The organism is Pantoea nemavictus (assembly GCF_037479095.1).
GTDB classification, from domain to species: Bacteria; Pseudomonadota; Gammaproteobacteria; order Enterobacterales; family Enterobacteriaceae; genus Pantoea; species Pantoea nemavictus.
In genome coordinates, this window is sequence record NZ_JBBGZW010000002.1 from 173,014 (window position 1) to 230,684 (window position 57,671).

The 57,671-nt window shown below is 55.2% G+C and carries 52 protein-coding genes (2 of these 52 only partly in view); 28 read left to right on the top strand and 24 right to left on the bottom strand.

The window, feature by feature from the left end:
* A protein-coding gene (locus WH298_RS20595) for an autotransporter outer membrane beta-barrel domain-containing protein (protein ID WP_238344496.1) crosses the window boundary here: on the bottom strand, window positions 1–3,922 show its 5' portion. 1,967 nt of this gene lie to the left of the window's left edge; 3,922 of the gene's 5,889 nt are visible here — the first part of the coding sequence; the start codon lies at window positions 3,920–3,922; the stop codon falls past the left edge of the window.
* A gap of 552 nt (window positions 3,923–4,474) precedes the next feature.
* Between WH298_RS20595 and WH298_RS20600 the strand changes: the two genes are divergently transcribed.
* Window positions 4,475–5,818, top strand: a complete 1,344-nt coding sequence (locus WH298_RS20600; protein WP_180823856.1) for an MFS transporter — start codon at window positions 4,475–4,477, stop codon at window positions 5,816–5,818.
* 157 nt (window positions 5,819–5,975) lie between these two features.
* On the top strand, window positions 5,976–7,133 hold the full coding sequence (locus tag WH298_RS20605) for an alpha-hydroxy acid oxidase (protein WP_180823857.1): 1,158 nt from the start codon (window positions 5,976–5,978) through the stop codon (window positions 7,131–7,133).
* 24 nt (window positions 7,134–7,157) lie between these two features.
* Here the strand turns inward: WH298_RS20605 and arnF are convergent, their stop codons facing one another.
* From arnF to arnB, 7 genes are read right to left on the bottom strand one after another with little or no spacing between them, the layout of a single operon-like run.
* Window positions 7,158–7,523, bottom strand: a complete 366-nt coding sequence (gene arnF / locus WH298_RS20610; RefSeq protein ID WP_180823858.1) for a 4-amino-4-deoxy-L-arabinose-phosphoundecaprenol flippase subunit ArnF — start codon at window positions 7,521–7,523, stop codon at window positions 7,158–7,160.
* Entirely contained in the window at window positions 7,520–7,852 is a 333-nt protein-coding gene (arnE, locus tag WH298_RS20615) for a 4-amino-4-deoxy-L-arabinose-phosphoundecaprenol flippase subunit ArnE (RefSeq protein ID WP_180823859.1), read from the bottom strand. The genes arnF and arnE overlap by 4 nt, the downstream gene beginning before the upstream one ends.
* The gene (gene arnT / locus WH298_RS20620; RefSeq protein ID WP_180823860.1) at window positions 7,849–9,510 is read right to left on the bottom strand and encodes a lipid IV(A) 4-amino-4-deoxy-L-arabinosyltransferase; all 1,662 of its coding nucleotides are present in this window, start codon (window positions 9,508–9,510) and stop codon (window positions 7,849–7,851) included. Before arnT ends, arnE begins: the two co-directional genes overlap by 4 nt.
* A gap of 19 nt (window positions 9,511–9,529) precedes the next feature.
* Window positions 9,530–10,414: a 4-deoxy-4-formamido-L-arabinose-phosphoundecaprenol deformylase gene (gene arnD, locus WH298_RS20625; protein WP_180823861.1), complete on the bottom strand. Its 885-nt coding sequence runs from the start codon at window positions 10,412–10,414 to the stop codon at window positions 9,530–9,532.
* Window positions 10,411–12,390: a bifunctional UDP-4-amino-4-deoxy-L-arabinose formyltransferase/UDP-glucuronic acid oxidase ArnA gene (arnA, locus tag WH298_RS20630; RefSeq protein WP_180823862.1), complete on the bottom strand. Its 1,980-nt coding sequence runs from the start codon at window positions 12,388–12,390 to the stop codon at window positions 10,411–10,413. Before arnA ends, arnD begins: the two co-directional genes overlap by 4 nt.
* Window positions 12,387–13,373, bottom strand: coding sequence for an undecaprenyl-phosphate 4-deoxy-4-formamido-L-arabinose transferase (arnC, locus tag WH298_RS20635; protein ID WP_180823863.1), 987 nt, complete (start codon window positions 13,371–13,373; stop codon window positions 12,387–12,389). Before arnC ends, arnA begins: the two co-directional genes overlap by 4 nt.
* 1 nt (window position 13,374) lies before the next feature.
* Window positions 13,375–14,511 carry a UDP-4-amino-4-deoxy-L-arabinose aminotransferase gene (arnB, locus tag WH298_RS20640; protein WP_180823864.1) on the bottom strand — a complete coding sequence of 379 codons (1,137 nt, stop codon included), beginning with the start codon at window positions 14,509–14,511 and terminating at the stop codon, window positions 13,375–13,377.
* 242 nt (window positions 14,512–14,753) lie between these two features.
* Here arnB and WH298_RS20645 point away from each other — a divergent pair, with 242 nt between their 5' ends.
* The 4 genes from WH298_RS20645 to WH298_RS20660 all read left to right on the top strand — a co-directional run bounded on the left by WH298_RS20645 (window position 14,754) and on the right by WH298_RS20660 (window position 18,942).
* Window positions 14,754–14,963 (top strand): hypothetical protein, encoded by a 210-nt coding sequence (locus tag WH298_RS20645; RefSeq protein ID WP_007892990.1) that lies wholly within the window; start codon window positions 14,754–14,756, stop codon window positions 14,961–14,963.
* A 140-nt stretch (window positions 14,964–15,103) separates the two neighbouring features.
* Entirely contained in the window at window positions 15,104–15,871 is a 768-nt protein-coding gene (locus tag WH298_RS20650) for a prepilin peptidase (protein WP_180823865.1), read from the top strand.
* A gap of 206 nt (window positions 15,872–16,077) precedes the next feature.
* Window positions 16,078–17,463, top strand: coding sequence for a diaminobutyrate--2-oxoglutarate transaminase (locus tag WH298_RS20655; protein ID WP_180823866.1), 1,386 nt, complete (start codon window positions 16,078–16,080; stop codon window positions 17,461–17,463).
* 12 nt (window positions 17,464–17,475) lie between these two features.
* A complete protein-coding gene (locus WH298_RS20660; RefSeq protein ID WP_007892993.1) occupies window positions 17,476–18,942 on the top strand; it encodes a pyridoxal phosphate-dependent decarboxylase family protein in 1,467 nt (488 codons plus the stop codon).
* A 91-nt stretch (window positions 18,943–19,033) separates the two neighbouring features.
* Here WH298_RS20660 and WH298_RS20665 read toward each other — a convergent pair whose 3' ends face one another.
* Window positions 19,034–19,951 carry a LysR family transcriptional regulator gene (locus tag WH298_RS20665; RefSeq protein ID WP_180823867.1) on the bottom strand — a complete coding sequence of 306 codons (918 nt, stop codon included), beginning with the start codon at window positions 19,949–19,951 and terminating at the stop codon, window positions 19,034–19,036.
* A 97-nt stretch (window positions 19,952–20,048) separates the two neighbouring features.
* Between WH298_RS20665 and WH298_RS20670 the strand changes: the two genes are divergently transcribed.
* Window positions 20,049–20,912: an aldo/keto reductase family oxidoreductase gene (locus WH298_RS20670; protein ID WP_180823868.1), complete on the top strand. Its 864-nt coding sequence runs from the start codon at window positions 20,049–20,051 to the stop codon at window positions 20,910–20,912.
* 103 nt (window positions 20,913–21,015) lie between these two features.
* Here the strand turns inward: WH298_RS20670 and pdxR are convergent, their stop codons facing one another.
* Entirely contained in the window at window positions 21,016–22,500 is a 1,485-nt protein-coding gene (gene pdxR / locus WH298_RS20675; protein WP_180823869.1) for a MocR-like pyridoxine biosynthesis transcription factor PdxR, read from the bottom strand.
* 109 nt (window positions 22,501–22,609) lie between these two features.
* Between pdxR and gabT the strand changes: the two genes are divergently transcribed.
* Window positions 22,610–23,872, top strand: coding sequence for a 4-aminobutyrate--2-oxoglutarate transaminase (gene gabT, locus WH298_RS20680; RefSeq protein ID WP_180823870.1), 1,263 nt, complete (start codon window positions 22,610–22,612; stop codon window positions 23,870–23,872).
* A 102-nt stretch (window positions 23,873–23,974) separates the two neighbouring features.
* Complete coding sequence (gene gabP / locus WH298_RS20685; protein WP_180823871.1) at window positions 23,975–25,369, top strand: GABA permease; 1,395 nt, start codon at window positions 23,975–23,977, stop codon at window positions 25,367–25,369.
* A 32-nt stretch (window positions 25,370–25,401) separates the two neighbouring features.
* Here gabP and WH298_RS20690 read toward each other — a convergent pair whose 3' ends face one another.
* Window positions 25,402–25,728 carry a hypothetical protein gene (locus WH298_RS20690; protein WP_007892999.1) on the bottom strand — a complete coding sequence of 109 codons (327 nt, stop codon included), beginning with the start codon at window positions 25,726–25,728 and terminating at the stop codon, window positions 25,402–25,404.
* 185 nt (window positions 25,729–25,913) lie between these two features.
* On the opposite strand from WH298_RS20690, the gene WH298_RS20695 reads away from it, so the two are divergent.
* The gene (locus tag WH298_RS20695; RefSeq protein WP_180823872.1) at window positions 25,914–27,266 is read left to right on the top strand and encodes a glycoside hydrolase family 10-like protein; all 1,353 of its coding nucleotides are present in this window, start codon (window positions 25,914–25,916) and stop codon (window positions 27,264–27,266) included.
* Window positions 27,267–27,432: 166 nt separating this feature from the next.
* Here WH298_RS20695 and WH298_RS20700 read toward each other — a convergent pair whose 3' ends face one another.
* On the bottom strand, window positions 27,433–28,353 hold the full coding sequence (locus tag WH298_RS20700; RefSeq protein ID WP_007893002.1) for a LysR family transcriptional regulator: 921 nt from the start codon (window positions 28,351–28,353) through the stop codon (window positions 27,433–27,435).
* Between the two features lie 146 nt (window positions 28,354–28,499).
* Here WH298_RS20700 and WH298_RS20705 point away from each other — a divergent pair, with 146 nt between their 5' ends.
* From WH298_RS20705 to WH298_RS20745, 9 genes are all read left to right on the top strand, one after another.
* Entirely contained in the window at window positions 28,500–29,450 is a 951-nt protein-coding gene (locus WH298_RS20705; RefSeq protein WP_180823873.1) for a PDR/VanB family oxidoreductase, read from the top strand.
* On the top strand, window positions 29,447–30,649 hold the full coding sequence (locus WH298_RS20710) for an amidohydrolase family protein (RefSeq protein ID WP_180823874.1): 1,203 nt from the start codon (window positions 29,447–29,449) through the stop codon (window positions 30,647–30,649). The genes WH298_RS20705 and WH298_RS20710 overlap by 4 nt, the downstream gene beginning before the upstream one ends.
* On the top strand, window positions 30,636–31,091 hold the full coding sequence (locus WH298_RS20715) for a RidA family protein (protein WP_180824287.1): 456 nt from the start codon (window positions 30,636–30,638) through the stop codon (window positions 31,089–31,091). Before WH298_RS20710 ends, WH298_RS20715 begins: the two co-directional genes overlap by 14 nt.
* 14 nt (window positions 31,092–31,105) lie before the next feature.
* Window positions 31,106–31,984, top strand: a complete 879-nt coding sequence (locus WH298_RS20720; protein ID WP_180823875.1) for a creatininase family protein — start codon at window positions 31,106–31,108, stop codon at window positions 31,982–31,984.
* Between the two features lie 9 nt (window positions 31,985–31,993).
* Window positions 31,994–32,965, top strand: coding sequence for an ABC transporter substrate-binding protein (locus tag WH298_RS20725; RefSeq protein WP_180823876.1), 972 nt, complete (start codon window positions 31,994–31,996; stop codon window positions 32,963–32,965).
* On the top strand, window positions 32,962–33,795 hold the full coding sequence (locus WH298_RS20730) for an ABC transporter ATP-binding protein (RefSeq protein ID WP_180823877.1): 834 nt from the start codon (window positions 32,962–32,964) through the stop codon (window positions 33,793–33,795). The genes WH298_RS20725 and WH298_RS20730 overlap by 4 nt, the downstream gene beginning before the upstream one ends.
* Window positions 33,792–34,592, top strand: a complete 801-nt coding sequence (locus WH298_RS20735) for an ABC transporter permease (protein WP_007893014.1) — start codon at window positions 33,792–33,794, stop codon at window positions 34,590–34,592. Before WH298_RS20730 ends, WH298_RS20735 begins: the two co-directional genes overlap by 4 nt.
* Before the next feature lie 141 nt (window positions 34,593–34,733).
* On the top strand, window positions 34,734–36,122 hold the full coding sequence (locus WH298_RS20740) for an FAD-binding oxidoreductase (protein WP_180823878.1): 1,389 nt from the start codon (window positions 34,734–34,736) through the stop codon (window positions 36,120–36,122).
* 28 nt (window positions 36,123–36,150) lie between these two features.
* Entirely contained in the window at window positions 36,151–37,422 is a 1,272-nt protein-coding gene (locus WH298_RS20745; protein ID WP_007893017.1) for a hypothetical protein, read from the top strand.
* A gap of 41 nt (window positions 37,423–37,463) precedes the next feature.
* On the opposite strand, the gene WH298_RS20750 is transcribed toward WH298_RS20745, so the two are convergent.
* Window positions 37,464–39,317: a hypothetical protein gene (locus WH298_RS20750; RefSeq protein ID WP_180823879.1), complete on the bottom strand. Its 1,854-nt coding sequence runs from the start codon at window positions 39,315–39,317 to the stop codon at window positions 37,464–37,466.
* A gap of 320 nt (window positions 39,318–39,637) precedes the next feature.
* A complete protein-coding gene (locus WH298_RS20755; protein WP_180823880.1) occupies window positions 39,638–41,617 on the bottom strand; it encodes an autotransporter outer membrane beta-barrel domain-containing protein in 1,980 nt (659 codons plus the stop codon).
* Window positions 41,618–42,026: 409 nt separating this feature from the next.
* Here WH298_RS20755 and WH298_RS20760 point away from each other — a divergent pair, with 409 nt between their 5' ends.
* Entirely contained in the window at window positions 42,027–43,313 is a 1,287-nt protein-coding gene (locus tag WH298_RS20760) for a methyl-accepting chemotaxis protein (protein WP_180823881.1), read from the top strand.
* A gap of 73 nt (window positions 43,314–43,386) precedes the next feature.
* Here WH298_RS20760 and WH298_RS20765 read toward each other — a convergent pair whose 3' ends face one another.
* The 3 genes from WH298_RS20765 to WH298_RS20775 form a co-directional block, all read right to left on the bottom strand.
* The gene (locus tag WH298_RS20765) at window positions 43,387–44,715 is read right to left on the bottom strand and encodes an NAD(P)/FAD-dependent oxidoreductase (protein ID WP_180823882.1); all 1,329 of its coding nucleotides are present in this window, start codon (window positions 44,713–44,715) and stop codon (window positions 43,387–43,389) included.
* A 35-nt stretch (window positions 44,716–44,750) separates the two neighbouring features.
* The gene (locus WH298_RS20770) at window positions 44,751–45,356 is read right to left on the bottom strand and encodes a cupin domain-containing protein (RefSeq protein ID WP_180823883.1); all 606 of its coding nucleotides are present in this window, start codon (window positions 45,354–45,356) and stop codon (window positions 44,751–44,753) included.
* A 128-nt stretch (window positions 45,357–45,484) separates the two neighbouring features.
* On the bottom strand, window positions 45,485–46,234 hold the full coding sequence (locus WH298_RS20775) for an ABC transporter substrate-binding protein (RefSeq protein ID WP_007893024.1): 750 nt from the start codon (window positions 46,232–46,234) through the stop codon (window positions 45,485–45,487).
* Between the two features lie 265 nt (window positions 46,235–46,499).
* Between WH298_RS20775 and WH298_RS20780 the strand changes: the two genes are divergently transcribed.
* The 7 genes from WH298_RS20780 (at window position 46,500) to WH298_RS20810 (ending at window position 52,125) form a co-directional block, all read left to right on the top strand.
* Window positions 46,500–47,150 (top strand): amino acid ABC transporter permease, encoded by a 651-nt coding sequence (locus WH298_RS20780; RefSeq protein WP_007893029.1) that lies wholly within the window; start codon window positions 46,500–46,502, stop codon window positions 47,148–47,150.
* 1 nt (window position 47,151) lies between these two features.
* Window positions 47,152–47,919: an amino acid ABC transporter ATP-binding protein gene (locus WH298_RS20785; protein WP_007893036.1), complete on the top strand. Its 768-nt coding sequence runs from the start codon at window positions 47,152–47,154 to the stop codon at window positions 47,917–47,919.
* 251 nt (window positions 47,920–48,170) lie between these two features.
* Complete coding sequence (locus tag WH298_RS20790; RefSeq protein ID WP_007893037.1) at window positions 48,171–48,527, top strand: cupin domain-containing protein; 357 nt, start codon at window positions 48,171–48,173, stop codon at window positions 48,525–48,527.
* 225 nt (window positions 48,528–48,752) lie between these two features.
* Window positions 48,753–49,631, top strand: a complete 879-nt coding sequence (locus WH298_RS20795; protein WP_238344519.1) for a metal ABC transporter substrate-binding protein — start codon at window positions 48,753–48,755, stop codon at window positions 49,629–49,631.
* Entirely contained in the window at window positions 49,628–50,449 is an 822-nt protein-coding gene (locus WH298_RS20800; RefSeq protein ID WP_180823884.1) for a manganese/iron ABC transporter ATP-binding protein, read from the top strand. The genes WH298_RS20795 and WH298_RS20800 overlap by 4 nt, the downstream gene beginning before the upstream one ends.
* Window positions 50,433–51,296, top strand: coding sequence for an iron/manganese ABC transporter permease subunit SitC (gene sitC, locus WH298_RS20805; RefSeq protein WP_049853379.1), 864 nt, complete (start codon window positions 50,433–50,435; stop codon window positions 51,294–51,296). The genes WH298_RS20800 and sitC overlap by 17 nt, the downstream gene beginning before the upstream one ends.
* Window positions 51,289–52,125: a metal ABC transporter permease gene (locus WH298_RS20810; RefSeq protein ID WP_180823885.1), complete on the top strand. Its 837-nt coding sequence runs from the start codon at window positions 51,289–51,291 to the stop codon at window positions 52,123–52,125. The genes sitC and WH298_RS20810 overlap by 8 nt, the downstream gene beginning before the upstream one ends.
* A 49-nt stretch (window positions 52,126–52,174) precedes the next feature.
* Here the strand turns inward: WH298_RS20810 and WH298_RS20815 are convergent, their stop codons facing one another.
* Complete coding sequence (locus WH298_RS20815; RefSeq protein WP_049853377.1) at window positions 52,175–52,849, bottom strand: RraA family protein; 675 nt, start codon at window positions 52,847–52,849, stop codon at window positions 52,175–52,177.
* Window positions 52,850–52,857: 8 nt separating this feature from the next.
* Entirely contained in the window at window positions 52,858–53,775 is a 918-nt protein-coding gene (locus WH298_RS20820; RefSeq protein WP_180823886.1) for an ABC transporter substrate-binding protein, read from the bottom strand.
* 287 nt (window positions 53,776–54,062) lie between these two features.
* Between WH298_RS20820 and WH298_RS20825 the strand changes: the two genes are divergently transcribed.
* On the top strand, window positions 54,063–54,449 hold the full coding sequence (locus WH298_RS20825) for a RidA family protein (RefSeq protein ID WP_180823887.1): 387 nt from the start codon (window positions 54,063–54,065) through the stop codon (window positions 54,447–54,449).
* A gap of 123 nt (window positions 54,450–54,572) precedes the next feature.
* Here WH298_RS20825 and WH298_RS20830 read toward each other — a convergent pair whose 3' ends face one another.
* The 5 genes in view from WH298_RS20830 to WH298_RS20850 are tightly spaced (at most 45 nt apart) and all read right to left on the bottom strand, a layout consistent with a single transcriptional unit that may run on beyond the window.
* Window positions 54,573–55,079, bottom strand: a complete 507-nt coding sequence (locus WH298_RS20830) for a flavin reductase family protein (protein ID WP_180823888.1) — start codon at window positions 55,077–55,079, stop codon at window positions 54,573–54,575.
* On the bottom strand, window positions 55,076–56,092 hold the full coding sequence (locus WH298_RS20835) for an aldo/keto reductase (RefSeq protein ID WP_180823889.1): 1,017 nt from the start codon (window positions 56,090–56,092) through the stop codon (window positions 55,076–55,078). Before WH298_RS20835 ends, WH298_RS20830 begins: the two co-directional genes overlap by 4 nt.
* A 45-nt stretch (window positions 56,093–56,137) precedes the next feature.
* Window positions 56,138–56,539, bottom strand: coding sequence for a Rid family hydrolase (locus WH298_RS20840; protein ID WP_180823890.1), 402 nt, complete (start codon window positions 56,537–56,539; stop codon window positions 56,138–56,140).
* Window positions 56,540–56,565: 26 nt separating this feature from the next.
* Window positions 56,566–57,507 (bottom strand): ABC transporter permease, encoded by a 942-nt coding sequence (locus WH298_RS20845; protein ID WP_180823891.1) that lies wholly within the window; start codon window positions 57,505–57,507, stop codon window positions 56,566–56,568.
* A protein-coding gene (locus WH298_RS20850) for an ABC transporter permease (RefSeq protein WP_180823892.1) crosses the window boundary here: on the bottom strand, window positions 57,489–57,671 show its end. 915 nt of this gene lie beyond the right edge of the window; only the last 183 of its 1,098 coding nucleotides appear in the window; its start codon lies off the right edge, out of view; its stop codon occupies window positions 57,489–57,491. The genes WH298_RS20845 and WH298_RS20850 overlap by 19 nt, the downstream gene beginning before the upstream one ends.

Genomic DNA, 57,671 nt, shown 5'->3' on the forward strand with positions numbered 1-57,671 from the left:
TTGCTGAACCTCCATTTTGGTCATAGACCGCAATGGTGCCTTCAGTGATCACTTTGCCGCTGGTGTTAGCGCGCACGCCCGTGCTATCACCGGAAACAAACATGTAGTAATCAGGTCCGATCACCAAATCATTGCTGGTGGTTGAGCCATCTTCATTGGCAAACAGATAGCCCGTGCCGCTGCCCGTGACATTGATATAAGCACTGCCGCCTTCATCAAATGAGGTGGCGGAGCGAATCCCGGTGCCGCCGTTAATATCCAGCCGCACCCGGTTAAGTGAAATATTGCTGGTCTCTGCGCGGTTGTTGATCACATTACCTTTGTTAGCGCTGAGTACCACGTGGTCGGCGATAAAACCGCTTGCACCGCGATCCAGTAAAACCGTATCGGCATGGTTATTGGCAAAAGTGGTACTGGTGTAATTGAAATAATCATCGGCACCATCTCCGACGATATTTAGCACCCCGCCATTACCCACGCGTAACGCGCTGCCATTATCTACCTGCAATTGACCGCTCATCTGCGTGTATTGGCCGTAGCCGGTGCTGACATCAACGCCAACCCCATTGGCTACGTGCACATTGCCCGCGTTGATAAAGTTGCCACCCGCATAGAGGTGCGCACCGGTGCTGTTATTGCCTAACAGATCGATTGTGCTGAAGTTTTGCACGCGGGCGCCGTTGCCGCTGCTTAATGCCGTGACGTTGTCACCAGAACCGGTGATCGGTGCCGTGAGATACAGGTTCGCACCGCCGCTGTCGGTCGCCACCCCAGTGGTGTGATTTCCGCTCAAGGTGATGGCGTTATTCACCGAGCCGTATGCGCCCTCTGAGCCACGCACCGCCGTGGCTCCTTCGCCAGTGACGTTATATTGATCGCTACCAAATAGTGTGGTGCCCACGCCGCTGGCGTCGATCCCGGTGGTATTCGCACCGCTCAAAGTAATTGCCGCCGGTTGCAGGGGATAGAAAATGCTGCCAGCCGCCAACCGATATAAAGTCGATCCCGCAGTGCTGACATCGGTTTGCCCGCCGCTGCTGACGATATTAGCGAAAGCCGCCGTTGAGACATAACCCGTCTGATTCGTGTCATGGAAAACGACTTTGCTATTTTCCCCCAGCCTTAACAGCCCGCCGCCGGATAATTCCGCCGCCACTGCATTACTGCCGTACACATTAATGGTGCCGTTTTGGTTAATCTCCACATTGTCGCCCACGCCCAATATGCCGTGCGATGGCGCATAACCGGGCGCATTACCTGCGGTGACGTTCAGTGTTCCGCTGTTGTTGATGGTTGCAGCCAGCGGATCGCTGAACGAATAACCTTGCGCATATAGCGCGGTGCTGCCATTTGTCACGCTGATATCACCACTATTGGTGACATTGGCGCCCCAAAGCGACTGAATCCCAATCGTATCGCTTCCGCCAAACGCGATATTACCGGTGTTGACCAACTGCGCCTGGTTTTGCGCAATCAAGCCCATCTGACGATCAAAATCGCTGCGCATGGCCGCATGGTTGGTCAGGCTGGTATTGCTGAAAGGATGCGTAAGACTATTGGTGATGTAGCCGGTGAGATCGTGTTTGTTGCCATCAACCAGCGCCGCGAGGCTATTATAATTGCCGAAGTTCAACTGTGTCGCCGCATCGATCGTTCCCTGCGCGCCCCCTTCAACCACCACACCCGTGGAATAACCACCAATATTTAATCTTGCGCCATGGGTATTGATATCCGTGCCCTCGCCGCTGCCAATCACGCCAGTAGAGAAGGATGCATCAGGTGTTAGCGTCATGCCGCTGCCATCAAAATCTGCACCATCCTGATAGCGAAAAATAGTCGAGTACCCGCTGGAAACGCCGTATTGACCGTTACTGGGCAAATTGATTTTGGCATCCGGGCCAATAGCCAGAAAATTGATTTGATACTGCCCGCTACCGGAGATGGGCACCGCGCTTGGTGCTACGTTTACCGTGGCATTGCCTTCGGCGCGAATACCGATCGCCGCTTCACCGCTAAGAGTGATCGGCCCGCTGAGATCGGCAGACGTGGCGCCGCCATCCTCGCCCGTTACCCACACTGCAGTATTGCGCGTGCCGTTAGCGGCGTCAGCATCGCCGCTAACGTTGATCGCCCCGGTTGACCACGCATGCGCGCTATTACCCGGCGTAGCGGTGATTTTGAGACCGGTGCTGTTGTCCCCGTTAAGATTGATGATCCCTGCATTGCCTACCTGGCCGCCGCTGCCGGAATTGATCACCTGCATAGCGATGTTTTCTGCCGGCTTAAACTGCGCGCGACCGTTAACATCGATGATGCCATTGTTGAGCGTCACGGCATCGGGTGCGTTTTCAACGCGCATCGCCGTGGCATTTTGCACCAAAGAACCGATCACGATATGACCGTTATTCACCGCGCTGGAGTCAAACAGCTGCGTCATGCCGCGCGTGCCGCCGCTCTGGTTGATCGCGACGTCTGTGGTGACGTCGGTGGCACTGCTTTGCGGCGTGCGGCCAATATACAGCGTGCCGTTGTTGGTGAAGCTCGAGGTGGTACCGCCCATCACCACGCCTGCGCTGCTGCCAGTTCCCACCGTTTCGGTGACCCCAAGATTGAGGGTGCCATTATTTACCGCGTTGCCATCACGCAAGGTGATGGCGCTTGAGCCGTCTGATAGCGCATGATTGAGCACGCCATTATTAGTAAAACGGCTGTTGTTGACTTCGACGGTCGCCGCGTTATAGCCCAGCGTGCGGCTATCCACCCCGCTGCCATCGGCATTATTGAGGAAGCCACCGTTAATTACGCCGTTATTGGTGCCGCGACTGCCGTTGGTTAACACCAACGCATTGTTGTCGGTGAGCCGGTTGCCGCTGCTGGATAACGTGCCATTAATGGTGGCCGTAGCGCCGTTATCCGCGCGCATTGCGCCGCCATTCGCGTTGACCACTTCCAGCGTTTTACCGGCATTGATGGTCGCAGTGGCTTTGGGGCCATCGGCACTCAGCACCACGCGTTCACCGATCGGTTTCAGTACTTCATCGTCAGGATCGCGGGTGTTCAGCGCCCATACCACGCTGCCGCTGGTGAAGCTAAAGGCTTTATCAAATTCGCTGTTGTAAGTGGCAGGATCGAGATTCGCGCTCTGTAACTGAGCGATCAGCCAATCATTATAGCGCTGGAGCTCGCTCACATTGCTGACATTGAAATTCGTCACCTTGCCATCTTTGGTGGTAACCGTGAAATTGCCGCGGTAGTTCACCAACGCATCGTCACTGTAAGCCCAGCGCGCACCAGCTGGAGCCTGGATGGCGCTGAAATCAACGCGATTGTCGCTATCCCAGTTCATATTGCCGCTGCTCATGGCGGTAAACAGCCGACTCTGCTTGGCTGCCATCTCCCAACCGTTGGCTGTGGTGGATGCGCCGGTCGTGCCAAGTTGAACATTGATGGTGCCGTTACTCACTGATGCAACGCGGGCGTTGAGATATTGCTGATCGGTCACATCTTCATAATCGGTTACGGCTTGATTAAGGCTAATGGGGGCCAGATTACGCAGCGCGGCCGAATCATAGGTTGCGTAGTGGCTATAAAGGCCGTTGGCGACATCCGAAACCAGCACGTCATAATTTTGCGACCCGAGCGATAGGCGCTCTTTACCGGTTAAGCTGTCGGTAAAGATGCGCCCCTCGTCTTGTAACTGACCCAGGGTGGTTGCCACTTCAGCGCTTTTACCCGGGGTAAACTGCGGTAAGCCGGTCAACGATTGTGTGCTGCCATTACACACGCAAAATACGCCAGCTTTGTTGTCACTCTTTTCAGGCGTAAATGGCTGAATAATAGCGGCTGAAGTTTGCGCCGCGGGATACATCATGCCCTGCGCGGCCAGCAGGCTAATAACAAGGGGTTTTAATTTAAACAACATCCTTTCCTCCAGAGAGAAAATAAAATTTTCGGCACGGCGAAACGCCGCCAGGCATGACGTTTTTTTTAGAAAGTGATATTGAAAATATAAATATGTAGAGTTCTGAACTGCGGTATCACAACACTTTGTAAAGAAAACGTCCAGATCGGGATAAGAGAACAAGATAAAATTAAGTCAAATTAAGAATTTACCGTTGTGATTCAGCAGTTAACAACTGCTCAGGTAGAGAAACCAAGTTGTGGCAGATCAGTTAAATAGAGCAATAAATAGGACCAGAATAAATTGAAGTTAAAAGCTTAAATTTTCAGGTTGCTATATATAGTTGTATGCATAATTAATAATGCACATTTCGAGGCGCTGTGTAGTCGATATTAATTAGAAGTCTCAAATAACAGGGTTTTGAAAACACACGCTGCATTAGGCCGCAACGACATCTATCCGCAATCACTTTCGCACCTCATTTTGTCTCTTACGATCTGTGATCATATTCGCAACATCCTGGTAAACACCCTTGTATGGTAGTAGAACATTTATAGCGCAGGGATTTACCCCATGGCATCGACAACCATTACGCAAACGCCAGCCACCGAGAAAGATAACACTTCACTGATTAAGCGCGTCGCCAGTGCATCCGCAATTGGTACTGCAGCCGAATACTATGATTTCTTTGCTTACGGCACGGCGGCCGTGCTGTTTTTCGGCCACCTTTTCTTTCCGAGCCACGATCCGCTCATCAGCACCCTTGCCGCGTTTGCCACCTATGCGGTCGGGTTTCTCGCTCGCCCGATTGGCGGCATCGTTTTTGGCCATATCGGCGATAAAGTAGGACGAAAAAAAGCGCTGGTCGCCACCATTCTGATTGTCGGACTCGGAACGTTTTGCATCGGCTTACTGCCGACCTACGAAAAGATCGGTATCTGGGCGCCGGTGCTGCTGATTTTGATTCGTCTGTTGCAGGGCTTTGGCGTGGGGGGTGAACAAGCTGGCGCCGTATTGATGACGGCGGAGTATGCGCAGCCCGCCCGTCGCGGCTTCTTCGCCAGCTGGGTGCAAATTGGCGCTCCGGTTGGTTTTCTACTGCCGCTGGCGCTCTTCGCGATCCTCAACGCGACGCTGTCGTCAGATCAAATGATGGATTGGGGCTGGCGCGTGCCGTTTCTGTTGAGTGCGTTGCTGGTCATTGTCGGTTTGTTCATCCGCCTGCGCATTGATGAGTCACCGGTATTTGCCGCCATCCGGGAAACCAAAGCTGCGGAGTCGCGTCCTTTAAAAGAGGTGATTCGTGGCAATCCGCGTTTGGTGATCAATGGCGTGGCGGCCAAACTGATTGAAGCCTGTGCGTTTGCTTTGTTTACCGTGATTATTCTGGCATGGGGCAAAGCCAATAACCTGGATTCCGGCATTCTGATGAACAGCATGATTGTGGCGGTCATTCTTGAAGTCTTTGCCATTCCACTGATGGGCGCACTGTCAGACAGAATTGGCCGTAAGCCGGTGTATATGATGGGTGCGCTGCTGATCGTCATCGCCATTGTGCCGTTCTTCCTCGCCCTGCAGCAAAACAGCTATTGGTTGACGCAGATCGCCATGATCATCGCGCTGACGCTGGGCCACAGCATGTGTTACGCGCCGCAAGCATCCTGGTTCCCGGAGCTCTTCCCTACTCACATTCGCTGCAGCGGCATCGCAGTGATCTGGCAAGTCGGTTCATTAATTGGCAGCGGCGTGCTGGGATTAGTGGCGGTTAAAATTCTGCAAATGACCGAGGGGCATTGGTATGGTTTAGCGCTGTATGTCGCGGTGTTGGGGGTTATTTCGGTCATTGGTTTACTGCGGTTGCCCGAAACTGCGCCAGGTCGCCGCAACGGCGAATATCATCAGTGGCAACAGCATTGATATCCTGACAGAGCGGCGACTTGCCGCTCTGCAGTTTTTACTTATGCATTTTTCGCAGAAGCATTGCCGGTTTATGGATTTGTAAAAGTTCGCCGATGCAATATCCTTTATTTTCAACATTTTCCTGCATCTCTCGCCTAATCGGATCGCTATCTCCATGCGCAATATGCTGTCGCGTTGTCTATCCCTGAATGACTTCGAAAAGTACGCCCAACGTCATCTGCCGCATCCGCTCTTCGCCTATGTTTCGGGCGGCGTCGAAGACAATATTGCGCTACGCAATACGCTCGCATCCTACGCGCGTTACAGCCTGATTCCGGAAAATATGGTGGATGTGTCGCAGCGCAACGTCCACGTTGAACTATTTGGCCATCGCTACGCCGCACCGGTGGGTATAGCGCCGATGGGCATTTCTGCCTTAACCGGTTTTGATGGGGACATTACGCTGGCACGCTGCGCAAAGGAGAAAAATGTGCCGTTTATTATGAGTGGCTCCTCGCTTACGCGGCTGGAAGATGTGGCGCAGGTCAATCCCAACATGTGGTTCCAGGCCTATCTACCGAAAACGCTGGAAGAGATTGATGCCCTGATCGATCGGGTAAAACGCGCAGACATTCCGGTGCTGGTCATCACCGTAGATACGCCCGTCAAAGCCAACCGCGAAAATAACGTGCGCGCCGGTTTCGCTACGCCGTTCCGTCCCAGCCTGCGGCTGGCGTGGGAGGGCATCACGCATCCACGCTGGTTAACCGGCACCTTGCTAAAGACGGTGCTAAAAACCGGCATGCCCTATTTCGAGAACAATAGCGCGCAGCGTGGCGCACCGCTTTTTTCGAAAAACGCGGTGCGGGATTTCAGCGGCCGAAGCCATTTAACCTGGCAGCATATTGAACACATTCGCGCCCGCTGGCCGGGCGCCATGGTGATCAAAGGTATTCTCAGTCGTACCGATGCGCTGCGCTGTAAAGCTATCGGCATCGATGGGATTGTGGTCTCCAATCATGGCGGGCGCCAGCTCGATACCGTGATTCCGCCACTCTACGTTTTGCCGGAGATTGTTGAGGCCGTCGGAGATATGACGGTGATGTTTGATAGCGGCATTCGGCGCGGTACCGATGCGATAAAAGCCATCGCGCTGGGCGCGCAAGCCTGCTTTGTTGGACGGCCCTTTAATTATGCCTGCGCCGTGGGCGGCGCGGCGGGGGTAAACCTGGCGATTGACTTGATTATCAGCGAGATCAGTCGTGATTTAGGCATGCTGGGCGCGGCTGCGTTGGCGGATTTAGGGGAAAAGCATCTGCGGGTTACGGGCTGAATCCTATCCCACTATGAAAAGGGCTTAGCTTCGTTTCGGTAACGACACCAGCAGCAACCCCAGCACGATCAGCATTACGCCCGCAAAGCTGCTCCAGCGGAAGTTTTCTCCAAATGTTGGTAATGAAATCGCGGCCAGCCAAACCAGCACATAGCTCAAACTCAGTAATGGATAGAGTCGATTCAGCGGCAGATGACGCAACGCTAGCATCCAGCACAGCATCGACAGCGCATAGGCGCCGAGGCCGGTGGCGAGTAACAGCAGCGGCTTCAGGTGTTGCATCTGCAATATCTCCCTAAACGGCGGGAGATCGAGCATCGCCAGGCGCAGAACCAACTGCGCCAACGACACCAGTAACACGCTGCACAGCGCCAGCGTCAGCCCTTTCATAGATGACTTCCCATTAGCGCCACGCCGGCGACAATCGCCAGGGTACCGATCCACTGCTGCACGCTATACATTTCCCGCCATATCAGCCGCGCGGATACAGCCACTAACACAAAATTAAGGCTCAGCATCGGATAAGCAACGCTGACCGGCACAACGCGCAGCACCATCAACCACAACAACATTGCCGCGCCGAGTAGCAGTATGCTCAGGGCGATCCACATCAGCAGGCGTTTTTTACCGCGTTGAAGGCCCAAATGTGCCGCCTGCTTTTGGCAAAGCTGGGCGGCGCAACTCAGCACGCTTACTAATAAAATCAGCAGTAGATTCATGGTTTCGCATCGTAGCCGTAATAAACCAGCCGCCCCTGACGATAGACGTCATCGGGTTGCGGTAAGTTTTTGTCCGGCGTGCTGTCACTCGAACTCATCATCAACACCAACGAAACCCGCCCCTGACGACGATGCACGCGAAGCCAGTCGGCAAAGTCATCTGCATCAATATAATGCGACTGCGCATCCGGATAGCTCAGGCCATATTGCAACTCACCTTTCGCATCATAGAAATTGATATCGCTGCGCTGCAGCTCCCACGCAACCGCCGATGCCACGCCAGGATTATTTGCCAGCAGATAACGGCTGGATGCCAGTTGGTCATGCACCGCACTGACAAAGCTCTGCGGCTGTTTTGAGTCGCGCACCTTGTGTGGGATAGCAAAACCAACCAGCAGCGCCAGCGCCAGCGGACAGAGCGCGGCTAACTGCCAGCGGCCCTGCTGCGGTTTGCGGCTCAGCCAGCCCATCACGCCCCATGCGATAAAGATGAGCGCCGCACAGATCACTCCGCTGATTTCATCGCTGCTGTAAACCGGCCGATGTGCCACGCCCCAGGGCGCCAGCACCACCAATAACACCAGTGTGGTAAGCGCGCCGAACAGCAGGTTAATCCATCCATTCACTCTGAGCGCTTTCATCACCTGCGCCGATCCGCTGTGCGCATAGTGCGCCATTAACAACGCCAGCGGGGCGAAGCACGGCAGAATATAGGTTGGCAGTTTGCCTTTGGCGATACTGAAAAACAGCAGTGGCAGCAGCACCCAGCTCAGCAGATACACCGTTCCGGCATGCTGACTGCGCTGGCGCCACGCCCCCATCAGCGATCCTGGCAGCAGCGCCAGCCACGGCAGACATCCCGCCAGCAGCACCGGAAGGTAGTACCAGAATGGCGCCTTGTGCTGCGCATCCGCCTCGGCGAAACGCTGAATATGCTCAACCCAGAAGAAGTAGTGCCAGAAATCGCCTTCTTGCTGATTGATTGCCAGCGCCCACGGCGAGCTGAGCAGCGCGGCAACCACGATAGTCAGCGGACCCCAGCGTAACAGCTCAGTAAAACGACGCTGCCAAATGGCCCAGGGGAGAATTGCCAGCACCGGCACCGCCAGCGCGAGAAAACCTTTGGTCATGAAACCCATGGCGCAGGCGGCGCCGAGCAGCACATAACCCCATAAGCGCTGCTGCGTGTTCTGCGCCTGGGCGGCCAGCCAAAAACTGCACATCGCCGCTACCAGCCACAGCAGCAGGATCGGGTCAAGCACCGCATAGGTTCCCACGCCGTATACTAATAGCGATGTCAGGAAAATAACGCTGCCGCTCAGTGCGATTTGGCGACGGGCAAACATCTGCATACCCAGCCAGTAGATCAGTAGCGCACTTAACGTGGTGCTAAAAATCGCGCCGGCGCGTACGCCAAAGTTACTGTGTCCGAACAGCAGTTGGCCGAGATTATTCACCCAATAACCGGCAATCGGCTTCTCGAAATAGCGTAAATCAAAGAAGTGCGGTACCACCCAATTACCGCTGAACAACATTTCGCGGCTGATTTCGGCATAGCGGGTTTCATCCGGCTGCCATAAGGCGCGGAATTCTATCGGGATCAGGTAATACAGCGCAAAGAGTGCCAAGAGCAGCGCGGTTTTGGTGCCTGTTCGCATCCGTGAGTCCTGTTGAAAATTAACGTTGGCAGCCTAGCCAGCCTTCGCGTCCGGGAATATGTCCGCGCACGATGGAGCCCTGTGGCAGCGTAGTGAGATCATCGGGTAACAGCGCGCTCAGCGGACAAAAACAGATCTCCTGCTGCGCCGCACGTCGTAGCAGATCGCCGAACGCCTCAAGGCCAACAATGCCTTCCACTTCGGCATGAATGGTGTAAACCGGCGAGCCGCTCGCGGCATGAATTTGCTCAAGGATGTAGTCATTGAATCCTTCGGCGCTAACCGACTGGCCGACCACTTCATCCCATGTGGGTAACGTCACTGGAATCTGTACTGTGCCCGTGCTGCCATCACTGAGCATGGGCAAGAAGGGACCGCTGCCGCGGCAGTCGCTGTTATAACGAAAACCAAAGCGCTGTTTAGCGGCTACCACGCGGCCATCTGCCCGCCAGCCCGCCACCGCAGAGCAGGTGACATTGTCACTAATTATCGCCTCCAGCGCCTGTTTACCTCGGGCTATCTGCTCTTCCAGCTTATCTGGTGGCCAGACACCCGCCCAGGTTTGCCAGGCAAAGTGATCCCAGGCGTGCAACCCCACTTCATGGTGGTCGGCAGTGGCGCTGATAATCTCCTCCAGGCCGCGACCAATTTCACGTCCCGGCCAGGCGGTGCCGGCCAGCAAAATATCCCAGCCGTAGAGCGATGCTGCGCGTGAACGCAGCATTTTCCACAGAAAGCGCGGTTTCATTAGCCGCCACACGTGGCGTCCCATGTTGTCAGGTCCTACGCTGAAGAAAAAACTGGCCTGCAGCTGATGCAGACTGAATTGCTCCAGCAGAGCCGGCACGCCAAGTTGGGTGCCGCGCCAGGTATCCACATCAACGCGTAAACCGACTCTCTTCATGGCTTCTCCTGCAGCTCAACGGTGCGCAGGAAGAAGTCCAGCGTGTTATCGATGGTGGTGTCCATTTCGACCGTCGGCGTCCAGTCGATCAGGCGGCGCGCATTCTTGATCGACGGCTTGCGGTGTTCCACGTCCTGGTAACCCTTGCCGTAATAGCTGCTGCTTTCCACTTCGCGAAAGCCGGCAAACGGCGGGAAGTTGCTGCGCAGTGGATGACGCTCAAAGCTGGCCAGCAGCCGTTCAGCCAACTCTTTGATGCTGGCTTCATTTTCCGGATTACCGATATTCACGATTTGGCCATCGCAATTGTTGTGCTGGTTTTCGATGATGCGGAACAGCGCTTCAATGCCATCGCTGATATCGGTAAAACAGCGTTTTTGCGCGCCACCATCGATTAGCTTGATCGGCGAACCTTCCACCAGATTGAGAATCAACTGGGTAATGGCGCGGGAGCTGCCGATACGCGCGGCGTTGAGGTTATCCAGACGCGGCCCCATCCAGTTAAACGGACGGAACAGCGTGAAGCGTAATCCCTCTTTCTCGCCGTAGGCCCAAATCACCCGATCCAGCAGTTGCTTGGAGACCGAGTAGATCCAGCGCTGTTTATTGATCGGCCCCACCACCAGGTTGGAGTGATCCTCATCGAAATGCTGATCGGTGCACATGCCGTACACTTCGGACGTTGAAGGGAAAATAATGCGCTTTTTATACTTCACGCAGTCACGAATGATTTTGAGGTTCTCTTCAAAATCGAGTTCGAATACGCGCAGCGGATTACGGGTGTACTCAATCGGTGTCGCAATCGCCACCAGTGGCAGCACCACATCACACTTCTTGATGTGATACTCAATCCACTCCGAATGAATACTGATGTCGCCTTCAACAAAGTGGAAGCGCGGCTGCTCAAGGAAGCGGCTGATGGCATCAGAACCAATATCTAAACCGTAAACGTCGAAGTTATCATCCTGCAGCAAACGTTCGGTCAAATGGTTACCGATAAAGCCATTCACGCCGAGGATCAGCACACGCGTGCGGCGTTTCACCGCAGCCACCGGCTGGGAATAGAGCAACGCGCCCTTCACCATGCCGAGGCTCTGTGCCAGCTGGCTGCCATTCATATACACACCGTTGTCACTTTGACCGGTGATCACTTCCAGCGCCCCTTCACCACAGGCAATAATGAAGGGTTCGACGGATAGCACGGTGCCGGGTTTGGCGTGCTGCTCCGTGCTGTGCACGCGCCCTTTCCACACCACAAATTTCACCGTACCGGCGAACGCGAACGCGCCGGGCCAGGGATCGGTTACCGCACGCACCAGATTATTAATAGATTGAGCCGACTGCTCCCACTTGATGCGCCCATCATCTGGCGTACGGCGTCCCACCATCGTCGCCTGACTGTGATCCTGCGGCGTTGTCACGATATCGCCGTATTGCAACGCGGGCAGTGCGCTCTCCAGCAACTGCGTGGCGCAGGCCACCAGTTTGCGATGCAAGGTTAACGCATTGTCCTGTTCGTCGATGGCGACGCGCTGTTGCGCCACGATGTCGCCCGCATCGGCACGTTTCACCATGCGATGCAGCGTAACACCGGTTTCTTTTTCACCGTTCACCAGCACCCAGTTGAGCGGCGCACGGCCACGATATTTCGGCAACAGCGAGCCGTGCAGATTAAACGCCCCCACGCGGGCGCAATTGAGAATGTTGTCGCTCAGCAGCTTGCGATAATAGAAGGAGAAGATGAAATCCGGCGTCATCGATTTGATGCGATCGACCCACAGCGGGTGATCCGCATCTTCCGGCGCATACACCGCGATGCCATGTTCCGCAGCCAGCCGCGCCACCGAAGGAAAAGCGTGGCTCTCTGGCGAGGTGTCAGCGTGAGTGAAGATAGCGCTGATTTCATAACCTGCGTTCAACAACGCAGTAATGCCAGTGCAGCCCATTTCGGCGTAGGCGAAGACGATTGTTTTCATTGCTTAATTTCCTGTACTGAAGCGGTGTCTTGCTGTGGGTGAATAACACGTTGAATGAAGTAGCGCGGACGCGCGCGAACATCGTTGTAAATACGTCCAATGTATTCGCCCAGTAAGCCCATACCGATAAACTGCGCGCCGACAAAAATGAACAGCACGGCGAACAGCAGGAATACGCCGTCGCCAGACCAGGCGGCGCCGAGGAACAGGCGCAGCACGATCAACACTAGCGAGAAGGCGAAACCGGTTAAGGCGATTAAGCTGCCAACGATGCTTAACAAACGCAGTGGCGTGGTGGTCAGGCAGGTCACCAGGTCGTACATCAGGTTGATCAGCCGCATAAAGCTGTATTTGGAATCACCAAACTCACGCTCAGCGTGCGCAACGGGCAACTCGATAGTGCGTCGCGCGAAGGTGTTGGCGAGGATCGGGATAAAGGTGCTGCGCTCATGGCAGTTCAGCATCGCATCAACAATATGGCGGCGATAGGCGCGCAGCATGCAGCCGTAATCGCCCATCGCTTTGCCGGTGACGCGCTGAATAAGCTGGTTGATGGTGCGCGATGCACGGCGACGGAACCAGCTATCCTGACGGTTCTGCCGCACCGTGCCGACCACGTCATAACCCTGCAGCGCGGCATGCACCAGATGCGGGATCTCCTCCGGCGGGTTTTGCAGATCGGCATCCAGCGTAATGATCACATCGCCACTGACGTGGCTGAAACCGGCCATAATCGCCGAGTGTTGACCGTAATTACGATTTAGCAACACGCCGACCACGTGGCTGCCGGGCATATCCGCCGCATCGGCGATCATCTCGCCGGAGCGATCGCTGCTGCCGTCATCTACCAGCAAAATTTCATAATCGAGCCCCAATCCCGCGCAGGCCGCGTCGGTGCGACGCAGCAGTTCCGGCAGGCTCTCCTGCTCGTTATAGACTGGGATCACCACGGATACTTTACGAATCGCTTTCTCATCCAGCATGTCAAACTCCAGCAATCTGACGTAACGCGTTAACCACGCGAGCGACGTCCTCGTCGCGCATATCAGGGAACAACGGTATTGAGCAGATGCGATCGCTGTTCCATTCGGTATTCGGCAGCGATAGCTGCGGATAGCGCCCGCGGTAATATTTGTGCGTGTGGGCCGCGCGGAAATGCAGCCCGGTGCCGATATCCTGGGCTTTTAATGCTTCCATCAGCGCATCACGGCTGATGCCGCACTGCGCTTCATCGACGCGAATGATGAACAGGTGCCAGGCGTGCTGATGTGGCCAGCCAGGCTGCGCCAGCGGCATAAATGGCGTATCCGCCAACTCGGAAAGATAGCGCTGTGCGATGGCGGCACGGCGTTGGTTAATAGCGGGCAACTTCTTCAATTGAACCAGCGCAATAGCGGCGCTGATATCCGGCAGGTTGTATTTAAAGCCAGGCATGATCACTTCCGCCTGTGGTTTGCGCCCGTGCGTATGTCGGTCGTAGGCATCCACGCCTAAGCCGTGGAACTTCAGGCTGCGCATCCGATCGGCCAATGCCGCATCATCCGTCACAATTAAGCCACCTTCGGCGCAGGTCATATTTTTAATGGCGTGGAACGAGAAGATGGCGGTGCCCTGATGACCGACGTGCTGCCCCTGGTAGTAACAACCCGCCGCGTGGGCTGCATCTTCAATGACCGCGATACCGTGCCGCGCGCCAATGGCACGAATGGCGTCCATATCGGCCGGCGCACCGGCGTAATGCACCGGAATAATGGCGCGAGTTCGCGGGGTGATGGCCGCTTCGATCTGCTCCGGCGTTACCATTAAGGTGTCTCGATCGATATCTATCATCACCGGTGTGGCACCCAGCAGCGTGATGATATTGAGCGTGGAGACCCAGGTCAGTGAAGGCGTAATCACTTCATCGCCGGGCTGAATGGCCAGCGCCAGCAGCGCAACGTGCATGCCGGCGGTCGCGGAGCTGACGGCAATCGCATGTTGATTGCCGGTCAGCTGGCAAAAGGCCTGTTCCAGTTCTGCGTTTTTCGGTCCGGTGGTAATCCAACCTGATTCAAATACCGCTTTGACCGCTGCTAACTCTTCTTCGCCAAGGGAAGGGCGTGAAAAGGGTAAAAAATTCATAGCATTACCTTGGATTTAAGTGTTTTTTACGACCATGCAATCCAAAATACGCCGGTAAACTTAACGCAACATTAAATGGGTCAGGTGCTCAATGGCCTTTTTCTGACACGTTGAAGGTTGGTAGAGGAAAAGTCGCATTTGCTCATTATTGAGCATGAACCAGCACTGTTCTTAAGGTTATCCTAAGGTTTTAACCCTATACTGAGTCAGGTTATGTCTTATAACGACTGGAGGAGATGGCGATGAGTAACGCGACAGACAGACTTTCTCAGGCTGCACTGCGCCGCCACCATATTGGCGTTAAGACCAAAGGGTTACGTTATCGCGGCGATCTCTATGTGTTTCGCTTTAATGCCGATCACTATGATGTGTTTCTCAATAACGACCGCATCATGTCGCTTGCCACCAGTAATGTGCAGGAAGCCATTCAGCTGTTTAAACAGCAGTCTTAAAGATTTTGAACGAGCTGATTCTCGAGCCCGCTCTGCAATTCTGATGTAAGCCGCTGCAACCTCCCTTTTCCTCTCGCACTACTGCTCGCTACGGCGTAACGTCTCGGCACCAATGAGCTGGGTGGTGCGGAGTAGCGGCAATGGAATGGGAATATGGGTTAATTGGCAGTTTGCTGGGGTTGTCGGTTGGCAGCTTTCTCAATGTGGTGATCTATCGTTTGCCGCGGCAATTGCTGCAACCGGGCTTAGCGCTCAGTTTGTTCTACCCACCTTCTCATTGTCCAAATTGTGCTACCCCCTTGCGCTGGCGCGACAATATTCCGCTGCTGAGCTGGCTGCTGCTGTGCGGAAAATGTCGGTATTGCCGTGGCGAAATTAGCGGGCGTTATCCACAGGTCGAGTTGTTAACGGCACTTTTAACGCTGCTGTTTATCTGGCTTTTACCTTTCACTCTGCACTTGCTGACCGCGTTGCTATTGCTGTGGGCGCTAATAGTCCTCGCCTTGATCGACCTCGAACATTTGCTGTTGCCCGATGTGATTACGCTGCCTTTACTTTGGGCCGGTCTGCTGTTTAAAACCCTCGGCTGGCTGCCAGGTTCGTTACACGAAGCCGTATTAGGTGCCATCGCCGGATACGCCGTTTTATGGCTCTTAGCCGCCGTATATCAACAAATTAGAGGCATTGACGCGCTAGGAATGGGTGATGCAAAACTGCTGGCAGCGATGGGCGCCTGGCTAGGCTGGCCACTTTTACCCTCCGTGCTGTTATTCGCTTCGGCTGGCGCTATTTTATGTGTTTTGATTGCCAGAATGGCCTGGCGGCGCGAGCTCAATCACGCTATCGCCTTTGGTCCATGGATCGCCTTAGCGGCTATAAGTCACTTTATTCATTCGATTATTTTTTAACCACCCCATTGGCGGTGCGAAATTAAGCGGCCAATTTCTGGCCAACGCCCTGATTCATATATGGAAAGAGTAAACAAATCTAAACAAAATTAATCATTGTGATGTAGGTCAAAAGGCTCTATATTGGCCGCGTTTTTTCACAGCTGTTACTTTTTTGTTCAATTAGTCAATTGGCGAGCCATACGAGCCCCGGTTGAAGGAGAGATATGATGACGGATAAAGTCCGTATTGATAGTTTTGGTGCCAATGCATTCAACGGAAACAACGACGCATTCTTAGCCCGTCAGGCTGAGTTTGAATCTAACGTTAGGAGTTACCCGCGCAAATTGCCTTTAGCGATCGCTAAAGCCCATGGCGTGTGGATCACAGATGTTGAGAATAAACAATATCTTGACTGTCTGGCTGGCGCAGGGACGCTGGCACTGGGTCATAACCATCCTGATGTTCTTCAGAGCATACAAAATGTCATTACCAGCGGCTTGCCGTTACATACTCTTGATCTGACTACGCCTCTTAAAGATCAGTTCTCTGAATCTCTGCTCTCGCTGCTGCCTGGCCAGGGTAAGGATTATTGCCTGCAGTTCACCGGTCCTTCCGGTGCCGATGCCGTTGAAGCCGCGCTGAAACTGGCGAAGAAAGCCACCGGCCGTAGCGGTGTGATCAGCTTCTCTGGCGGCTACCACGGTATGACGCACGGCGCGCTGTCCGTCACCGGTAACCTGGCGCCTAAAGAGGCGGTTGATGGCATGATGCCAGAAGTCCAGTTCATGCCTTACCCGCACCAGTATCGCTGCCCGCTCGGCATCGGTGGTGAAGCCGGCGTTAAAGCGCTGACTTACTACTTCGATAACCTGATCAACGACGTGGAAAGCGGCGTGCGCAAGCCTGCGGCAGTTATCCTTGAAGCCGTTCAGGGCGAAGGCGGCGTGAACCCAGCGCCAGCTGAGTGGCTGCAACGTATCCGTAAAGTGACTCAGGAACACGGCATTCTGCTGATTCTTGACGAAATTCAGGCTGGCTTTGCCCGTACCGGTAAATTCTTCGCCTTCGAACACGCGGGTATCGAACCAGACATCATTGTGATGTCTAAAGCGGTCGGCGGCGGTCTGCCACTGGCGGTGCTGGGCATCAAAAAGCAGTTCGACGTTTGGTCTCCAGGTCACCACACCGGCACCTTCCGTGGTAACCAGCTGGCGATGGCCACCGGCCTGACCACGCTGAAAATCCTGAAAGAGCAGGATATCGCGGGCAAAGTTGCGGCGCAGGGCGAATGGCTGAAAGCGCAGTTGACCGCTATGCAGAAGCGCTTCCCGGTGATTGGTCACGTTCGCGGTCTCGGCATGATGATCGGTATTGAGATCGTTAAACCGAACGAAGCGGCAGACCACATGGGCAGCTTCCCGGCAGACGGCGAACTCTCTGCGCTGCTGCAGAAGAAGTGCTTCGAAGCAGGTCTGATTCTGGAGCGCGGTGGCCGTCATGGCGCAGTGTTGCGTCTGCTGCCTTCACTGCTGATCACCAACGATGAGCTGGCGATTTTCCTGGATAAATTTGAGCAGGCGCTGATTGGCGCTGGCGTCAAACCTGTTTGATTGGAAGAGTAAATGTCTGAAGTAAACCCGATTCTGGCCGCCTCTGCATCGAGCATTGAGGCTTACCAGCAGGCGATTGCCCAAAGCAGCGCCGCGGTTGTGCAGTGGCTGCAACAGCCTGAGATGTATCAAGGCAAAACGGTTGCCGAACTGCGCGAGCGTATCACGCTCGACTTCAATCCAAACGGCCTGGGTAACCAGGCCGCGATTGAACGCGCGATTGAATATTTCCTGAAAGATAGCCTTTCAGTGCATCACCCACAGTGTGTGGCGCACCTGCACTGCCCTAGCCTGGTGGTAAGCCAGGCGGCTGAAGTGCTGATTAACGCCACCAATCAGAGTATGGATTCGTGGGATCAGAGCCCTTCTGCCACCATCATAGAGATCAAACTGATCGAGTGGTTGCGTGCACAGGTTGGTTATCCGGCTGGCGATGCGGGTGTCTTCACCAGCGGCGGCACACAGAGCAATCTGATGGGCCTGATGCTGGCGCGTGATGCGTTCTATCAGCGTCAGGGGCACTCGGTGCAACAGCACGGCATTACTGGCGATCTGCGTAAGATCAAAGTGCTGTGCTCGGAAAATGCGCACTTCTCCGTACAGAAGAACATGGCATTGCTCGGCCACGGCTATCAGTCTGTGGTGCAGGTGAAGTCCGATCAGTTTGCCCGTATGGATGTGTTAGACCTGAAAGCTAAACTGGCTCAGGCCGACGCTAACGGCGAACAGATCCTGGCTATCGTCGCAACCGCCGGTACCACCGATGCAGGTGCTATCGATCCGCTGCGTGAAATTGCCGGTATCGCTGCTGAACACAATATCTGGGTACACGTTGATGCAGCCTGGGGCGGCGCACTGCTGCTGTCCGAGAAGTATCGTGACTATCTTGACGGCCTGGAACTGGTGGATTCTGTCACGCTGGACTTCCACAAACAGTATTTCCAGACCATCAGCTGCGGTGCCTTCCTGTTGAAAGATGAGCGTCACTACGAGCTGATGCGCTATCAAGCGGCTTACCTGAACTCTGAGTTTGACGAAGAGGCTGGCGTACCGAATCTGGTATCCAAATCACTGCAGACCACGCGTCGTTTCGATGCGCTGAAACTGTGGATGGGCCTGGAAGCGCTGGGTCAGAAACAGTATGCCGCGATCATTGATCACGGTGTTACCCTGGCACAGGAAGTGGCGAAGTTTGTCACCTCTGAACCGCGTCTGGAGCTGGTGATGCAGCCACAGTTGGCTAGCGTACTGTTCCGCTACCGTCCTGAGCAACTGACTGATACCGCGCAGATTGCGCTGTTCAACCAGCGCATCGGCGATGCGCTACTGGATTCAGGCCGTGCCAACGTCGGCGTGACCGAGAACCAGGGCGTAACTTGCCTGAAGTTGACGTTGCTGAATCCAACCGTGACGCTCGAGGATGTTAAAGTCCTGCTGGCGCTGGTTGAAAAAACGGCAAATCAGCTGCTGAACGCGTAATAACCTGTGATGCGAAAAGCCGATAACTGGCAACGGTTATCGGCTTTTTTATTGGCCTTTAGCCGTGGTCGTCGCGGCTATTGTTTGCTGATTAATCTACAGACGTCTGAGCATTAAGCTCGCGCACATAATCAAGAAATGCTTGCAGCGGCGCGGGGATTAGGCGACGCCCGTTGTAGTAGAGCCATAAGCCGGAAAAGCTTTGCCACCATTGCGGCAAAATCGGCTGCAGGCTGCCATCGTTGAGCGCCGGTTTGATCCAATCTTCAAACAGATACACTACGCCGCAACCGGCAATCGCCGCTTCCACCGTCAAATCCATTGCTGCGCCAATGCTACAAATGAGCGGCCCCTGCGGCTGCAGGCGGACGGTTTCCTCGCCGTAGGTAAATTCCCACTCGGCCACCACGCCCGTCGCATAGCGCCCGTACAAACAGCGATGCTGCATCAGTTCGCGCGGATGCTGCGGCGTACCAAACTGCGCCAGATAGCCGGGCGATGCCGCCGCGGCGAAACGCTGGGTGCGAGGTCCAATCGGCAGCGCCACCATATCCTGCTCCAGATGATCGTCGTAACGAATCCCTGCATCGCAGCTCTCGCGGAACACATCCTGCACGTTACTTTCTGCTACCACTTCCAGCTGGATATCCGGATAGCGCTGCAGAAAGCCCGGCACAATCGCCGGTAACACGATGCGTGCCGCGCTCACCGGTACGTTCAGACGTAAAGTGCCGCCCGGCGTATCGCGGAAATTATTTAGCGCATCCAGTGCGGCATCCTCTTCATTCATTGCGGGCAGTAAGCGCGACATCAGCGCCCTGCCGGCTTCGGTTAACGCTACCGTTCGCGTGGTGCGATTGAACAACCGTACGCCGAGCTGCTCTTCAGCGCGCCGTACCGCATCACTCAAGCGCGACGGGTTACTGCCGGTCATCCGTGCCGCTTCACGAAATCCACCTGCTTTTGCTACTGCTACGACTGCGTGAAGCAGTGCGATATCCAGCGCCATTGTCCGTCACTCCGTACACTGTGTCCCGATTTGCACGGATAGTTGCACAGCGACAGGGCGATTACAATCTCTCTACACACTGACCAAGGAGCTTTCCATGTCTCATCCCGCAATGACTTATACACTTGGCGATCGCCAGGTTGCACGACTCGGTTACGGTGCCATGCAGTTGGCTGGCCCCGGCGTATTTGGTCCGCCGAAAGATGAAGCACGCGCTTTACAGGTGCTGCGCGATGCTATCGCCGCTGGCGTCAATCACATCGACACCAGTGACTTTTATGGCCCGCACATAACCAATCAGCTGATTAAAAAAGCGTTGCACCCTTACGCTGACGATCTGGTGATCGTCACCAAAGTGGGCGCGCGTCGCGATGATAAAGGCGGCTGGCTGCCGGCATTTACGCCGGAAGCGCTGACGCAGGCGGTGGAAGATAACCTGCGTAATCTCGGACTTGAGGTAATGGACGTGGTGAATCTGCGTTCGATGCTGGACGTGTATGGACCAAAAGAAGGTTCGCTGGAGCCGCAGGTTGAGGCAATGATCAAGCTGAAAGAGCGCGGTTTGATTCGTCATATCGGGCTCAGCAACGTTACCGCCAAACAAGTAGCCGATGCCCAGGCGATGACGCCGATTGCCTGCGTGCAGAACCTCTACAATCTGGCCAATCGCCAGGATGAAGCGCTAATCGATCAGCTGGCAGCACAAGGAATTGCTTACGTGCCGTTCTTCCCGCTGGGCGGTTTTTCACCGCTGCAGTCGGATCGGCTAACCGAAGTGGCGAACGAGTTGAACGTTACGCCGTTACAAGTCGCGCTGGCGTGGCTGCTGCAACGTTCACCGAACATTCTGCTGATTCCCGGCACCTCATCGCCAGAGCATTTGAAGCAGAATCTAGCGAGTCGTGAAGTGACGCTGTCTCAAGAAGTGGTTGAGCGTTTGGACAGCATCGGAAAGGCATAAAGCACCTATCGTAGCGGCGCAATTTATTGCGCGATTTCTGGATGAGCAACGTGCCGCCATTAAAACGCGCGATAAATCGCGCCGCTACAGTGTGTGTCATCGTCTAAACGATTCCTGCGTCTACCAGACAACCTTTAAGCACACCAAATGCATCCTGGCACTGCCGTTCGTCGACACAGGCAAATCCCAGCAGCAAGCCGCGCCGGTCCTGCGGATGCATATAGTATTGCGACAGCGGACGCACCTTTACGCCACGCCGCAGCGCCAGCGCGGCCACCGCCACATCGTCGCAACCCGCCGGTAAATTCATCACCAGATGCAAACCCGCTTCATGATTCACCAGCGGTAAAAACGCCGCACCGAGATAGCGTTCAATCAGGCCGATCATAAATCGTCGGCGCTGGCTGTAGAGCTTACGCATGCGGCGGATGTGCGCCACGTAATGCCCTTTCTGGATGAACTCGGCCAACGCACGCTGCACCAACAGATGACCGCCGCGATAGAGTTCCGCTGCCGCCACGCGCAGCGGTTGTGCCAGCGCTTTCGGTACCACCAGATAACCTAATCGCAGTGCCGGATAGAGCGTTTTGCTGAAGGTGCCCATGTAAATCACCGGTGCATCCGGTTCAAACCCTTGCAGTGATGGGAACGGCTGGCCGGAGAAACGAAACTCACTGTCGTAATCATCTTCAACCAGCCAGCTTTTGTGTTTGCGCGCCAAATCCAGCAGCTGCTTACGGCGCTCAAGGCTAAGATGCACGCCAAGCGGATATTGATGTGACGGTGTAACGAAAATCATCTTGGGTGCCCGACTGCGCGAGGGTAATTCCGGGATCAAGCCCTGCTCATCTACTGAAATGGCATTAATTTTCAGTCCATTAATGCGCAGCAAATTTCGCGTTCCCCAATAGCCGGGCTCCTCAATCCACACCTGATCGCCGGGATCGCATAGTACGCGCGACACGAGATCCACGGCCTGATGAATACCTTCAGTAATGATGATTTGATCGGCATCGGCACGCACCGAACGCGCCACGCTAAGGTACTCCGCCAATGCCTGGCGTAAATGCGGACAGCCGCCGTTGCTGCTGTAGATCAGCCGCTCAATATCCGGTTCACGGTTCAGGCGCGCCTGAATTTGGCTGAAAAGTTTATGCGGAAACTGCGTGACATCGGGCGCACCCGGAACGAATGCTCCCCACTGATACGGCGACGCATTGGCATGGCCGAGCAAAGAGGCACCGCGTTTAGAAATTGCCGCCGGTTTGTTGGTTAATGGCGCCATGGCCGCGTCATTGCGCGGCGTGTTCAGCGAGCCTTCCGGCAGGTTTTCTGCAATCCAGGTGCCGCTGCCGGTGCGCGCCGTGACGTAGCCCTGCGCCATCAAATTCTCATACACGTTCAACACGGTGTTGCGTGACACCGACAGTTCACGCGCTAAATCGCGGGTGGCAGGTAATCGCGTGGCGCGCGGAAATATCCCTTCAGCGATAGCGATTTGCATGCAAGCTAGCAAACGCTGCTGCAACGTCCCTTCCGGCATAAACTGCATGCGCTCTAATACATGATCGGCGTACAAACTTCGCAATTGGCTCCCCTCTTTTCTCTAAAAGTGGCTCTGGCATCATAACGCAGCCCGGGCATAAATAAGCGTGTTTGTCGTGATTTGTAAAGACGCGTATCGCTAAGGAAAGGTTATGGAAGGTAAAAACAGCCAGTTGCAACAACGCAAAGATGACGCCCTGCCACGCGGCACCGGTAATCTTTGTCAGTGGTATGTAGAACACGCCGAAAACGCGACGCTGCGCGACGGTGAAGGCAATAGCTGGATCGATTTCGCCGGCGGCATTGCGGTGCTGAATACCGGTCACCGCCATCCACGCATCGTGCAGGCGATTGCCGAACAGTTAGAGAAATTTACCCATACGGCGTTCCAGGTCACGCCGTATGAGAGCTATGTGGCGCTGGCCGAACGCCTTAACCGCGTGGTGCCCATTGCGGGGAAAGCCAAAACCGCCTTCTTCTCCACCGGCGCCGAAGCGGTCGAAAATGCGGTGAAAGTGGCGCGTGCAGCCACGCGTCGCCACGGCATCATCACTTTCGGTAATTCATTCCACGGGCGCACTTTTATGACCATGGCGATGACCGGCAAAGTGGCACCTTACAAACGCGATTTTGGCCCGATGCCTGCTTCGGTATGGCACGCACGCTATCCCAACAGCGTCACCGGCATCAGCGTGGAGGATGCGCTGACCAGCCTGCAGGATATCTTCACTCAGGACATCGCACCGCAGGATGTTGCCGCCATCGTGCTCGAGCCGATTCAGGGTGAAGGCGGATTCCACGTCGCCCCGCCTGAGTTCTTCAACCACCTGCGCACATTGGCCGATGAACACGGCATTCTGCTGATTGCCGATGAAGTGCAATCCGGATTTGCCCGCACCGGTAAGCTGTTCGCCATGGAACACTATGCGGTGAAAGCGGATCTGATCACGATGGCGAAAAGTCTCGCGGGCGGGATGCCGCTCTCAGCGGTAAGCGGTCGCGCCGAGATTATGGATGCGCCGGGTCCCGGTGGTCTCGGCGGCACCTACGCCGGCAACCCGCTAGCCATTGCCTCAGCGCACGCGGTGCTCGACGTGATTGCCGATGAGAAGCTGTGTGAGCGTTCTCAACAACTCGGCGCACAGCTGACTGATTTCCTGCACGGCATACGTAGCCAGTGCGCGGCGATCACCGATATTCGTGGTCTTGGCTCGATGATTGCGGTGGAGTTCGCCTCAGCGCAAACCGCACAGACTATTCAGCAACAGGCGATGGCGCAGGGGCTGCTGCTGCTGACCTGCGGCCCGCAGGGCAATGTCATCCGCTTCCTCTATCCGCTCACCATCCCTGATGCGCAATTCAGCCAGGCGCTGGAGATTCTCGGCAGCGTGCTGAGTCAGCATTTCGATTCTTAGGCTTTTGCCACTCTTCCCGGCCCGCGCTGCGGGCTGGGCTTCTCACCTGTTGTAACCTGGTGGCGACTGCTGCTGCCTGAGAGACGCTTTGGAGAAATATTGATGAGTTCAAAGAATGCCGATGTTTTGGCGCAAGGCCTGAAGCCACGCCACGTGCGGATGTTATCGATTGGTGGCGTTATCGGCGCCGGACTGTTTGTCGGTTCGGGTCATGCCATCGCTGAGGCCGGTCCCGCCGTGCTGCTGGCCTACCTTGCCGCCGGTGCGCTGGTCGTGCTGATTATGCGTATGCTGGCGGAGATGGCGGTAGCCTCACCGGATTCCGGCTCCTTCTCCACTTACGCCGACAAATCGCTGGGGCGTTGGGCCGGTTTTACCATCGGCTGGCTCTACTGGTGGTTTTGGGTGCTGGTAATTCCGCTGGAGGCCAACGCGGCAGGCACCATTCTGCATTCGTGGTTTCCACAGGTTGCGGTATGGGAATACACGCTGGCGATCACCACGTTTCTCACCATCAGCAACCTGTTCAGCGTCAAAAATTATGGCGAGTTCGAGTTTTGGTTTGCCCTGCTGAAAGTCGTGGCGATTGTCGCTTTCCTCTGCGCGGGAAGCCTGGCGGTATTCGGTTTAATGCCCGGCAGCAGCACGCAAGGCATTTCGCATCTGTATGATACGCATGGCTTTATGCCAAACGGCATCAGCGCGGTATTGGCGGCAATTCTCACCACGATGTTCTCGTTTATGGGCACGGAGATCGTCACCATTGCCGCAGCGGAATCGCGCGAGCCGAAGAAGCAGATTACTCAGGCAACCAACTCGGTGATCTGGCGTATTGCGCTGTTCTATTTGCTGTCGATTTTCATTGTGGTAGCGCTGGTGCCGTGGAACACGCCATCACTGATGAAAGCCGGTTCTTACCAGACGGCGATGCAAATGATGAACGTGCCTTACGCCAAACAGATCGTTGATGTGGTGGTGTTGATTGCGGTGTGTAGCTGTCTCAATTCGGCGCTGTATACCGCGTCGCGCATGATCTACTCGCTGTCACGCCGTCAGGATGCACCCGCCATGGCGTCACGTACCACGCGCAGCGGCACGCCGTGGGTGGCGGTGCTGCTTTCCACGGCAGCGGCCTTCCTTGCGGTGATCGCTAACTATCTGGCGCCCAGTGCGGTGTTTGAATTCCTGCTGGCCAGTTCCGGTGCCATCGCTTTGCTGGTGTATCTGGTGATCGCCGCCTCGCATCTGGTGCTGCGCAAAAAGCGCGAAGCGCGCGGCGAAATGCTCAGCTATCGCATGTGGTTGTTCCCTGGCCTGACGTGGGCGACGATGGTATTCATCGTCGGCGTGTTGATTGCCATGCTGTTTAATCAGCAACATCGACCAGAGATTATTGCTACCGGCCTGCTCACGCTGGCGGTGGTGGCCGCCAGTCGCATCGTGCAGCGCAAACGCGTAGCGCGTAAAAGTGAGGAGATGGTGGCGTTGCGCTCATAAGCGCTGAATTCCGGGCAAGGATGCCGTGGAACTTAATCGTACTGCACGTCGATACTGATCGACTCTTCCAGCACATTAAGGTTAATGGCGCATTTTCGCCACACCGGCAAGCCGTTGGTCATGTTGTTATCAATGAAGTACTGCTGAAAGTCTTTCAGCGCTAACGAAAGATCGCCAATCGCCCGCGCATCCGGTTCAAACCAATCCGGCTCACCGTTTTCATCGATGTAATCGAATTGAAATTGCCCGCCATCATCGTCCGCAAACAGTTCGGCCTGGACGATCAATTCCCGCGCACCTTGTGGGCCACAGCTAAAGATGATCTGGCCGATACGGCGATAAAGGTCTTCGTATTGCATAGGTCTTGAGTTCCTCGAATTAATTAGCTGCGCGCAATAAATTGCGCCGCTACAACGTCATTGCACCTATCTGTAGCGGCGCGATTCATCGGCAATGTATTACATCGCATTGATGAGGTGCGATTATATTGACTTTAGTTCGCATGATAAGAGAATGAGGCTCTTCGAACAGAAAGTTGCAAGAAATGGAGTTTATCATAGCCTGTTCACATCGTTTTCCCTGGGTTAACACCAACAAAAAATCCGCTGCGTTGCTGGCTATTGCTGTCGCCCTCTCTCTCGCCAGCTGCTCCTCGCCGCCGCCGAAATCGCTGGTAACGCCTTTACCAACGGTCAACAAGCCGCCGATGCCCACTAAACCCACGTTAAGCAAAGAACCGGTGCGTGGCGTGTGGCTGACCACGGTTTCGCGCCTCGACTGGCCACCGATTAATTCAGTCAATGCCAGCCCGGCCAGTCGTATCCATCAGCAGCAACAAGCGTTGACAGACAAGCTGGATAAACTGAAAAGCCTCGGCATCAATACCGTGTTTTTTCAGGTCAAACCGGACGGCACCGCGCTGTGGCGTTCAAGCATTTTGCCGTGGTCCGATATGCTGACTGGCAAAATCGGTGCAGATCCCGGCTACGATCCGCTGAAATTTATGCTCGATGAGGCGCACCAACGCGGTATGAAGGTGCACGCGTGGTTTAATCCCTATCGCGTCTCTACCAATGTCAAATCCTCCACCATGAATGCGCTGAACAATACGTTAGCGCTGCAGCCGGCTAGCGTGTATGTGCTGCATCGCGACTGGATCCGCACCGCCAGCGACCGCTTCGTACTCGATCCAGGCATTCCTGCGGCGCGTGACTGGATCACCAGCATCGTCGCAGAAGTGGTGTCGCATTACCCCATTGATGGCGTGCAGTTCGATGACTATTTCTATACCGAAACGCCCGGTTCGATGCTCAACGACAGCGCCACTTTCCGCCAATATGGTCAGGGCTTTGCCTCTAAGGCTGACTGGCGGCGCAACAATACCTTGTTATTGATTGAGCAGGTTTCACGCACCATTAAGCAGCTCAATCCAAACGTTGAATTTGGCGTCAGCCCAGCAGGCGTTTGGCGCAATCTTTCCCATGATGCGGCGGGCTCCGACACGCGCGGTGCGGCCGCTTACGACGAAGCCTATGCCGATACGCGCCGCTGGGTGCTAATGGGGTTACTCGATTACATCGCGCCGCAGCTTTACTGGCCGTTCGCGCGCCAGGCAGCACGTTACGACGTCCTGGCCAATTGGTGGGCCGAGGTGGTGAAGCCGACGCACACGCGCCTGTATATTGGCGTCGCGCTGTATAAAATCGGCGAAGCCTCGAAAAGCGAACCCGACTGGACGGTCAACGGCGGCGTGCCGGAGTTGAAAAAACAGCTCGATCTCAACGAATCGCTGCCGCAAATTAACGGCACCATTTTGTTCCGCGAAAATTACCTCAATCAGCCGCAAACCCAGGAGGCGGTGAATTATCTGAGAAGTCGCTGGGGCCGGTCGCCATAGATGGCATAATAACGATTGGTTAAGCACCGTATCAAATCACCGCACCCATTGTAGCGGCGCGATTTATCGCGCAATAAATTGCGCCGCTACAATGGGTGCTCTCGGTAATGAGGTTTTTCATGTCTTAACTGACAACCATTACGCCATAAACCGCGCAATATGCTTGTTAAGCCAGCAACTCCTCACTCTGCATCAAGGCAAAAAACGACTCCAGTTCACGCAGCATCATGGAGGCGGCAATGGACAGCTGGCGCTGCGGCGCGACGCACAGCGATAAGGTAAAGGGTTTCAGCACGGTGTCGATCAGCGGGATAAACTTCAGTTCACCGCGCCGATATTCATCGACGATATCCAGCCAGCACATCAGGCTGATGCCCACGTCATCCCGCACCAGCGAACGCAGCATGTGAATGTTATTGGTGCGCGCTACTTCATTAATCTTAATCCCCGAACTGTTTACCAACGCGTCCAGCGGATCGGCCAGCATCAGTGGCGCCGCCGGTACGATAAACGGCCAGGATTCACAGTGGCTAAAGCGAATTGATTCCAGATTAGCCAGCGGATGTTGGCTACTTACTACAATCCCCAGACGTAAATCAGCAAACGACTTCACCAGCAGCTCGCGCGAGCTTTGCGGATTGAGCATGATGCCGAAATCCGCATCCCCCGCCGTCAGCGCGTTGGCAATATGAATGTTGCTCATGGTGGTCAACGTGAACGAGATGCCCGGATAGTCGGCGCGAATGCGCTGCAAAATCGCGGAGAAGAAGCCGCGATTAATGGCATCGATGGTGGCGATATGCACATGACCGTGGCGCAACCCGCGCAGATCGTCCAGTTGTGTACAGACGCGGCCAAAGTCACGCTGCCAGTTTTTTGCTGCATTCAGCAGGATCTCACCGGCGGCGGTCATACGTAATCCTGATGGATGGCGCTCAAACAGCGGCATATCCAGCTGCTCCTCCACCCGCAATATCTGTCGATCGATTGACGATGCCGAGACGTGCAGCACCTCAGAAGCCTTGCGCAGTGAACCCTGGCGGGCCACCTCAGTGAAATAAAGCAGAAATCGGGAGAAGGCGAACATAAGGGGTGCTCTCTTTTTTGCAACGCATCATGCGAATTAAACAGATGGACGCTTACACATGGGCAAAATAATAATCGTCGCCATGATAAAAACAAGGGTTTGCGTAGCTGCAACGCTGGTGACATCCCTGTTCAGGCAGACAGATTATGAAATCGACCAACTTCCCTGTCACCGTCATCGCAAAGCAGGTCAACGGTGCAGGCAATGTGTTATTCACGCTGGCGAGTGACAACGCCCAGCCGCTGCCGGCCTTCACGCCCGGTGCGCATATCGATGTAGTGATTCCCGACTGCGGTACGCGCCAGTACTCACTCTGTGCAGCGGCGGCAACGGCCGATCGTTACGAAATTTGCGTGCGTCTTGATGATAACTCCAGCGGCGGCTCGCGCTGGCTGCACCAGCAAGTCGACTGCGGCGCTAGCTTACAGATCTCCGCACCTCGCAACCATTTTCCCCTGCCACACGCGCCGCGCACGCTGCTGTTTGCTGCGGGTATCGGATTAACCCCGCTGCTGGTGATGGCCGAAGCGCTGGCGGCGCGTCAGGCGGATTTCACGTTGCATCTTTATCTCAAACGCGCCGATGAATTGGCATTTAGCGAACGCCTCAACCAGCTTGGCGCACAGCTGGTAGTCCACTACAGCAGCGAAGGTGACAGCCTGCGCCAGCACATCCCGGACGATCTCAAGCAGCCGCACAACAGCGTACTGGTCGCCTGCGGCCCGGCCGGTTTTATGGACGCGTTGCAGCAGCGGGCGTTGCAGCAAGGCTGGAAGGCCGATCAATTGCACAGCGAACGCTTCAAACCCACAGCGGCAGTGACGGCTGGCGGCGCGTTTGCCGTGGAAATCGCCTCTTCCGGCGTACGCTATGCCGTCGGCGCAGAACAAACTATCGCGGAAGTGCTTGAGGAGGCGGGCATTGAAATCGAACTTTCCTGCGAACAGGGCATGTGCGGCGCCTGTATTACCGGCGTATTAGCCGGCGAGCCGGATCACCGCGATGACGTGCTGAGCCAGCAAGAGCGCGCGGCCAATAATTGCATCGTGCTGTGCTGTTCACGCGCACGATCCCCACTGCTGGTGCTGGATCTATGAACCGTTATCCGGGAGCGACCGGGGCGCGTTTACCCCGCTGGCTGCTGCCAGAAAACTGGCCGCTGACGAACCAGCAACCGCAGCTGGCCACCTTACATTTCCACGCGGCGGGTCTGCAGTTCGAACCTGCCAGCCATCAGCCACATCCAGAATATCTGCCGCTCAACGGCGCGCTAGTGCTGCCGGCCTTTATCGAGCCGCATGCGCATCTGGATAAAACTTTCACAATTCAGCGCAGTCCAGCGCAACAGCCCGGCTTGCTGGCGGCGATTGCAGCGATGCATCAGGACCGTGTGCACTGGAACGTCGAAGATTTGCAGCAGCGCGCCACGCAGGCGCTGCACTGGGCGGTGGAAGCCGGTGTTGGTTTGCTGCGCACGCACATTGACTGGTTCTCGGTTGATGCACCATTAGCGTGGCAAGTGATTGGCGATCTGCACCATCCGCTGTGCAATCTCGAACGCGTGGCGCTGGCGCCCCTCACCTTCTTCGCCGATGCCAGCGATGCACAGCATATTGCCGCGCAGGTGGCGACCAGCGGTCCGGGCGCGCTGTTGGGCGGTTTTATTCACAGCAGCAACTGGGATGCGCAGGCGTTTCAGCATCTGCTGGACGCCGCCGAGCTGTGGCAGCTGGATGTCGATCTGCATATTGATGAAGAACTTAACCCGCAAGCGCAAGGATTACGCTGGCTGGCGCACTATTTGCAGCAGCATCCCTTTAGCGGGCAGATCACCTGTAGCCACAGCTGTGCGTTATCGCAGCAGGAGGATGCGGAGCAGATTCTCGATGTGCTCGCTCAACATAAGGTCACGTTGATTGCGCTGCCGCTCACCAATCTGCTGTTACAGGATGCGGTGCCGGATCGCACGCCGCGTCAGCGCGGGTTAACGCTGGTAAAAGAGGCGCAGGCGCGCGGCATGCCGCTGCTGCTCGGCGCCGACAACGTGCAGGACGCGTTTTGCCCGTTCGGCAGCTATGACCCGCTTGATACATTGTTTAGCGGTTTGCTCAGTCTGCAACTCGACGCGGCGTTTGATCAGGCCTCGTCGCTGATCTGCCAACGCAGCGCGCTGCAGGCCAACGATTTAGTGATATTTCCTGATGCCGAGGTGGCGAGCTGGCCGTTACGTCTACGCCAGCGCTATCGGCTAAAAAACGGTGTGCGTTATGGAGAAACAACAGATGGCGCTTGGTGAAGGAGCGGGAAAACCGCTGGCGAAATATGCTGCGTGGCGACGCGCGGGCGACTTCATTTTCCTCTCCGGCATTATCCCGGTGAATCCGCAAACTGCCACCATCGTGCGCGGTTACGACGACATTCCTGAAGCGGCGCAGCGGCTGCTGGGTCGCAGCGGTGAGTTCTCCACCGATATCAAAGAGGGGCCGATTCTGGCGCAAAGCTGGTACGTGCTGGAGAGCATTCGCGCCACCATCGAAAGCGCGGGCGGCCAGATGAGCGATGTCTTCAAGCTGGTGCAGTATTTCCGCAATCTCGACCATTTCCCCCACTACAGCCGGGTGCGTAAGCAGTTTTTCCCTGATGCACCGCCGGTTTCTACCGTGGTGCAGGTGAGTGAAATGCTGCCGAGCCCGGACGTACTGATTGAAGTTGAAGCCACGGCGTGGTTGCCGCAATAACACGAGGAATTGAAATGTTGCATGGTTATATTCCGGCAAACCGCTTTTTGCCGTATCTGAGCTGGACCGATATCGCCACGCTGGACGATAAAGCCAACACCGTTATCGTGTTGCCAACCGGCGCGATTGAGCAGCATGGCCCGCACCTGCCGTGCGCGGTGGATAGCGTGATCTCCTCGGGCGTGGTCGGTCATGCGCTGGCGCGTTTACCGGCGGCGATCCCGGCTTACGCCATCCCGCCCATCACCTATGGCAAATCAGATGAACATCTGCATTTTCCCGGCACGCTGACGCTGACCGGCGAAACCCTGCTGCACACCATTCTGGAGATTGGCGAATCACTCTATCGCGCCGGTTTCCGCAAATTCCTGATGGTTAACGGCCACGGCGGTCAACCGCAGCCGTTGCAGATGGCGGCGCGCGAGCTGCGTCTGCGCCACGGCGACATGATCATCATCATGCAAGACACCTTCAAAGTCCCGAACTGCGCCGAGCGTTTTATGGATGACAAAGAGCGGCAAATGGCGATGCACGCCGGTCACGCCGAAACCGCGCTGATGCTGGCGCTGGCGCCCGACACCGTGCAAATGGACAAAGCGGTGGCTAACTATCCGCCGGCATTCCCCTGCCCAACGCTCTCAACCAACAAACCGATGGCAGCGTGGGCTTCTTACGACTTCGGTCCCAGCGGCGTGATTGGCGATCCGTTGCCCTCCACGCCTGAGCAAGGCGCGGCGATCCTCGACTCGCTGGCGCAAAGCTGGGCGCAGGTGATTACCGAAGTGCATCAAATGACGTGGGTGACACGCGCCGAACCGGCGTGGGGCACCGGCCAGTGGCAAGGCAAAGTATTAGACCACAACGACGCAGCCGCCTTTTTACAACCGCGCTAGGGAATATTGATGAAAAAAACATTAAGCATTGCTGCCGCACTTGCGCTGGCCCTGTCGGCCCCGAGCATGGCGGCTGAGAAATTCACCTTTATGACCAACTGGTATGCGCAGGCCGAGCACGGCGGCTTCTACCAGGCGCAGGCACAGAATCTGTATCGTGATGCTGGTCTCGACGTCACCATTAAAATGGGGGGGCCGCAGGTGCATACCATGCAGCTGATGGCCGCGGGCCAGGCGGATTGCATCATCAGCGATAACATGCAGGCGCTGGAGATCTGGCAGCAAGGCGTGGAAGCGATGCCGGTGGCGACCACCTTCCAGCACTCGGCCATTGCGTTTCTCACCCATCCGGACGTGAAGAGTCAGGCCGATCTGCAGGGCAAAACCTTCCTGCTGGCCGCCGAAGCCTACACCTCCTATTGGCCGTGGGCGCAGAGTGCATTGGACCTGAAAAATGCCCGCGTGCGCCCTTATACCTTCAGCATTCAGCCGTTCCTCGCCGATAAAACTCTGGTGCAGCAAGGCTATATCACCTCCGAACCGTTTGCGGTGCAGAAGGCCAATGCGCAGGCTAATGTTTATCCGATCAGCGATTGGGGTTATCCACCGTACGGCAACAGCATCGTGTGCATGAAATCGACGATTGAGAAACGTCCCGCCGCAGTTGCGGCGTTTGTGAAGGCCTCGATGCAGGGCTGGAAGAATTACCTGCAGGATCCCAGCGCCGGTAACGTGCTGATCAAGAAAGAGAACCCACAAATGAGCGATGAACAGATCGCTTTCGGCATCGCTCAGATGAAGAAATATCAGATGCTGACCGGCGGCGATGCGCAAACCGGCGGTATCGGCATCATGACTGAAGCGCGTCTCAAGCAAACCTGGCAACTGCTGGTCGATACCAAGCTGATCGATCCGGCCAAAGTACCGTTTGATGGCAGCTACACGCTTAAATTCATTCAAGACGTCAAGGTTCTGCCATGAATACCGCCAGCCATCTGACGCTGCTGAATCACGATGCGCAAGCGGTGCCGCGTTCTGCGGCGCCGCCGGCGATTGAGGTGCTGTCAGCAGAAAAAATCTATCCCAACGGCACGCGCGCGCTGCTGCCGGTCGATCTCACCATTCGTCAGGGCGAATTTGTCTCGCTGCTCGGTCCCTCCGGCTGCGGCAAAAGTACCTTGCTGAAAATGATCGCCGGGCTGATTGAGCCGACCGATGGCAAATTGCTGCTGTTTCGTCGCGATCGCCGTGAAAATCAGCGCGATCTGCCGCTATCGTTCGTGTTTCAGGAAGCTACGCTAATGCCGTGGAGCAACGTGCATAAAAACGTGCGTCTGCCACTCGATTTAGCCGGTGTACCGCGTGCCGAAGCCGATACGCGCGTGCGTGAGATCCTTGAGCTGGTTGGTCTCGGCCAGTTTGGTCACGTGCTGCCGCGCGAGCTCTCCGGCGGCATGCAGATGCGCGTATCGATTGCGCGCGGCCTGGTGACGCGTCCCAAAGTGCTGTTGATGGACGAACCGTTCGGTGCGCTGGATGAGATTACGCGCAACAAGCTGGATAGCGATCTGCTCGATGTATGGCAGGAGCAAAAGCTGACCGTGGTGTTCGTCACCCATTCGATTCAGGAAGCGGTGTTTCTCTCGCAGCGAGTGATCATGATGGCGGCGCGGCCGGGACGCGTGGTGGATGACATCCGCATTGAAAGTAGTGTGCCGCGTGATGATGAATTCCGCGTCAGCCAGCACTTCACCCAATATGCTCAACAGCTGCAGCGCGGCCTGTTGGCAGCGAGCAAGGAGAGTCAATGATGAAACCGCTAGCGGCACATCGCCAATTTCAGCAGTGGCTATTTCCGGCTATCGTCGCCATCGCCATGCTGCTGCTGTGGCAGTTTCTGGTCACCACCTTCAAGGTGCCAACGTTCCTGGTCCCTTCACCGCTGGTGGTAGCGCAAAGCCTGGTGCAAAACTTCCCGACGCTGTTTATGTCGCTGCTTTACACCCTGAAAATCACCGTCATCTCGTTTGTGCTGGCGATTATTATCGGCTCAATTGTGGCGTTTCTGCTGGTGCAAAATCGCTTTATCGAGACCGCGCTGTTCCCCTATATCGTGTTTTTGCAGGTAACGCCGATCGTCGCCATTGCCCCGCTGATCATCATTTGGGTGAAAGACACTACGCTGTCGCTGGTAGTATGCGCCACGCTGATGGCGGTGTTTCCAATAATTTCCAATACCACGCAAGGTCTGCGTAGCGTGTCGCCAGGTTTGCTGAGCTATTTCCGCCTCAATCACGCCTCGCGGCTGCAGATTCTGCTGCGCCTGCGCATTCCTTCCGCGCTGCCCTACTTCTTCGGCGCGCTGCGGATCTCCAGCGGCTTGTCGCTGATTGGCGCGGTGGTAGCGGAGTTTGTTGCCGGCACCGGCGGCACCGATACCGGGCTGGCGTACCAGATTTTGCAGGCCGGTTATCAGCTCAATATCCCGCTGATGTTTGCCGCGCTGCTGCTGATTTCGCTGGCTGGCTTCCTGCTGTTCGCACTGATGTCGTGGCTGACGCGCCGCGTGCTGGCGGCATGGCATGAGAGTGAGCTAAGTCCCAGCTAATGGTCGCACCCAACGTAGCGGCGCAATTTATTGCGCATTGCTGGCACGGTGAGTGTGAAACAGCGCGATAAATCGCGCCGCTACGAACATGTGCATGCATCAGGTGCGGCGCGAGAACCTAATAAACAATAGGAATAAAACATGTCTGATTCCGATCGCCAGTCTGCACTGGCGGCGCTGGTCGCGGCGTTGCCTGAACTCGACTGGATCAAAGAAGCGCCGAAGGTTAAACGTCTGTCGCGTGATTTCCACTGGTTCAGTCCGGTGCTGAAACCGCAGCTGGAAGAGAAGTTTGCAGAACTGGCGGTGCGACCGCGTGATGAACAGGAGCTCACACAAATCGTCGCGGCCTGCGCCAAACAGCGCGTGCCGCTGAACCTGCGCGGCGGCGGTACCGGCAACTATGGTCAGCTGATTCCGCTGAACGGCGGATTGATGGTCGATATGACGCGGCTCAACGCCGTTACCGCCGTCGGTCACGGCACGGTGCGCGCGCAGGCGGGCATTCGCCTTGGCGAGTTGGAAGCGCATACGCGTCCGCTCGGCTGGGAACTGCGCTGCATGCCCTCCACCTGGAAACTGGCGACGCTCGGCGGCTTATTTGGTGGTGGATTTGGCGGTGTTGGATCGATCAACTACGGTCCGCTGGCCGCGCCGGGTAACGTGTTGTCGGTGCGGCTGATGACCATGGAAGAGACGCCGCGCATTATTACCCTACAAGCGCCGGACGCATTGCTGCTGCATCATGCGTATGGCAGCAACGGCATCGTGCTGGAGATTGAATTGGCGCTGGCGCCACGTCATGACTGGATCGAGCGTCTCGACCTCTTCGCTGACTTCCCGGCAGCGATGGCCTTCGCCGATGCGTTAGCACGCTCGCCCGGCATGGTAAAACGCCAGATTGCCGTATTCGCTGCGCCGGTTCTTGATTACTTCACCGATCTGGCCGCTGCTGATGTGGCGGGCAAGCACGGCGTGATTGCAGTGGTCGGCAGCGAAAGCGATGGGTTGCTAGCTGCGCTGGTAGCCCAACACGCTGGCCGCAATGCCCTCCATTTCGCTGAGGGGGAAAACAGCGGCCATTCGCTGATCGAATGTTGCTGGAACCACACCACGCTCCAGGCGCTAAAAATTGATAAAACGCTAACTTACCTGCAAACCGCCTATACGGCGGAGAACTATCAGCAGCAAGCCGTAGCGCTGGAAGCGCAACTCTCCGATGAAGTGATGTCGCATATTGAATTCCTGCGCGACATGAACGGCAGTATCACCTGCAGCGGTTTGCCGCTGGTGCGCTACAGCGACGAAGATCGTCTTAACGCCATCATGGATATTTACCGCGCTAACGGCGTGAAAATAAATAATCCGCACGTGATTCATATTGAAGATGGCAAGCAAGGCATGGTGCGCGCCGATGTGGTGGCGATGAAACGCGCCTGCGACCCGCATAATTTATTAAATCCCGGCAAATTACGCGGCTGGGAAGTGCGTGACACGTTACCGGATGTGCCTATTCCGGGCGTGAATTGATCATTTTATTTTAATTAGGGATGTGCAAATGAAAACACTTAAATGTGTCGGATTGGCTGCGCTGTTTTTCCCTCTGGCTCCGGCGGCATTCGCCGCCACGCAGAGCAATATCAGCGATTGTCAGTACGATGCCAGCGGGGTAAATAGCTTTAGCGATATATTTACCTGCGGCACGGTGAGCGGCAGTTTACGCACGCTTTATTACTCCACGCATAATGCGTATTTCGCCAAAGGGTTCAATCAGGATACCGCCAGCTATGGCGGCAGCCTGAAATATGAAACGGCGCCGGTCTATGGTTTTCGTGCGGGTGTCAGCGCGATATTCCTGCGCGGCATCGATCATCCCGATGAAGCACATACTATTAGTGATATTGGTGATAATCAGACCAACGTCGGTGAAGCCTATTTAAGCTGGCAGCAGGATGATTTCCACATCACTGCCGGCGATCAGCGCATCAATATTCCCTTTGTCGGCGACTACGACTGGCGTATTACGCCAATTCTGTTCCGCGGCGTGGATGCGAATTACGGCGACAGCACCAATTATCTGCATGCCACCAAAGTCTGGCGTTATAAGCCCTGGGGCGACGATCAGTTCCTCAACACCACCGCCTACACCGATATTGATGAGCGCACTAACGGCATGTGGGCGATTGGCGGCGGGCGCGGTACGCAGTGGGATGATAAAAAGCTCGCGGGTCAGTTGTGGTACGAAGAGTACGCCGACTATTCACGCCTGGTGTACGGTGAGAGCCATCTGCAGTGGCAACAAACGCTATTCCAGCCGGACGTAGGCTTGCAATTTATGCGCGGCACCAGCGACGGCAAAGCGTTAGCAGGTGAAGTGAACAGCACCTCTTACGGTGCACAGCTGGCGCTAAGCTTTACCCCAGCGCTGAGCTGGAAGCTGGGTTATAACCACATCGCCGCCAGTGCCAATAGCTGGGGCAACGGTTCGCTGGTCGTGCCGTATGCGCATAACACGTCATCCGGCCCCTATTTCGCCCAGCCGTTCTTTACCAGCACCCAGGATTTAGGTAGCGGCAATGCTTATTCCACCAATCTGAATTACGTGCTGAATGAAAATCTTTCACTGGGTACGCAATATTCATTTATGGATCTTAAACCTTCAGCCGCTTCGGACAGTATTAATCAATCTGAATATCTGGTCTATTTCACCTGGGCCTTCAGCGGCGTGCTAAAAGGATTGAGTGTGACTGATTTCGCCGGGGTGCAAACGTCACCGCTGTACGATAGTCACTTCTGGCAAAACCGTTTAAGTTTGCAATACGATTTTTAACGTAATATCCGCCAGCAACCTCCTGTTGCTGGCTATTTTCATTAATAGGGATCGGTGGCGCTCATTAATTCAATACTGCGTTCCACCCCGTTCACCCGCACCTTAAGAAAACGTCGGGTACGCCAGCTGCCATCGGGATTTTGCACCGATTTTTCAAATGTCGGGCCATGCAGCAGCAGCTCTTTATTATTGTTGTAACCAAAGCCGACATCTTTATTGCCAATCCAGTGCTGCTCAAACGCCACGACTTTCGCCGCATCGAGCGTTCTACTCTCTTCGGCGCTGCAGGCGGTAAAACTTTTACGGAAAATAAAGCATAAACCGGCCTGATAACGATCTTTGCCATTGGTCTCTACCAGTGCAATCGAGAAACCGGTATAGGCGGCGATTTTGACGTAGAGTTTGGTGCGCGCGCCCTGGCCGGAAATATGCACCTTCACCACCGGGCTGGAGCCTTCGCTGTGCCAGCTACCAATCGAATCGGCATTGTCACGCGCCTGCAAATAGATATTGGCGGCGCCTTCTGGCGTGCGATTGCTGAAGTCGACCTGGGTTTCACTTTGCGAAAGATATTGCGCGGTGCCGACAATGCGCACATGTATTTGCGTGGACGACCCTGAAAAGTTGAATTCACCGACGTAAAACCACTGGTCAGCGTCTTTACGGTTATCCATATGATGCTGCGAAGTGATGACATCGTAATTAAGCGAGCCCTGAATAATCGCGCCCCAATCAGAGATCTCCATCACGCCACGATCGCCTTCCGCCAGCAGAGCCCAGGGCTCAATGCCATCGGTGCTGTAATCAAAACCGGCGCTCTGATTGTGAATGCTCTTTTGAATAATGGTGGCGCGACAGTAGCCGAGTTTGAGCGGATTAGCGGTCGACTCAATCGCTAAACCTTCAATCACCCACTGACCGTTCGTTAGGTCACCGGCAAATTCGGAATGCTCAATCCAGCCATTGCGGATAAAGGATTGGGTACAACGCGGCAGATCCAACACCGGTTTCAGGGTGCCGCCTTGCAGGTTGAAATTTGATAGCTCAATCGCCGTAGAGTGATCCCACGCCCCCTGAGCCTGATCGGACCAGCGCGCATAGACGATGCTGTCCTGGCAGCCGCGCGCATAAAACTGGTCGATTTTACAATCCAGCGTATCGATCAAATCGAGTGCGCGCCCGCCCAAATAACGGAACTCCATGCTGCTGACGCGCAGGAACTGGCCACCGGTGATGGTGTTAGCAAAGAAGCCCACTTTGTTAAACGCTGTGCCGCCATCCTCACCACTATTGGAACTCATCCCTTTGACGACAAAACCGGAAACTTCGGCGTAACGCGCCTTTACTTTGAAGAAATGCAGGCCGCGCGGTTTGGTTTCCCAGTTAAACACCAGCGTGGTAGTCGGAAAATAGCCGAAATTAACCGATGCGCCGGTGACTTTAAAACGGTTGATTTCAGTGGCCGAGATATCAAACGTCGACATGCTAAACACGCCTGCGGTAAAGCGAATTCCAGCCGAAGGCAATACGCGCTGTGACCAGGCAAACATGCGCTTCACCGCCTCTACACAGTCAGTTTTACCATCGGCGACCGCGCCAAAATCAACCACCGTTACTGCGTTGTAATCGAACAGCACACGCTTCCAGCGCTTTCTTCCAGCGGTAACAAAGTTCAGTCCGCCATCATCTACGGTTGTGGTATCGGAAGCATCGTAGATAAATACACCACCGCCCATTTTAGTGCCTTGTGTATATTCCAGTACCGAAGCAACTTCACCTGCGGTTGACGGCTCCGTCGCACGTAGTTGTGCGATATCACGTAACTGAATCACAGATGCCGCTGCCGCAACGGCATTTTGCGGCGTGATATTGGTATTGCCGGACGAATTCGTCATGGTGTACCCCTTAACCGTTAAGAGAAAGTAACTGCCCCCTGCAGTATAAGTAACTGAAAATTAATATGTTGCTGAGTACCAATCTAAACAACGGCATTTACAACCCGCCTGGCGTTCTGCTTTAGACAACGCCATGAATTGTGATAGAAAGCGCAGCGACAAAATGATGATTAACAGAATTTTCGCAGGCAGGTTGTGGCTTTGATTGGCGCGGATAAGCCGTAAACACCGGGTAATACCCGTGATTTCCTCAGCGGAGAATTGATTTATTTTCATCAACAGTGAAGCGGCCAGTAACTATAAGTTACTGGCCGCGCGGTTCAGAACGTGGCGTTCAGGCCGACATTCCAGCTGACCTGATGGTAATCACTGTTACCGCCGACGGTTGAAACGGCGGCAAACGCATTCACCGTTTGCCCGAGCGGCACGTTGGCGCCAAGCGACATGTCCAGCCAGTTTTTGTCGCCGGCTTCAATGCTGCGCTCAAAAGAAGTACGCGTTGATTTCAGCCCAGCCCGCACCGTGGCATCGGTATCGCCAAACTGGTGATTGTAACTGACCTGCGCCCACGGATTGACCAGCCACTGTTTGCTATCAATGCGCCAGCCAACCGAGCCAATCTGCGAATGGGTGGTTTGATCGCCATAGCGCATCGCGGTGCTGCTATTGCTGTTTTCGCTATAGCCGCCAACGCGGCCGTAATCCAGGGCGTAACCGGCCATGGGTCCGGTACTCAGATGCTCGCCCAGCGGCAGCGCCCAGCCGGTTTGTACCCGCATCCCGAGCAATTTTCCGCTGCTGCTGCCCTGCTCAGTGCGCTGCGCCGGGCCGATGTGAATGTCACGTTCGATGCTGTCAAAATCGAGATCGGCATAGTGCAGATCGGCATTGATCCAGCCCTGATCGAACAGCGTCAGCTGGCTGTAGAGCGCCACCAGATTGCCGCGCAGCTTGTAATCATAGTTGGAGGAGGGTTGCTGACGCTGGTTGCTGTTGGAGAACAGCACGCCGGTTTGCCAGTTATCGGTGAGCTGATAGCCGATACCGAGCGTGATGTTGGCGGTGTTAGCATCACCGTTATTCCAGCTTTCACCGCGATAATCGACATGCTGCCCGGCATAACCGCCAAACACGCTGAACTGACCGGCACTAGACGGCTGTTGACGCTGCTGCTGCAGATGTCCGTCCAGCGTGTTTTGCATATCGCGCGCCATCATCAGCGGTGACTGCGATAGCGCCGCCACCTGCGCGGGCGCATCAAGAATCGACTGAATGTAATCGGCGATCATCGCATGGACTGCCGGACTGGGATGTAGGTGATCGGCAAACAGATAATCCTGCGCGCGGGTAAAACCGGGTGTGCCAGAAGTGCATTCCGCCGCCGACGTTCCCACCGGGCAAGCCATGCCGATGGTGTTAGTCAAACCATATTGCGTGGGGCTGGCGATCACTTCATTAAACAAACCGGCGATATCAACGCGCACGATGTTGCCGCGCAGCGCCGCCAATCCCGCTTCTTGTTGTTGGTTGTAGCCATCAGACAGTGCGGTAACCTGCTCGGTGAGCGCTTGCCATGCGGCATACAGCTGCTGTGCGAGTGCATCGCGCACCAGTGGGATTGACGAAATCTGCCCCGCCGCCTGGTCAAAAGCCTGCTGCACCGCCTGCTGGCGCGCGGCGGCATCGGGCGTTGCTGCACTATCCAGCGACTGAAATGCCGCCACCAGCGCCGGTGTGGCAGCCGAACCCAGCACGCTTAAAACCGCTTCCACCATATAGGGCGTCGAACCCAGCTGCGGGACGTTCGGCACAATCACCGCGCCGGCACCGGCATCTAACAGGGTTTTGACCTGGGCCACTGCGGCCGTGGCGCTGGTGCTGATGGTTTCACGCGCGGTCAGCGGATTGGTGACGGCAGCGGCGATGTCGTTGGCACCGACCCAATGGATGTAGAGCCCGTTGCTGTCAGCGCGACCGCCGGTGGATTGCAGATAGCTCGCCAGCTGATCCTGCGTATTCAGGTTGGGATCAATTTCTGGCACCGCCACCCCGCCACCCTGCGCATAGTTGCTGCCGCCGCGCGACGAGGCTTGCAGATTTTGTCCGAGATGCGCCGCAAGAATTTCGTCATACAGCGGATGTTGCGCACCATCGAACGTGAAGCGACCCACGTTGCCGCCATCACTTAGGCTATCGCCAAACACCGTCAGGTTATCCCACGCCAGCACGGAAACTGGCGCCAGCAAGGCGCTGAGCGTGGCGAGCGCAACAGCAGAAAGTGCAGATTTAGGGTTTTTCATCATCAACTCCGAAAAGGGTAAACCGCGCGCGGGCAGTCACAGCAGCGCAGGCCAGCAAAGGCGCATCAGGGATGCGCAAAGTGGTAACAAGGACGTTAAACATCTAGTCATGAAGCGGAGGTATTACCAGTTTGCTGCTGCAAAATTGCGGGCGCGGTGATGACATGCATTTTAATTAAACCTTTAGATCATCCCGCCGATAACCAAAGATGAACCGCTAAACGGTTCGTTTAAAACATCAGGTCGGTTACTTAATAACCCCATGCGGCGCTGAAGCGCAGAGAGACACATACAGAAGTGTCCGGCGAAGGGGAATCTTGCGAAGCAGCTGAGGTTGCGCATTGCGGCGCGATCGCCATTACGCTGCGCGCCTTATGTTCAACAGCATAATCATCGCCTGAGGCTGCCCATGTTTGGTGTGAAAAAGTCGAGTCTTTCATTGCCGTTTTATAAAAGTGGCGATGTGGTTAAAGATATCAATGCGATCAAACAGCATGTTGCATGGATTGAGTTTTCGCCCCACGGCGAAATCATCACTGCTAATCCCCTATTCCTTGCTACCACCGGCTATCAGCTGAATGAGATTCAGGGCAAGCATCACCGCATCTTCTGCAGCCCGCAGTACAGCCAATCCTCCAGCTACCTCACCTTTTGGCAAACTCTGGCGGCTGGCGAATCGGTTACCGGCATTTTTGAGCGCTTCAATAAGCAACATCAGCGCTTCTATCTTAGTGCCACTTATTTCCCGGTAAGCGATGAGAAAGGGCATGTTTATAAGGTGATTAAAGTCGCTTCCGACATCACCGAACGTCATCAGGAGCTGGAGCATAAAGAGGCGGTGATTACCGCGCTCGACCTCTCCATGGCGGTGATTGAATTCACGCCGGATGGCCAGATCCTCAGCGCTAATAATAACTTCCTGACTCACATGGGCTATGAGCTGGCTGCAATTGTTGGGCAGCACCATCGTCTGTTCTGCTTCGATAACTTCTATCGCGAGAATCCCGACTTCTGGCGCAAGATTGCCAAAGGACAACATTTCGTTGGCCGCTTCGAGCGCAAAACCGCCAGCGGCGAACGTATCTGGCTGGAAGCCAGCTACAACCCGGTGTTTGACGCGGATGGCAAAGTCTACAAGGTGATTAAGATTGCGTCGGACATCACCGCGCGCGTAGAAGCCGCCAAGCGGGTGGCCGATATTGCGCTCACCACCTCGGAAGAGACCTCGCAAATCACCGATAACGCCAACGAAGTGCTGGATGAAACCATCCGTAACTCGGGCCTTGTCGCAGTACAGGTGAATGCGGCGACCGCCATCGGTGCCGAGCTCAACGCCTCGGCGAAAAGCATCAGCGAGGTGGTCGAGACCATCAACCTGATCGCCTCACAAACCAATATTCTGGCACTCAATGCAGCGATTGAATCCGCGCGCGCCGGTGAAGCCGGTCGCGGCTTTAGCGTGGTGGCGGGCGAAGTGCGGCGCCTGGCGGCATCAACCTCCAGCGCCACCAGGCAGATCACTCAGGTGGTCGAACACAACGCCAGCCTGATTGCGCAAATGGAGCAGCAGCTGAATGAGGTGAAGCAGTTTGTGGTGACCGAGCAGGATAAAATCAGCGTGCTGTCACGCAGCCTGCGCGAGATTAACAGCGGCGTACATGAGTTTGTGAATGTGATACATCGGTTGGATGTTTGAGACGAAGAGGCTTCATACCGCACATTTTCGGTAGCGGCGCGATTTATCGCGCCGCTACGGTATCTGCGGAAAATTACATCATTTGCGGTTCACGGATTGCCTGACCTTTGGCAAAGCGCGCCAAACTGTACGGCGTCATATCGGTGAACAGCGGTTTATTATTCACCCGCTGCGCGCACAGCAAGCCCGCGCCGGGGCCGATACCAAAACCGTGCCCGCTGAAACCCGAGGCGATAAACAAACCTGGCAGGTTATTCATCTCATCAATCACCGGCACCAGATCCGGCGTGGTATCTATCCAGCCGCCCCATGCGTGATCGACTTTAATGCCGTTCAGCTGAGGATAAAGCTGCACCAGCGCCTGCATCGCTTCCTGCACGATGCCGTTATCCGCTGCCGGATCGAGGGTGCGGATCTTCTCGAATGGCGACACACCTTGGTTTGACCACGATCCCGCCGCTTCCGGACCGTTAAAGAAAGAGCCGTTAATCCGCACCTTGAGCTTCTTGGCGATTTTGCTGCGATACATCGGGTAGAACTTGGTGGCATAGCGGATATTTTGCGGCGCGAGGTCAATCTGCCCGCGCCCGGAAAGCGCCACGGTGTAGCTGCCATCCTGGCGACGGCGAATGCACAAGCCACCGGTGCTCAGACAACCTTTGATCACTTCCGGCGCGGCGGTGGTTTTGAACGCGGTGCCGAGAATATTGGCGCTCGGCAATTCAATGCCGTATTGCTTTAGGAAGCGCGAACTCCACGCGCCGCCGCAGCAAATTACGCGGTTCGCTTTTACCAGGCCGCGCTCGGTCCAGACGCCCGTCACGCGTCCGCCGGAGACATCCAGGCCGCGCACCGCACAGCGTTGATGCACAAAAGCACCCAGATTTTTCGCGCCGGTGGCAATGGCCGGTGCGGCAAGTGACGGCTCAGCGCGGCCATCGCTCGGCGACCACACGCCGCCGACCCAAGGCGAACTGTTGCCGATGCGATCGCGCGCTTCTTTCGCTGACAGCAAATGGCTAACAAAGCCGATTTGCTGCGCCTGTTTTCCCCACGCTTCCCAGCGCGCCAGATCGCTTTCGCTCTGCGTACCGTAAGTGATGCCCTGACGTGAGAAGCCCAGATCGAGGCCGATTTCGCGGCTTAACTCATCCCAGCGCTGTAAACTGCGGATCGCCATCGGCAACTCGTACAGGTCGCGGTTCTGCTGACGAACCCAGCCCCAGTTGCGCCCGGACTGCTCACCGCCAATCACCCCTTTTTCAAACAGCGCCACTGAAACGCCCTGTTTGGCCAGCTCATAGCTCACCGAGGTGCCAATAATGCCGCCGCCAATCACAATCACATCAACGGATTCGGGAAAGCGTTCACTGTCTGCAACTGCATTAACTTTTATGCGCATCGTCTTAAGTCCTGCACGCCACTAGGGTGACGAATTCACAAATGATGTTCAGAGGGGATGTGCATGATCCACAACACTCTGGCTTCACTCGCGCTATGGTTGAAAATGTTATGCGGTAAATGGCTCTGAAACTGAAAGCTATCGCCAGCGCGTAATCGGGCGCTGTCGCCATCAATCTCCAGCGTCAACTCACCCTCCATCACTAAACCCGCCTTCTCGCCCTTGCCCATCAACATTTCGTCGGAACGCACGCCCGGTGGAATATTGATAAACATAAACTGCAAATCGTGTTCGCCCGCCGCTGACAGCATCTCCTTTGAGATGCCCCGTTTCCCGACGTTGAAATGCGGTCGCTCAACGGCGCGCCGCACATAATGCTCCGCGCCGCGCAGCGTCGATGCGTGCTCTTCGAGAAAGGCTGAGAGCGGCACCTTCAGCACCAGCCGCAGCTGCTCCAGCACGCGCACGGTGGGATTGGTCAGGTTGCGCTCTATTTGGCTAATGGCGCCAGCGGATACATTCGCCAGCTGCGCCAAATCAGTGATGGTCATATTGCGCGCCTTGCGAATCCGTTTCAGGCGCGATCCAATATCCGCTTCCTGCGCGCCCGTCGTTTCGTCACTGATATTCACTTTTTTCATCGGCTTTAACCCTTCCAGCGGATAACTTTATCGAATTTCGCACAGCGCAGTCGCCGCGTTTATTTCCCTGATACTGTGTTTTTCGCTGAAATTAAGGGTGCGAGACAGCAATATATGCCGCAGCAATGTTAAGGCATGCCCCATTTGGTTTTAATGGTCTGCAAGGTGCCGTCATCTTTCATCGCGGTTAAGGCGCTATTAATTTCGGCCATTAATTTATCGTTGCCTTTTTTCACGCCAAACGCCATCGGCGAAACATGTTCGGGCTTATAACCGTCAATCACATGCATGCCTTTTAACCCACCGGCTTTTTCCTGCGCTTTAAGAATCGGATAATCATTCATCCCCGCCGCGATGCGTCCCAGCGATAAATCACGCGTCATATCAGCCGGGCTGTCATAAACCTTCACCTCTTTGGCGATGCCGCTGGCCATCAGGCTTTGGGTATAATCGGTGCCTGCCATGGTGCCGACGATGTCACCCTTCACATCCTGCCACGAGTTATAGGTCTTCTTGTTGTCATCGCGCACCACTAAACCGGCACCAAATGCGGTCACGGGCTGCGAGAAAGTAATACGTTTGGCGCGCTCTTCCGTGGGCGTCATACCCGCCACAATCATGTCGATTTTGCCGGCAATCACCGACTGAATCAGGGTGGAAAAAGGAATCGCCGTGTAATTAATTTCAAGGTGCTGGCGCTTAGCCACTTCTGCCGCTACGTCGGGCATGAAGCCTTCAATTTTACCGCTTTTAGTATCAAGGAAAGTGGTCGGCGCGCTGGACGGCGGCGAGCCCGCGGTGAGCGCCGCGGCCTGGGCATTGAGGCTAAATGCAGCCGCCAGACAGGCGAATAATAACCGGGAACGATTAGCAGACATAACTCACTCCTGAATCAAATGAAAAGGGCGAACGTCATTTTCACTATAATGAAATTAGTCAGGTGGGTGTCAATGTTTTATTTAAGCAAAATGCGTGAATTCACAATTCACAGATAAACCCTTTTGATTACATGCATTATTACACCTATAGCTTGTTCATATGGCGATAATAAGTAAAAGCTATCTCTCCCCGGCGGGTATTGATTGACAGTGATTTGCTATCGGGGATATTCATTATAATGAAATTAACCTGCAGGGGATTATCATGGATTGGAGTAGTATTCACGTTTATCTGCCCTTCCTGTTGCAAGGGGCAGAAATGACGATTTACATCACCCTTTTGTCTCTGATAATCAGTACACCGCTGGGACTGATTTTCGCCGCAGCGAAGATGTGTCCGTGGAAAATAGTCTCCTGGCCCATCGCGACCGTCATTAATATTACGCGCGGCCTGCCTATGATCGTGGTGCTGTTTTATATCTATTTTGTCTTTCCGGATATCGGCATCACGCTGTCGTCATTCCAGGCCAGCGTAATTGGCATTGCCTTCTGCTTTTCAACCTACATCGCGGAGATTTTCCGGGCCGGTATTGAGTCGGTCGATCGCGGCCAGCTGGAAGCCGCACGATCCATGGGCATGAGTTTTCCGAAAGCGATGTACCGCGTGGTGTTGCCGCAGGCATTTCATGTCGCGCTGCCGCCTTACAGCAATACGCTGGTGATGATGCTGAAAGATTCTGCGCTGGCATCCACCATCGCCGTCACCGAAATGACGCGTCAGGGCCAGCTGATTGCCGCCTCCACGTTCGATAACACCACGGTGTACACGCTGGTGGCGCTGCTCTATCTGGTGCTGTGCCTGCCGCTGCTGGCACTGACTAAGCAGCTAGAAAAACGTCAGATTAAAGGAGCCTGAGATGATTGAAATTCGTGATGTGCACAAAAGATTCGGTCATGTCGAGGTGCTGAAAGGCGTGAGTTTTAGCGTCAGCGAGGGCGAAGTGGTGTGTTTGATCGGCCCTTCCGGCTCAGGAAAATCGACCATTTTGCGCTGCATTAACGGCCTCGAAACTTATGAAGGCGGCGACATCGACGTGCTGGGTCAGCGCGTCAACAACAAACATAAAAGCATCAATGATCTACGTCGCCAGATTGGCATGGTGTTCCAACGTTTCAACCTGTTCCCCCATCGCAGCGTGTTAGAAAACGTGATGGAAGGCCCGATTCACGTCAACGGCGAACCGCGGCAGGTCGCGGAAAAAAGGGCTAAAGATTTGCTGGCGATGGTTGGGCTTGGCGAGAAGATTAACGCATGGCCGACCCAGCTTTCGGGCGGCCAGCAGCAGCGCGTGGCGATTGCGCGCACTCTGGCGCTGCAGCCCAAAGCCATTCTGTTTGATGAACCGACCTCGGCGCTCGATCCAGAACTGGTGGGTGAAGTGCTGCAGGTTATGCGCAACCTGGCGCGTGAAGGCATGACAATGATTGTGGTAACACATGAGATGCAATTCGCGCGCGAAGTCGCCGATCGCGTCTGCTTCCTGCACAGCGGGCAGATTGTCGAGCAAGGTCCCGCCGATCAGATTTTGCTCAAACCTCAAGAGCCACGCACGCAAGATTTCCTGCGCCGCGTGCTGGGCAACGTGGTGTCGACGACCTGCGCCTGCTGCCAGCAGGCGGTTTAATCCGCCGCGAAAGTTTCTGCCAAAGCCGTGCTGATAAGCGCATGAATCGGTTATTTGCGCGGCAATTCATTACATCCTGTATTTCGCGAACGCTTTAATCTTGAACTCATTAATTATTGCTCGCACAAATTGTAGCGGCGCGATTTATCGCGCGCATTAATGACGGCTCTATGCCCATCGAGGCATTGCGCAATAAATTGCGCCGCTACGAAATGTGCGGTTGGTATAGTTCTTAATTAGCAAGGGAAAACATGAAAGTACAAAAAATCACCCAGCCGGCAGCCATTGAAGTTATGGAGCCGTGGGGCAGCGTGGCAGGTTTGCCGGGTAGCGGCAGCATTGCATTATCAGGCATACAAAAAGTGATTCCCGGAAAAGAAGATATCGACACCGGCATCTTCGAATGCGGCGTAGGTTCCTATCGTCGCGCGGTAAAACAGGCTGAAATCATGCACTTTCTTAATGGCAACGGCTCATTTACGCCGGATGGCGAAGAGACGCTCTATTTCCAGCCCGGCGATTCGTTGTTCTTTGAAGCCAATACCGAAGGCACCTGGATAATTGAAAACACCATGCGCAAACTGTATGTGATTTTCGACGCCAGCTAATTGGTGCGCTGCTTTTTAAATATCTAATGTTGCCTGGTGCGCATCAATGCGCACCCTACAGAATCCCGCCTTACTTTGACCCGCCTGTTTCGTAAATTTTTGTCTTCACACTGGCATTTTGCACAAAAATGACTCATATAAATAGCATCAGCTATCTTTTATAGCATTGGCTATATTCCTCTGGAGATGATCATGTTTGCTCAACGCCTTGTGCCTGCCGTCGTCATGCTGCTGTCACTTAGCTCGCTGTTGCCCTTTGCGGCATCAGCGGCAGAAAAACTCAAAGTGGTGACCACTTTTACGGTGATTGCGGATATGGCGAAAAACGTGGCGGGTGATGCCGCCGAGGTGACCTCAATTACTAAAACCGGCGCCGAAATCCATGAATATCAACCCACGCCGGGTGATATTCGTCGCGCGCAGGGCGCTAATCTGATTCTGGTGAACGGCTTTAATCTTGAGCTGTGGTTTAGCCGCTTTTACCAGCGTCTGAACGATGTGCCGCAGGTTACCGTGACGCAAGGCATTGAACCGATGGGCATTTCCGAAGGACCGTATAACGGCAAGCCTAATCCGCACGCATGGATGTCGCCAGATAACGCACTGATTTATGTCGATAACATTCGCAAAGCGCTGCAGCAATATGATCCTGACAATGCCGCGATTTATCAGGCCAACGCCGACCGCTATAAAGCGCAGATCCAGCAAACCATTGCCCCGATGCGCGAAGCTATCGATAAACTTCCAGCAGATAAACGCTGGCTGGTCACTAGCGAAGGCGCTTTCTCGTATCTGGCGCGTGATTTCGGTTTAAAAGAGCTTTATCTATGGCCGATCAACGCCGATCAGCAAGGTACGCCGCAGCAGGTGCGTAAAGTGATCGATGCGGTGCGCACCCATCAAATTCCGGTGATTTTCAGTGAAAGCACTATTTCGGCTAAACCGGCGCAGCAGGTGGCGCGCGAAGCCGGTATTCATTACGGCGGCGTGTTGTATGTGGATTCGCTGAGCAATAGCGATGGCCCGGTACCGACCTATCTTGATCTGCTGCGCGTCACCACCGCAACCGTGGTGCAAGGCATTACCGAAGGAAGCCAGAAATGAGCAGAATCGAAGTCAATGCCGCCGCAGGATTGAGCGTGGAAAACGTCGGCGTCACCTACCGCAACGGCCACACCGCGTTACGTAAAGCCTCATTTAGCGTGCCCGCCGGCAGCATCACCGCGCTGATTGGCGTCAACGGTTCCGGAAAATCTACGCTGTTCAAGGCGATCATGGGATTTGTCCCGCTCTCTTCCGGGGCGGTGACGCTGGCCGGAATGCCGGCCAATAAGGCGTTGAAACACAATATCGTTTCCTATGTGCCGCAATCTGAGGAAGTCGACTGGAGCTTTCCGGTGCTGGTGGAAGATGTGGTGATGATGGGGCGCTACGGCTATATGGGCATCCTGCGCATTCCGCGTGCGGCCGATAAACAGAGCGTTGATCAGGCGCTGGAACGTGTCGGGATGAGCGCTTATCGCCATCGACAGATTGGCGAGTTGTCCGGCGGGCAGAAAAAGCGCGTTTTCCTGGCGCGCGCGCTGGCGCAAAGTGGCCAGATTATCCTGCTGGATGAGCCCTTTACCGGCGTGGATGTCAAAACCGAAGCCGCGATCATCGCCCTGCTGAAAGAGCTGCGTGACGAAGGCCGCACCATGCTGGTCTCAACGCACGATCTCAACGCCATTCCGGATTTCTGCGACCGCTGCGTGCTGGTGAAAAATACCGTGCTGGCGAGTGGCTTGCTGCATGAGACGTTCACCGCAGATAACCTGGCGCAAACCTTTGATGGCGCGCTGCTCGAGCGTAACGCGGTATTAATGCAGCTGATGAAAGACAAAAATCCGCAGCGGGGGGCTAACCATGTCGTGGATTATTGAGCCGTTCGGTTATCAATACATGCTGAATGCGATGTGGATCGCCGCGCTGGTCGGGGCGATTTGCGCTTTCCTCTCCTGTTTCCTGATGCTAAAAGGCTGGTCATTGATTGGCGATGCGCTGTCACACTCGATTGTGCCCGGCGTAGCAGGCGCCTATATGCTTGGACTGCCCTTTGCCCTTGGCGCATTCCTCTCCGGCGGCCTGGCGGCGGGCAGCATGCTTTTTCTTAATCAGCGCACGCGCTTAAAAGAAGATGCGATTATTGGCCTGATCTTCTCGTCATTTTTCGGCATCGGGCTATTTATGGTGTCGCTCAATCCCACCTCAGTGAATATTCAAACCATCGTGCTGGGCAATATTTTATCGGTCGCGCCTGCCGATATCTGGCAGCTCGGCGCCATTGGTTTTATCACCCTCGCCATTCTGCTGCTGAAGTGGAAAGACCTGATGGTGACGTTCTTCGACGAAAGTCACGCGCGCTCGCTAGGTTTAAATACGCTGCGGCTAAAAATCCTGTTCTTTACCCTGCTGTCCGCTTCCACCGTTGCTGCGCTGCAAACGGTTGGCGCCTTTATGGTGATTTGTTTGGTGGTGACACCGGGCGCTACCGCCTATTTGCTGACGGACCGTTTTCCGCGCCTGTTGCTGATTGCCGTCACCATCGGCAGCGTCACCAGTTTTCTCGGCGCCTGGAGCAGCTACTTTCTTGACGGTGCCACCGGCGGCGTGATTGTGGTGGCGCAGACGCTGGTGTTTTTAGTGGCGTTTGTGTTTGCCCCGAAACATGGCGTGCTGGCTGCGCGTCGTCGCGCACGTCTAACCATGGAGGATGGCGTCAATGAGTGAATTATTGCTGAGCCCCTTCCAGTTCGAATTTATGAACATGGCGCTGATCACCACGTTGGTGCTGTCGCTGCCGTGCGCGATGCTGTCGGCCTTTCTGGTGCTTAAAGGCTGGTCGTTGCTGGGTGATGCGATGAGCCACGCGGTGTTTCCCGGCGTAGTGATCGCCTGGCTGATTGGTTTGCCCTACGCTATCGGCGCCTTTATCGCCGGAATGGTGTGCGCCGTCGCCACCGGCTATATCAGCGAAAATAGCCGCATCAAACCCGATACGGTAATGGGAATTGTCTTCTCGGGCATGTTTGGCGCAGGTTTGGTGCTGTACCTGAAGCTGCAACCTGAAGTGCATCTCGACCACATTTTGTTCGGCGATATGTTGGGCATTAGCCTGGCGGATATCATTCAGACCGTGGTGATCGCTGTGATTGTCAGCGTGCTGATTGGCATGAAATGGCGAGATTTACTGCTGCATGCGTTCGATCCCAATCAGGCGCGCGCCTGCGGCATCAACGGCAAACTGATGCATTACGGCTTGCTGTGTCTGATTTCATTAACCATCGTCGCCGCGTTGAAATCGGTAGGGGTGATTTTGTCGATTTCCATGCTGATTGCGCCAGGCGCCATTGCCTTGCTGTTGGCGCGCCGTTTTCTGCATGTGATGCTGCTGGCGATGGGCATTGCCATGGTGACGGGTTTCAGCGGCGTCTATGCGTCGTTCTTCCTCGATAGCGCACCGGGTCCAACCATCGTGGTGATTTATGCCGCGCTGTTTGTGTTGGCGTTTATGTTTGTAACGGTGAGAGATCGCCGCACGCAGCAGGTGCAAAGCTGATTGGGCAGGTGCGCACCTGATGCGCACCTGATCGCCATAAATGGCGTCGCTAAGCAGGAAAAATGCAGCCCAACTCGCGCAATTTTTTCTCGACCCAATCGCGTTTATTGCGCCCTTCCGCAATAGCCTGCAGTTTGGCGATTTCGCCACTGCGGCGCTCGCTGGCAAGCGCATGTATCTCATCGATTTGTTGATACGGCACACAGAGCACGCCGTCGTCGTCGCCCACAATTAAATCGCCCGCCTCAATCACCATACCGTTGAGTGAAATGGGCACATTCACTTCACCAGGACCGTCTTTATAAGGTCCGCGATGAGTAACGCCCGCCGCATACACCGGCAAGGCATTTTTTCGAATACTTTGGCTGTCACGCACCGCGCCGTTAATCACCACGCCTGCAATGCGTTTTTTCGCCGCATACGTCAGCATGAGTTCGCCGACAATGGCGTTGGTCACCTCGCCGCCAGCATCCACCACAATCACATCGCCCGGCTCTGCAATATTCAATGCATAGTGCACCAGCAAATTATCACCTGGCCGACACTTCACCGTGAGCGCAGCACCCGCCATATATCCACCGGCGTGATAAGGACGCAGATTGGCACCGCCTGCCGTCAGGCGGTGCATGGCATCGCTAATATTTGCCACCGGTAAATCCTGGTAGGCCGCTATTTGCTGCGCACTGGCTTTTCGCGTTCTGGTTATTATGCGGAAACCGCTCATCGCTTTTCCTATGATTGTGAGGCGAAGATATCTTGATTCAGTTTGGCTTCTTTCACTGCGCCGTAGCCGATGAACCAGCTATCGAGGATCTTTTGGTAGGTGCCATCCTGGATTAAGGAGTTCAGTGCCGCCTGAACAGCCAGCTCAATGGGTGAACCTTTGGGTAAACCGATCGACATCGGCGGTTCCTGCACGCTTATTTCACCGGTTATCGCCAGATTCTTCAGCTGCGCAGCTTGATACGCTAAACCTTCCCACGGGCCGTAATAGAACGAGATTCTGCCGCTTAATACCGCGACCACACCATCAGGACGGCTGGGGAATACCGCCACGTTGATCGCCGGTTTATTTTCGCTCAGGCAGGTTTTACTCGCCTCATTGAGAAATTCAATCTGCGCGGTGCCCACTCCCGCCCCGACGGTTTCACCGCATAGCGCGGTTAAGGCTTTGAACGGTGCCACATTACGATCTTTCCGTGAAATCACCGCCTGGCGCGAGCTATCGAAATAGCTAATGAAGTCGATTTGCGCAAAGCGTTTTTGACTTGGCCTGATATTAGAAAGCACCGCATCAAAACGACCGGTTTTTAAGCCGGGAATAATATTGTCGAAGCCACCGGTCTCTTTCCAGATGACTTTCAAACCCAGACGCTGACCAATCGCATTCATGATATCAACGTCGCGTCCGGATAGGGTTTTATTATCTTCAAGGAAAAAGGTGGTGGGAGGTGTATTTGGATTAGTGCCGGCAATGACATAACCTTTTTTAATTATCTCTTTGGGTAATAAAGCCTGCAGTTTTTTATCCGATGCGACCTGAAAATTAATTTTGGCTGCCACACCGCTCTCCTCCTGAGCGTGCGCAGAACTTGCTAATAAGGCAGACGTTAATAACGATCCCATTAACAGAGATTTTATGTTTAGCATGGTTAAACCCCAGGTGATGAATGCGAAAAGCAATAATTAATTGTTATAATGCAAAGAGTTAATATTCTTTCACGAACCATACTAGATCCATCACTCGGGACGAAATTCATTATCTGCATAAGGTTAGCGATAAATAGTGGTGAAACACTAAAGTAATCCACTTGCCAATCTTATGGTGTTGCTTAAAGGGCAGCGCCACGTTGCCGAAATACGATTACGCACTCCTTTACGCAAATGGTAGCCTTAATGTTTTGTTGGCCAGATATCACCTACGATTAAGGAACATGATGAGCATCGTCAATCCCGCTGGGCTCAAGGCACGCAGCTATTACAATCACGTAAAAATCCGACCGGGCACGCCGGTCTTTCCCACGGGCCAGGTGGCGTGGGATGAAAACGGTGACGTGGTTGGCATTGGTGATATGAAAAAACAGGTCGAGCAGGTTTATGCCAACATCGATCGATTACTGGAAGGATTGGGCGCACAGCGCGACTGGATTGTGCGCACGACCACCTATGTGACCGACCTTGCACTCGTCCCGAAAATTCATCCGATACGCCAGCAATTTTTCACCGGACTGGAATTGCCCGCCAGTACGCTATTCCAGATTGCCGCGCTGGCAGAACCCGAGCTCATGCTGGAAATTGATGTGGTTATTATGCTGCCGCTGTGAATACAGGTTGCTGATTAATTTAGCGGGTCGCCACGTATAGCGACCCTACAAGCGTTGCAGCGTTGATGAGATGATAAAATACGACCGATTGAACAGTGGGCGCGGCCTGGCGCCCTCTTCTTACTACCGCACGATATCCACCAGCTGATGAAATTCCCGATCGTAATAGACTAACGGCGCGACATTACTACGCGGATGCCGTACTTCGGTTACTTCACCCAGGAAAATCGCGTGCGTCTGCCAGTCAACGGTTTGCGCCAACCGACACTCAAATGTCACCAGTGAATCCGCGCACAAGGGCGCACCATTCGCGCCAGTGTGCCATTGGCCGCTGTTAAAGCGCTCATGTCGGCGGGCAGAGCTACTGAACATCTCCACCAGCGCTAGCGCATCCGCAGCTAATACGTTGACACTAAACTGCCCGCTCTCAATGAGCATCGCAAACATCGATGCGTTGCGATTAATGCATACCAGCAAAGTCGGCGGTTCCGCACTTAAGGAGGTGACCGCCGTGGCGATCATGCCGCCGGGCTGCCCCTGATGATTTACGGTAATTAAACATACGCCTGCCGCCAGTTGGCGCATACCACCGCGATAAGCATCGGCAAGGGGAATGGCATGCTCTGTCATGATTGGCTCTCGCGCATGATACGGCCCTCAATGGGATGATGCGGATCGCCCGGGCCGAGGCTGGAACCTTTACCCGGCGATACCAGCCGATCGCAGAAGCGTTCATCCTCCACCGTCCACGGACAATCCAGCGCGGCAATCCCCTCACGCCACTGTTCAAAGGTACGCGGTCCGATCAATGTGCTGGTGACCAGCTTATTACGCATCACCCACATCTGCGCCACGTGCGCCGGTTGGCGTCCGCTGCTCTCGGCATAGGCCGCCAGCTCACTCGCTACTTTGAGTGATTCCGGACGCCATTCTGCTTCCATCATGCGCGGATCGGCTCGTCCAGCGCGACTGTCACTCTCAGGAGCCGCATCCACGCGATACTTCCCGGTCAGGATACCGCGCGCCAACGGGCTGTAGCACACGGCTCCTGCGCCGAAGTAAGCCGCTGACGGTAAAATTTCCACCTCGGCTTCGCGGTTAGCAAGGTTATATAACGGCTGCGTCGCTATTGGCCCGGCAATGCCAGCCGCGCGCGCCAGGCGCACGGTTTCCGCTAAACGCCAGGCTTTGAAGTTTGAGACGGCAAAATAGCCGATTTTTCCCTCACGAATCAGGTCGGCGAACGCCAGCACCATCTCCTCCAATGGCGCAGCGAAATCCGCTTTATGCATATACAGCACATCAATGTAATCCGTACCGAGGCGCGTCAGCGATGCGTGCGTCGCCTCGCGAATCCACTTGCGCGACATGCCCCGCTGATTCGGACCATCGCCCATTGGATTGCCAACCTTGGTGGCCAGTACCCAATTATCGCGATCGTCAGCAATCGCGCGACCAACCACCAGCTCGGATTCACCTTTGTTGTACATATCGGCGGTATCGATGAAGTTCACGCCGCTGTCACGGGCGTCGGCGATGATGCGCTTTGACGTCATTTCGTCGGTGGCGCCGCCGAACATCATGGTGCCAAGACAAATTTCAGAAACCTTGAGCCCGCTGCGCCCGAGATATCGGTATTGCATGTACACATCCTCTCTATTTGATCGCGATAAAGGACAACCCAACAACTAGCCGGGAATTACCGCGGTAGTGGCGATCTCAACCAGAAATTCGGGACGCACCATTTCAAGTTTCACGCAGAAACGCGCCGGCAGCAGTGCCGGGAAATAGGTCACGTAGATTTCATTGAATTTGTGATAATCGTCGAGATCGCGCAGGAAGATCTGGTTCATCACCGCATGATCCATGCTGCTGCCCGCCGCTTCCAGTACCACTTTGATGCTGTCGAGCACGCGCCGCGTCTGCACTTCGATATCGCCGATGCCCACAATGCTGCCATCAACCGGATCGGTGGATAGCATCCCCGCGACGTAGACATGATTACCCGCTTTAACTCCCCAATTAAGGTGATTAAGGCCGGTGGCCGTTTTTCCGATGATCCAACCTTGTGGATTAATTGCCTGATTCATCTACATCTCCCGATAATAGTTAAGGGTTAACGTCCTGAATGACGTAAGAAAGGCCGGCCTAAATCGCCCGGTGCGGCACCAGCTTTGCCCATCATGATCCAGGCAATGAGCGCGACGACAAACGGCATCGCCATCAGTAACGCGGGCGCAATGTTCACGCCAAGGTATTGGCCCTGAAACTGCAATGCCTCCAGCAATCCGAGTAACGTGGCGACGATCAATACGCGCAACGGCATCCAGCGGGCAAAGATGGTGATGGCAATTGCCAGATAGCCGCGTCCCGCGGTCATGTTGTCAACGAAGGTGCCGCCTGAGGCGACAATACACAGGTACGCGCCGCCCAACCCCGCCATCAGGCCGGTGAAAAGCGTAGCGCTGAAACGAATTCGCAGCACGGAATGCCCGGCGGCATCGGCCGCTAATGCATTCTCACCCACCGCACGCAGCAGTAATCCGGCGCGGGTGAAGCGCAGCACGCCCCACAAAACAATGGCGATCACGACCGCCAGATAAAACACTGGGCTTTGGGAAAACAACGCGCGTCCCACTACCGGCAAATCCGCCAGGATTGGCAACTTAAGTATCGAAACCGAACGCATCGATCCGGCTGCAGGCGCACCACTCAGCCATAGCTGCCGAATCAGCGAGGTCGCGCCAATGGCGAACAGGTTAAAACCGATGCCCATCACGATTTGGTTAGCGCGTGCCAGCACGGTACCTAACGCCAGCAGCAGCGCGGCGAGCAAACCACCCAGCATGCCCGCGCCAAGCGCCAGCAGCGGCGAACCGGTTAAAGCCAGCCCTAGCGCTGAGATGGAGGCACCGAAGAGCATTAAGCCTTCCAGCCCAATGGTGAAAACCCCCGCACGTTCAGAAACGGTTTCTCCTAGCGCCGCCAGCAATACCGGCACGCACAGGCGCAACCCACCCGCAAGAAACAGCGCCAGAGTTACAGTGTTGAATTCCATACCGGCCTCCCTTTCACCAGCATTACGCCGCTTAAAACCGCCAGAATCAGAATCGGCATACCGCCCAGAACATCGGCTATTGCCGCAGGAATCGAAAAGGTAGTTTGTAGTGCCAGCGCAGCACTGTTAACCGCACCAAAGTAGAGTGAGACGATTACCGCCCC

Bases quoted from the DNA above. Each gene is read 5' to 3' on its own strand.
- WH298_RS20600 (WP_180823856.1), top strand. From the start codon at position 4,475: ATGGCATCGACAACCATTACGCAAACGCCAGCCACCGAGAAAGATAAC.
- WH298_RS20605 (WP_180823857.1), top strand. From the start codon at position 5,976: ATGCGCAATATGCTGTCGCGTTGTCTATCCCTGAATGACTTCGAAAAG.
- arnF (WP_180823858.1), bottom strand. From the start codon at position 7,523: ATGAAAGGGCTGACGCTGGCGCTGTGCAGCGTGTTACTGGTGTCGTTG.
- arnE (WP_180823859.1), bottom strand. From the start codon at position 7,852: ATGAATCTACTGCTGATTTTATTAGTAAGCGTGCTGAGTTGCGCCGCC.
- arnT (WP_180823860.1), bottom strand. From the start codon at position 9,510: ATGCGAACAGGCACCAAAACCGCGCTGCTCTTGGCACTCTTTGCGCTG.
- arnD (WP_180823861.1), bottom strand. From the start codon at position 10,414: ATGAAGAGAGTCGGTTTACGCGTTGATGTGGATACCTGGCGCGGCACC.
- arnA (WP_180823862.1), bottom strand. From the start codon at position 12,390: ATGAAAACAATCGTCTTCGCCTACGCCGAAATGGGCTGCACTGGCATT.
- arnC (WP_180823863.1), bottom strand. From the start codon at position 13,373: ATGCTGGATGAGAAAGCGATTCGTAAAGTATCCGTGGTGATCCCAGTC.
- arnB (WP_180823864.1), bottom strand. From the start codon at position 14,511: ATGAATTTTTTACCCTTTTCACGCCCTTCCCTTGGCGAAGAAGAGTTA.
- WH298_RS20645 (WP_007892990.1), top strand. From the start codon at position 14,754: ATGAGTAACGCGACAGACAGACTTTCTCAGGCTGCACTGCGCCGCCAC.
- WH298_RS20650 (WP_180823865.1), top strand. From the start codon at position 15,104: ATGGAATGGGAATATGGGTTAATTGGCAGTTTGCTGGGGTTGTCGGTT.
- WH298_RS20655 (WP_180823866.1), top strand. From the start codon at position 16,078: ATGATGACGGATAAAGTCCGTATTGATAGTTTTGGTGCCAATGCATTC.
- WH298_RS20660 (WP_007892993.1), top strand. From the start codon at position 17,476: ATGTCTGAAGTAAACCCGATTCTGGCCGCCTCTGCATCGAGCATTGAG.
- WH298_RS20665 (WP_180823867.1), bottom strand. From the start codon at position 19,951: ATGGCGCTGGATATCGCACTGCTTCACGCAGTCGTAGCAGTAGCAAAA.
- WH298_RS20670 (WP_180823868.1), top strand. From the start codon at position 20,049: ATGTCTCATCCCGCAATGACTTATACACTTGGCGATCGCCAGGTTGCA.
- gabT (WP_180823870.1), top strand. From the start codon at position 22,610: ATGGAAGGTAAAAACAGCCAGTTGCAACAACGCAAAGATGACGCCCTG.
- gabP (WP_180823871.1), top strand. From the start codon at position 23,975: ATGAGTTCAAAGAATGCCGATGTTTTGGCGCAAGGCCTGAAGCCACGC.
- WH298_RS20690 (WP_007892999.1), bottom strand. From the start codon at position 25,728: ATGCAATACGAAGACCTTTATCGCCGTATCGGCCAGATCATCTTTAGC.
- WH298_RS20695 (WP_180823872.1), top strand. From the start codon at position 25,914: ATGGAGTTTATCATAGCCTGTTCACATCGTTTTCCCTGGGTTAACACC.
- WH298_RS20700 (WP_007893002.1), bottom strand. From the start codon at position 28,353: ATGTTCGCCTTCTCCCGATTTCTGCTTTATTTCACTGAGGTGGCCCGC.
- WH298_RS20705 (WP_180823873.1), top strand. From the start codon at position 28,500: ATGAAATCGACCAACTTCCCTGTCACCGTCATCGCAAAGCAGGTCAAC.
- WH298_RS20710 (WP_180823874.1), top strand. From the start codon at position 29,447: ATGAACCGTTATCCGGGAGCGACCGGGGCGCGTTTACCCCGCTGGCTG.
- WH298_RS20715 (WP_180824287.1), top strand. From the start codon at position 30,636: ATGGCGCTTGGTGAAGGAGCGGGAAAACCGCTGGCGAAATATGCTGCG.
- WH298_RS20720 (WP_180823875.1), top strand. From the start codon at position 31,106: ATGTTGCATGGTTATATTCCGGCAAACCGCTTTTTGCCGTATCTGAGC.
- WH298_RS20725 (WP_180823876.1), top strand. From the start codon at position 31,994: ATGAAAAAAACATTAAGCATTGCTGCCGCACTTGCGCTGGCCCTGTCG.
- WH298_RS20730 (WP_180823877.1), top strand. From the start codon at position 32,962: ATGAATACCGCCAGCCATCTGACGCTGCTGAATCACGATGCGCAAGCG.
- WH298_RS20735 (WP_007893014.1), top strand. From the start codon at position 33,792: ATGATGAAACCGCTAGCGGCACATCGCCAATTTCAGCAGTGGCTATTT.
- WH298_RS20740 (WP_180823878.1), top strand. From the start codon at position 34,734: ATGTCTGATTCCGATCGCCAGTCTGCACTGGCGGCGCTGGTCGCGGCG.
- WH298_RS20745 (WP_007893017.1), top strand. From the start codon at position 36,151: ATGAAAACACTTAAATGTGTCGGATTGGCTGCGCTGTTTTTCCCTCTG.
- WH298_RS20750 (WP_180823879.1), bottom strand. From the start codon at position 39,317: ATGACGAATTCGTCCGGCAATACCAATATCACGCCGCAAAATGCCGTT.
- WH298_RS20755 (WP_180823880.1), bottom strand. From the start codon at position 41,617: ATGAAAAACCCTAAATCTGCACTTTCTGCTGTTGCGCTCGCCACGCTC.
- WH298_RS20760 (WP_180823881.1), top strand. From the start codon at position 42,027: ATGTTTGGTGTGAAAAAGTCGAGTCTTTCATTGCCGTTTTATAAAAGT.
- WH298_RS20765 (WP_180823882.1), bottom strand. From the start codon at position 44,715: ATGCGCATAAAAGTTAATGCAGTTGCAGACAGTGAACGCTTTCCCGAA.
- WH298_RS20770 (WP_180823883.1), bottom strand. From the start codon at position 45,356: ATGAAAAAAGTGAATATCAGTGACGAAACGACGGGCGCGCAGGAAGCG.
- WH298_RS20775 (WP_007893024.1), bottom strand. From the start codon at position 46,234: ATGTCTGCTAATCGTTCCCGGTTATTATTCGCCTGTCTGGCGGCTGCA.
- WH298_RS20780 (WP_007893029.1), top strand. From the start codon at position 46,500: ATGGATTGGAGTAGTATTCACGTTTATCTGCCCTTCCTGTTGCAAGGG.
- WH298_RS20785 (WP_007893036.1), top strand. From the start codon at position 47,152: ATGATTGAAATTCGTGATGTGCACAAAAGATTCGGTCATGTCGAGGTG.
- WH298_RS20790 (WP_007893037.1), top strand. From the start codon at position 48,171: ATGAAAGTACAAAAAATCACCCAGCCGGCAGCCATTGAAGTTATGGAG.
- WH298_RS20795 (WP_238344519.1), top strand. From the start codon at position 48,753: ATGCTGCTGTCACTTAGCTCGCTGTTGCCCTTTGCGGCATCAGCGGCA.
- WH298_RS20800 (WP_180823884.1), top strand. From the start codon at position 49,628: ATGAGCAGAATCGAAGTCAATGCCGCCGCAGGATTGAGCGTGGAAAAC.
- sitC (WP_049853379.1), top strand. From the start codon at position 50,433: ATGTCGTGGATTATTGAGCCGTTCGGTTATCAATACATGCTGAATGCG.
- WH298_RS20810 (WP_180823885.1), top strand. From the start codon at position 51,289: ATGAGTGAATTATTGCTGAGCCCCTTCCAGTTCGAATTTATGAACATG.
- WH298_RS20815 (WP_049853377.1), bottom strand. From the start codon at position 52,849: ATGAGCGGTTTCCGCATAATAACCAGAACGCGAAAAGCCAGTGCGCAG.
- WH298_RS20820 (WP_180823886.1), bottom strand. From the start codon at position 53,775: ATGCTAAACATAAAATCTCTGTTAATGGGATCGTTATTAACGTCTGCC.
- WH298_RS20825 (WP_180823887.1), top strand. From the start codon at position 54,063: ATGAGCATCGTCAATCCCGCTGGGCTCAAGGCACGCAGCTATTACAAT.
- WH298_RS20830 (WP_180823888.1), bottom strand. From the start codon at position 55,079: ATGACAGAGCATGCCATTCCCCTTGCCGATGCTTATCGCGGTGGTATG.
- WH298_RS20835 (WP_180823889.1), bottom strand. From the start codon at position 56,092: ATGCAATACCGATATCTCGGGCGCAGCGGGCTCAAGGTTTCTGAAATT.
- WH298_RS20840 (WP_180823890.1), bottom strand. From the start codon at position 56,539: ATGAATCAGGCAATTAATCCACAAGGTTGGATCATCGGAAAAACGGCC.
- WH298_RS20845 (WP_180823891.1), bottom strand. From the start codon at position 57,507: ATGGAATTCAACACTGTAACTCTGGCGCTGTTTCTTGCGGGTGGGTTG.